Below are 54619 nucleotides of genomic sequence, written 5' to 3'. Positions count from 1 at the left end.
AGTCGTGGCGGGCGATGGCACGACCCTGCAGCTTGAGGCCTACCAGGCGCGTGGCGGGGCCGGATTCCACCGCCTGCTCCAGTGCCTGTCGGCCCACAAAATCCACGGGCATTTCCAGGTGCACGAGCCAACCCAACCCCGCCTCGAAGGGGTTGGTTTTGTCGTTCATGTCCTGACCGTAAAGGTGCATGGCGGCCTCCAGTCGCAAGGTGTCCCGCGCTCCCAGACCGCAGGGGGTGACACCGCGATCGAGCAAAAGCTGCCAGAGCTTTTGTCCGTCGTCGGCTTTTAGCAGCAGCTCGGCACCGTCTTCGCCGGTGTAGCCCGTACGAGCACTGAACACCGGTTGGCTCAGGCCCTTGAGTTTGAGCATTCGGTGACCGAAGCGGGGCAAGCCGCTTAGGTCTTCGCCGCTCAGCTCTTGCAGCACTCCCATGGCCTCAGGGCCCTGCAGAGCGAGCAGCACTCCATCCTTTTTGATGTCGGTCAGCGTTAGGCCAGCGGGCTCCATCTGTTCACGGATCCAGGCGGTGTCGCTGTCGGCGCAGGCGGCATTGATCACCAGTACCAGCGCACCCCGTTCGGCATCGATGGCACCGCAGTCGTAAACGATGAGGTCGTCGCGAATACCGCCGCGCTCGTTCAGCAGAACCGAGTAGCAGGCTTCGCCGGGACCGATGCGGTGCAGGTCGCTGGGGATCAGCCGTTGCAGCGCATCCTTGGGATTGGCACCTTCGAGGCGCAGCACTCCCATGTGGGAAATATCGAACATGCCGACCCGTTCGCGAACGGCCTTGTGTTCCTGGATCAGGCCGCTGAACTGAACCGGCATCTCCCAGCCGGCAAACGGCACCATGCGGCCGCCGACGCTGCGGCAGGACTCGAACAGGGGAGTGCGCTGCAGTGACATGGGGGCGGCCGATGAGAAGCGCATTCTTATGGAGGGCTTCACGATCCGGAAGGGAACCCGGAAATTTGCCCCTGTCCATGGTCCGTTTCGCAGACCGTCACTAGCTTGAGCACGTTTCCGGAGCGCTTCCTTGGCCACTAGCTCCTGCTGTCGCAGTTGTCAGTACTGCACCCTGCCGGCAGGTGCGAAGGGGTGGTGCCGTCTGCGCCGGTTGGAGGTGTTTGCCGAGATTGCAGATCTGATGGTCTGTCACCACTGGACCCCCCGTTCCCCCAAGCTTCCGGCTTTACAGAGCAGCGGTGTTGGAGAGCGTCAGCTGGAACTGGACCGCAGCTTGACGTGAGCCCGGATCCATCCATGACTCCGCTATTGCTGATGGCCTCCACCGGATGAACGCGGGATACTGCAGCCAACCCCCGTTGTTGCCTTGTCCGCCTCAGCTCCGCTGACTCCTCTGGAACTGATCCAGGAACATCCTGAGGTGGATCGCCTGACCCTTCCCACCGGCGCAACTGTTTTCACTGCCGGTGAGCCTGTGCAGTTCATCCATGTGATTGAACGGGGATGGATGGAACTGAGCAGTGGTCCGTTGAACCGCATTCGCTTTGGTTCCGGTGAATTGTTTTTCTATGAGGATCTGGTGGATGGCGCCGAGTGTCACAGCCGTGATGCCACAGCGGTGACGCCTGTTTCGTTGTTCTGCCTGAGCCGCTCCAATTTTCTGGCGCTCATCCATCGGCACCCAACGCTGGTGCTGCAATTGCTCAGCAAACAGCACAGCCGTTTGCGGCAGCAGCGGGCTGATGCCCGTCACTTCTACTAATCTCCACCTAGGAGGAGCAGCAGGCTGCGGGTCACTTTGGCTGCCAGCACGGAGCTGATGCCACTGGTGTCGAGTTGTGGGGCCAGTTCCACCACATCGGCCGCCACCAGGAGATGGTTTCGAAGCACCCCGATCAGGCTGGCGAAATCAGACCACTGGTAACCACCGGGTTCCGGTGTGCCGGTTCCAGGCAGAACTGCGGGGTCAAACCAGTCCAGGTCGACGGTGAGGTAGATGGGTTTCCCCTGTAAGGGAGCGAGGGCCTGTTCAAGGGCATCGACGCTGGGCATCAGTCGGCCGCTCTCGTGCAGTTCGGTGAATTCCTCACGTGTGCCACTGCGGATCGCGAGTTGAAACAGCGTCTGGCTCGGAAGAACCTCTAAACAGCGGCGCATGGCGCAGGCATGGCTGTGGCGGGCCCCCAGCCAGCTGTCCCTGAGGTCGGCATGGGCATCCAGTTGCACCAGCACCAGGTCGGGGTGGCGTTGTGCCACGGCCTCCACGGCACCGGAGCTGATCGAATGCTCCCCGCCCAGCATCAGGGGCCTGAGCCCCAGTCCGAGCACAGCTTCGGTCGCTTGCTTCACCTTGGTAAGAACGGGCTCAGGGTTGCCGAAGGGAATCTCAACGGCACCAAGATCGGCAAAGTCGAGATCCTCCAGATCCAGGTCGAGTTGCGGGCAATAGGTCTCAAGCCCAGTGCTCACTTCTCGGATGGCGGCGGGGCCGAAGCGGGTGCCAGGGCGAAAGGAGGTAGTGCCGTCATACGGCACACCAAACAGGCCAACGCGGCAGTCGGCAGGGTTGCGTCGGGATCCCATGAAAATGGTTCCGTCGCTGTCGAACAAGTGGTCGAACAGCCCACTCCGCGGGTGTGCTGTCATGACTGCAGCTCCCGTTCGATGAAGGCGGGAATGGCGTTCATGGCCCCCCGCTGCCAGCGCGGTGACCAGATTTCACAGCCTGCGGCGATGGTCTCGCTGCGCTCGGGGTCTGGAGTGCGGTAGCGGGGTGTTGCCATCGCAGCGAAGGTCCAGCTCCACCAGCCGCTGGGGTACATCGGCACCCATCCATAGAGCGGGTCGGCATGGTCAAACACCTCGCGCAACAGGCGCACCATGGCGATGTGGACATCGCGGAAGGCTTCCGGAGATTCGCTCTGCGTGCCGAACACGCCCCCGGGCTTCAGCAGCCGTCGGCAGTTTTCAAAGAAGGCGCGGTTGAACAGGCCTTCGGCGGGTCCGGCGGGGTCAGAGCCATCCACCAAGACAACGTCATAGCTCTGGTCCTCAGCCTCAGCTGCCCAGGCGATGCCATCGCCCACCGTGAGCTGGAACCGCGGATCAGACCAGGCGGATCCGCCGATGTCGGGAAGGTGTTCCCGGCTGAGTTCCACCACACGCCCGTCAATCTCCACCATGTCCAGCCGCTGGACGCCTGGGTGGCGCAGGCATTCCCGCGCGGTGCCGCCGTCCCCGCCTCCGATCACCAGAATCCGCTCGATCGAGCTGGCGCTGCACAGGGCTGGGTGCACCAAAGCCTCGTGGTAGTGGCGTTCCTGCTGTTCCGCTGTCATCCAACAGCCATCCAGGAGCAGCCCCCGCCCGTAGCGCTCACTGCGAATCACGCTGATCCGTTGGAACGGACTGGTCTCCTCGACCAGCACCTCCCCTTTCAATCCATAGCGGACGCCGCGGTGTTCTTCGTCAATCCAGCTGCTCATGGGCTGAGGTGGGCATCTCTCCAGCTAAGGACCCGGTGGGGCTGTTCCCAAACACCAGATGTGGTGCTCTTGGGCTTGACGAACGCAATATGTGGAGGTTGAATGTGATTGGTTGGGGAGTTGCTGTGGAAGAGGGCAGCTCTCAAGCCTTTTCCATCAGATCAAGGCTTTTGTTTTACCGATAGGGCTCAGGGTTGATGCAGGTGTTTCCTCTTCGAAGCATCAACCTGGTGGGAGCATCCTGTTGTTCTTGAGCCAGGAGATGGCTGGTGCAAGACCTGGTGGTGAACGAGCGGTTGACCATTCCGTCCAGGGAGCTGCGGTGGCGGTTCAGCCGCTCATCCGGTCCCGGCGGGCAGGGGGTCAACACCACCGATTCCCGTGTGGAATTGCTTCTGGATCTGGCGAACTGCTCCTCTCTGGGTCCATTTCGCAGTGCCCGATTGCTGGAGCACTTCCAGGCCCGGTTGGTGGAGGGTTGCCTACGGGTTGTAGTCGCAGAAGAACGCTCCCAATGGCAGAACCGTCAGAAGGCTCTGCATCGAATGGGGGAGCTGCTGCGGGAGGGCTTGCAGCCAGCGCCGCGTGCTCGAAAGGCCACCCGGCCGGGTCGTGGTGCCGTGAAGCGGCGCTTGGACACGAAGAAAAAGCGTGGTGACCTCAAGCGTCAAAGGCGCAGTCGGCCCTCCCTGGACGATTAATTGGATCCAGAGGTGGAGGAGTGTTCCGCTCGGATCGCCGCTTTGGCCTGTTTCCAGAGGGCTTCCAATTCGTGGATGCTGCGGCCCTGCAGATCCCCTTCCAGGGCAGCTTCAATGCGGGAGAAACGGTCGAGAAAGCGTTGATTCGTGCCGGCGAGACCCTCCTCGGGTGAGATGCTGCACCATCGGGCCACATTCACCAGGGTGAACAGCAGATCGCCCAGTTCCTCCTGGGCATGGCCGTTGTCGCCGCTGGCCACCGCCTCCTTGAGTTCGTCCAGCTCCTCATGGACCTTCTCCCAGACGCTGGCCATGTCATCCCACTCGAAGCCGGCTTTGGCCGCTTTCTTGGAGATGGTCATGGCTCCAGCCAGGGCCGGCAGGCCCCGCACCTTGGTTCTGAGACGGTCGCTGAGGGGGCTGGAGGAACCCGCCAGGGCCTCTGCCTGTTCCTCCAGCTTGATCGCCTCCCAGCTGCGTCGCACCTCGTCAATGGTGCTGGCGTCGGCATCGCCGAATACATGGGGGTGACGGCGGATCAGCTTGTCGCTGATGCCATCGGCAATCGCATCTAAATCAAAGCGCTGCTGCTCCCGAGCGATTTGGGCATGCAGCACCACCTGCAGGAGCAGATCCCCCAGCTCTTCTTTCATCTCGGCATCGCTGCCCTTGCGGATCGCATCGGCCACTTCGTGGGCCTCTTCCAGTACGTAGGGCACCAGCGAGGCATGGGTCTGCTCCAGATCCCAGGAACAGCCCGTTATTGGATCCCTGAGTTGTGCCACAACATCGATCAGTCGCTGGATGGCGTTAGAAGGAGCGTTGGCCATGCCGGTGCAACAACTGGGGCAACGCCCACCTTCTCATCGCTGTCGTTTTTTCGACCATTCTTGGGGCCAGGGGTCGCCATCGAGGATCAGGTGGATCCATGCACTGCCCTCCAAACCCACAAGCAGAGCGATGAACTCCTGTGGGTGCTGACGCATCAGTTGCTTGAGCGTCGTCAGCAGCATCGCTGGTGAGAGTGCTGGAAGCGCCATGCTCACGATCAGGCACCAGGTGAGCAGTACCGCCAGGCGCGCGGTTGTTCCCAGTACCGGACCGTGTGACCAGAGCGAGCGATGGGGAATCAGGAGTCGGTAGGGCCACCAGAGAAAGCCGAGGGCTCCCCACCGCCGCAGCGCATTGGAGCGGGTATCGAGGTCAGGGGACAGCCATAGACCGCCGGCCAGGCAGCTGGCTGCAGCGATCAAGGCTGCAGCCCATCCCAGTACCAAGCCAACAGCGATCCCGAGCGGCAGGCTCAGGATCCAGATGCTCTGGTCGTGGCGGCGACCCGTTGCCAAGTCTTCGGAGCTGTCATGCGCCCCCAGGCTGACGCGGTAGGGCAGAATCTGCCCTGTCGGGCGATTAGCTCAGCGGTAGAGCACCTCCCTTACAAGGAGATTGTCACTGGTTCGATCCCAGTATCGCCCATTCCAAAACCCAGTTTTGCACTGGGTTTCATTGGGTTTTGCTTCAGCTCGCCAACGCTCGATTGCCGGGCCCATCGCTTGCTGGCTGAGCGCCGAACTCACCGCGCAGGACACCTTCTGCCCTCCGCATCATTTTGAGGCAGGTCTCCCTGTCAGCAGCGGCATAGGCAGCGTCCATGCATTTCACGTACTGCTCCTCAGGAGTCACAAGCCATTTGAAGTTGGGCGGAGTATCGGTCCGATTCGAATGGCTCGCCGTAGCTGCAATTACTCATCCGCACGGTGCGTCGGACGGGGAGGTGTGCAAAGGTGGGATGACGCCAAAGAGCCTGCCTGAAGGCCCACTGCGCGAGAACCGATAACTCGATTCCATGAACCGAAGATTCAGCACTCCCCCGAGGGAGTGGCGAAAGGCTGGAAGCAATGCCAGCAGAATTGACCTCAGCGGCTATGCCTCATCTCAGCATCGCCGTTTCCTTAAGGCGGAAGCCGAGCAGGACCCAAGGGAGCCCAGGCATCGCTGACTAGGTTCTTTCCGGCAGCGGGATGAAGGCTCCTCAGCTGTTGCTGCCATCATCCATGCCACGTCTGATCAGGCTTTGCGTTAGCCAAAGCAGACCAATGAAACCGGCCGAGACGATCAACAGAGTCAAGGTTCAGACTTTGGTGCGGACGTTGAGACGTTGATCGGTTTGCCACCACATCATCATCGGAAGGTAGGCCTCGAAGGCATTTTGTGATGCAGTTGGTCTTGGCGCTTGTGTTTCCCGTGGTTCTGCTTGTGGGGTTCACTGCGCTGTTGGCAACTGGCAGGTTGTCGATCTCTCGCAACGCTGCGTGGTTGTTGGAACGCCAAGGCAGCATCTGGATGGCTGGCATCGTGGCCCTTGCTGCGGCGGCGGCTGTGGTTGCTCTACAGCGTTAAGCCGTCTCGCTTAAGCGTTGACCCATCCCGAGGGAGGGAGCGGGATGGGTGGCTTGGCATCTGGAGGTCTTTATCAGCGGCTGCTGGAGCGCTTGCGCACAACCCTGGGGGTCTCCCGCTCGGTCTTGGCATCGGTTTCAGTCACCGTCTGGTCTTCGCCGACTGCTTCTCCCTGCCCGGGCTCATCGTCGGGTTCCTGCGCCTCAATCACCCCAAGCACCATGGCGGCCTCCAGCTGATCGCTCATGTCACCGATGGTGAGTAGGGCTTTTAAGACCAGCTGGGCGCGAGGCGCTTTGGGCAGGCCGGGACGGAGCTTTTTGGTGGTGTTCCAAAGCTCCAGGGCCACTTCCTTCAGCAGTTCCTTGTCAGCAGCCATTCGATTCGAACGTGAATCGCACCATTCTCGTCATCGGGGGGGTCCCCTTCCGAATCAGAAGCAGAAGGGCAGGAATTGGGTGCGGCATGCGGCATAGCCATCAACCAGGGGACCCAGTCCGATCTGGTGAACGATGCCGGCACCGGTGAGCCCCTCGGTAATGATTCCGATCACGATGCCGACCATGGCGGCACGGCCGTTGAAGCGTTCAGCCTTTTTGAGCTGCTCCATGTGGATGTCGCGGGTAGCGACGCCTTGGAACCAGGAATCGCTGGCTTGCGTGGATTTCATCGAACTCAATCAGTTGTTACAAAGCTTAATCCGAAAAATCAGTTTTTCAGCAGCAGTCGTTCCCCCGGTGTTGGATCGGTCCAGGAGCTGCTGGCTGGCAGCTGGGCTCCAGTGCTGGCCACGGATCCTTTCATTTGCAGGGCCCGACTCAAGGCGCCGCCAAAGCGCACGTCGCCGCCGGAGGTGCTGGCGAGCACCGTGGTGGGTTGGAAGCGTTTCACCAGTTGCGGCACCACGGAGCAGCCCTTAACAAACGCTCCAAGCGCCGGCAGCCCCAGATCCACCATCGGCGTGATCACGGCATCCAGTGGCTGTGGCTCCAGGGCTGGATCGAGAAAACCGTGGGGTTCGATATAGAGCGATCCGGCCGGATGCTCGAGCAGATAACCGTTTTCCACCATCGGCACCGGTGCACCGGCGCTTGCGCGCACCTGCAGGCCCTGGTGGTTGGTGCTCTCGCCGGGGGAGAGGGCTTTCACGCTGGTGAAGCCCAGGCGCTCCACCACCAGTGTTGCGGCAACGGATCCAATGACGGGTAGATCCTTGGGCAGCGTTGCCAAGGTGTCCGGATGGGCGTGGTCCGCGAGCCCCTGGGTGAGCAACAGCAGGTTCAGTTTCTCGGGCACCTTGCGCTCGCACGGCAGTTCCCCTTTGAGAAGCCATTCCCCGGGGGGAAAACTCAGGCTGCCGCGCAGCCAGGGATCCACCAGAACGCGGAGATCATCGAATTCGAGCAACCAGCCATTGGCTCCGTAGTACGTAGCGGCCAGGGTCATGACGGGCTTTGCTGCCGCTCGCGGCAGTCGCTGCAGAGACCAAAGAATTCAAGCGTGTGAAACAAGAGATCGAAGCCCTTGCGACCGTCTTCGGGCACCTCCAGGTCGTGAATCGGGCATTGGTCGAGCGCCTGGGTCTTGCCGCAATCGACGCAGGTGAGGTGGTGGCGATCCCGCTCCAGCGGCGCGTAGAGCGCCTCGCCATTGGGCAAGTGGCGGCAGCGCACCAGGCCCCGTTGCTGCAGCTGACGCAGATTGCGGTACACCGTGGCCAGGCCCATGGCCTGTTCAGGCTCCAGGCTGCGGTGCAGCTGCTGACCGCTCATCTCATCACCACAGGCCTGCAGATTCGCCAGCAAGACCTTCTGGCGGGCATTGATCTTGGTGGAAGGGCGGCGAGTGGCCATGGTTTCAAAGGGCGACCAACCAGCGGCCACTCAACATCACAGCGTGGGATTCAGCCACAGATCAGCTGCTCGCTCAAGCTCCAGAGCCGCTGCCGTTCTCCGGGTTGATTCGCTGTGGGCGCCACACGGCAGAGAGCCGGTGCACCCCGTAATCCACCGAACTGTTCAGGGCCGTAGTGCTCGCCACCCTGTGCCATCGCCGCGGTGGCGGCATGCAGTTGGGGCAGGGCACCCATGCCTGCGCTTTGGAACAGGGGATCCATTAGCCGGTAGGCCAAAGCCTCGAAACGGTTGCCGACGCTGGCGATTGCGGTGGGTTGCAGTTCTGTGCGCGCGATGCCGGGATGGGCGGCCAGGGAACGGATGGGGCTGCCTTTCTCGCGCAGGCGTGCATCCAGCTCAAGGGCAAACATCACGTTGGCGAGTTTGCTTTGGCCATAGGCCCCATAGCGGTCGTAGCTCTTGCTCCAGCTGGGGTCGTCCCAGCGGATCTTGCCGAAGTACTGCGCACCGGAGGTCACCGTCACCACGCGGGGATCGGGCCGGTTCTGCAGCAGCGGCAGCAGGGCCTGGGTCAGGGCCATGTGTCCCAGGTGATTCACCCCGAACTGCAATTCATGCCCCTGGGCGGTGGTGCGGCGTGGCGGTGCCATCACGCCAGCGTTGTTGATCAGCAGATCAAGGCAGCCGTAGCGCTCCCAGAAGGTGGCCGCTGCCTGTTGCACGTTGGTCAGGTCCGCCAGATCCAGGTCCAACAGATCAACCGCTCCCCCATCCCGCTCCTGCAGCAACTCCTGCCTGGCCCTCTCCGCTTTGCGGGGGCTGCGGCACGCCAGCACCACGGTGGCCCCGCAGCGTTTCAAGGCGCGCGCGGTTTCCAGGCCCAGGCCGCTGTTGGCTCCGGTGATCAGGGCTATGCGGCCCTGCTGGTTCGGGATGTCAGCCGCGGACCAACCCATCGCGTCACGTGAGCCTGGGCTCAGTCCTCAGGGAAGAGCAGCTCGGCTAGTTCGTCGGCGTCCACGTCGTAGACGCGGGCCAGGCTGGTTTCGATGGCGTTGGTCACCTCACCCGGCAGGAATCGCATCGAGTTGAGGGCGTCCTCGGCGATGTCATCGGTGAGCAGCTTGTCGTCGCTGTCCAGCTTTTCGTCATTGATCACCGCCATCACCCAGCTCTGGTAGGCGTAGACCAGATCGGAGAACTCGAGTTCGGGATCGTTTAGGTCCAGGGCCATGGTGCGAATAGCCAGTCGCCCCAGTCTGACCTTTCGCAGGAGAGGATGAACAGCATGGATTCCGCTGATGCCACTGGCCTGCAGGCCACGCTGTTTGATTTTTCAATCGCTGAGCTGGTGCGGCAACACCGGGAGAGCTTCCAACCCCTTTGGACGGCAGAAAGTTGGGTGAAGCTCCTGATCTGGTTGTCGCTTAATTGCGGCAGCTCCGGGGATGAAGCCGGCATGGCCCGTTTCGTTGAGGCGCTTGGGCCAAGCCTCACCACCCGGATGCGGCGGGTCTTCTTTGAGCGGGAGCTGGAGGCTCTCGATCTTCAGGTGATGGCCGATCCGGCTGAGCAGCAGGTGCTGGTGCTGCCGATGGGCCCGTGTGTTCCCCTTGATCTTGAGCGCGCTGCCACGGTGATTGAACAGGTGCAGTTGCAGGACCATGTGGTGACTGACCGGGCGGGTTGGCAGCAGCTCGATGCTGTCGTGGTGATTCCTCGCGTGGAGGCCACGGCATGAACCTGATCGGGCGCTACTGCAATCCCGGTTATGCCTCGGTGGCGGATGCGGTGCGTGAATTCTTCGAGCGCCGGGTGGACTTACAGCGGCCTGGCGTGGCCTTCGGGGCCGAGGGTGAGGGGGAACCGGCGAAACAGAGCACCGACATCAGCCTGGTGACGATTGATCGCTCGGAACCTGAATCCTTTGCCCTTTCGCAACTGATCCTGCGGGGGGTGACGGCCGGCTTGGACCGCTATCTGCAGGAGCGGCCGCTGTTCCGTCAGTGCTGCCCGCAGCAGAGCCTGTTTGTGAATCCGATCTTCAACCTCCAGCACTACGCCCCGGGGGAAGGGTTCAAGGGTTGGCACTGCGATTGGACCATCAGCGATGAGGCCACCGAACCGGTGCACCGGGTGCTGGCCTGGATTCTTTATTGCAACGACGTGGATGAGGCCGGCACCGAGTTCCACTGGCAGGACCACCACGAACCTGCGGAGCGGGGCAAGTTGGTCATCTTTCCGGCTGGTCCGTCCCACATTCACCGCGGACGGGTGAACGAGAGCGCCAGCAAGTTGATCGCCACCGGTTGGATCAACGCCGGACGCCTGGAGGATTACCTAGGGCGTCTCGCCAGTTAAATCGTTGTCTGCTTCTGGCTGGAGCTGATTAGTGGGGCTGCCGATCAGGTGGGACTGCCCCTTGGATGGGGTTATTCGATCGCTTCGATAGGCCGATGCTAAGGACGTTGGCCATTGCGGGCAGGGCTTTGCGAGCATGGCCGGCTGAACCGCTGAGCTTTCCGTGCCCGAACTGGCCAAGACCTACGACCCGGCTGGCACGGAGGCCCGCTGGCAGCAGGCCTGGGAGGACCAGGGAGCGTTTCATCCCGACCCGAAGGCCCCTGGTGAACCGTTCTCTGTTGTGATCCCGCCGCCGAACGTCACCGGCAGCCTGCACATGGGCCATGCCTTCAACACGGCCCTGATCGACACGATCGTGCGCTACCAACGCCTGGCGGGGAAGAACGTTCTTTGCTTGCCCGGCACCGATCACGCTTCGATCGCGGTGCAGACGATCCTCGAGAAGCAGCTCAAGCAAGAGGGCAAGACCCGCCACGATCTCGGTCGTGATGCCTTCCTGGAGCGGGCTTGGGATTGGAAGGCCGAAAGCGGTGGCCGCATCGTGGGCCAGCTGCGGCGGTTGGGGTATTCCGTTGATTGGAAGCGCCAGCGCTTCACCCTTGATGAGGGCCTGAGTGAGGCGGTGAAGGAGGCCTTCGTGCGGCTGCACGAGCAGGGGCTGATTTACCGCGGTGAGTACCTGGTGAACTGGTGCCCCGCCTCCGGTTCGGCGGTGAGCGATCTGGAGGTGGAGATGAAGGAGGTGGACGGCCACCTCTGGCATTTCCGCTATCCGCTCAGCAGCGGCGACGGCCACCTGGAGGTGGCCACCACCCGGCCCGAAACGATGCTGGGCGACACGGCGGTCGCGGTGAACCCCACCGACGAGCGCTACGCCCACCTGGTGGGCCAGACCCTCACCCTGCCATTCGTGGAGAGGGAGATTCCGATTGTGGCCGACGACCACGTGGAGAAGGATTTCGGCACCGGCTGCGTCAAGGTGACACCGGCCCACGACCCCAACGATTTCGCCATCGGCCAGCGCCACGGTCTGCCCCAGATCACGGTGATGCGCAAGAACGGCACGATGAACAAGGAGGCCGGCCAGTTCGAGGGGTTGGATCGCTTCGAGGCCCGCAAGGCCGTGGTGGCCGGCCTGGAGGAGCTGGGGCTGCTGGTCAAGGTGGAGGACTACCGCCACAGCGTTCCCTATTCCGATCGCGGCAAGGTGCCGGTAGAGCCGCTGCTCTCCACCCAGTGGTTTGTCAAAACCGAGCCTTTGGCGGCTCGCTGTCGTGAGGCCCTCGAGAAGCATGACCCCCGCTTCATCCCCGGGCGCTGGGAGAAGGTCTACCGCGACTGGCTCACCGACATCCGCGACTGGTGCATCAGCCGACAGCTCTGGTGGGGCCATCGCATCCCCGCTTGGTTCGTGATCAGCGAAACCGGCGGTACTTACACCGATACCACCCCCTACGTGGTGGCCCGTAACGAAGCCGAAGCCCTGGCGAAGGCCAAGGCGGAGTACGGCGCGGCGGCGGAGATCGAGCAGGACGAAGACGTGCTCGACACCTGGTTCTCCAGTGGCCTCTGGCCCTTCTCCACCCTGGGTTGGCCCGATGCCGACAGCGCTGACCTGCAGCGCTGGTACCCCACCAGCACCCTGGTGACGGGCTTCGACATCATCTTTTTCTGGGTGGCCCGGATGACGATGATGGCCGGCGCCTTCACCGGTGAGATGCCCTTCCAGGACGTCTACATCCACGGACTGGTGCGGGATGAGCAGAACCGCAAGATGAGCAAGAGCGCCGGTAACGGCATCGATCCGCTGCTGCTGATTGACCGTTACGGCACTGATGCCCTGCGTTTCGCCTTGGTGCGGGAGGTGGCCGGTGCAGGTCAGGACATCCGCCTGGACTACGACCGCAAGAAGGACACCTCCGCCACGGTGGAGGCCTCGCGCAACTTCGCCAACAAGCTCTGGAACGCCACCCGCTTCGCCCTGATGAACCTGGGCAGCGAAACGCCGACCCAACTCGGTGAATCCGACCCCGCGGCCCTGCAGCTGGCCGATCGCTGGATTCTCTCCCGCCTGGCCCGGGTGAACCGGGAGACGGCCCAGCGCTACAGCAGCTATGGCCTGGGTGAAGCCGCCAAGGGGCTTTACGAGTTCGCCTGGAACGACGTCTGCGATTGGTATCTGGAGCTGAGCAAGCGCCGGCTCAACCCCGGTGAGAACCCCTCGGCCGAGGCCCTTGCAGATCAGCGGGTGGCCAAGCAGGTGCTGGCCAAGGTGATCAGCCAGATGCATCTGATGCTGCATCCGCTGATGCCCCACCTCACTGAGGAGCTCTGGCACAGCGTCACCGGCGAGCCGGAGACCACCTTCCTGGCCCTGCAGCCCTGGCCGGCCCTGGATGAAAGTGCTTTGGATGATGCGTTGGAAGCTTCTTTCGCTGAGCTGATCGGTGCCATCCGTGTGGTGCGCAACCTGCGCGCGGTCGCGGGCCTTAAGCCCTCGCAATCGGTGCCGGTGCGCTTCGTCACCGGCCGCGGCGAGCTGGCGGCTGTGCTTACCGAGGGCACGGCCGACATCACAGCCTTGACGCGGGCGGAGTCGGTGGCGGTGATGGCGCCAGCGGAGGCTGATGCGGCTCCGGTGGCCAAGGCCCTGGCGGGGGTGAGCGGTGAGCTGCAGGTGCTGCTGCCGATAGAAGGGCTTGTGGATCTCGATGCGCTCAAGGGCCGCCTGGAGAAAGACATCGCCAAGGCGGAGAAGGAGATCAAGGGCCTGGCGGGCCGGCTGGGCAACCCCAACTTCGCCGACAAGGCCCCACCGGAGGTGGTGGCGGAATGCCAGGCCAACCTCGATGAGAAGCATGCCCAGGCCGAGCTGGCGCGCAAGCGCTTGGCGGATCTGAGCTGATTCGGTGATTCAGGTTGAAGGGCTGAGCAAGATCTACCGGGTTGCCGAGAAGCAGCCCGGGTTGGCCGGCACTCTGCGCCATTTCATCCGCCGCCGCACCCGGGACGTCACCGCGGTGCAGGACGTCTCCTTCCGGATTGAGCCCGGGGAGATGGTGGGCTTTCTCGGTGCCAACGGCGCCGGCAAAACCACCACCTTGAAGATGCTCTGCGGCTTGATCCACCCCAGCGCCGGCGAGGTGCAGGTGGCGGGGCACCTGCCCCAGCGTCGTCAGGCGGAGTTTTTACGCCGGATCACCCTGGTGATGGGGCAGAAGCAGCAGCTGCTCTGGGACCTGCCGCCGATGGATTCACTGCGGGTGAATGCGGCGGTGTACGGGATTCCCGATGCTGTGGCCCGGCGGCGGATCAAGGAGCTGGCCGATCTGCTGGAGCTGGGGGAGGAACTCACCCGGCCGGTGCGCAAGCTTTCCCTAGGCCAGCGGATGAAGGCCGAACTGTTGGCGGCGCTGCTGCACGAGCCGGAGGTGTTGTTCCTTGATGAACCGACCCTGGGGCTGGATGTGAATGCCCAGGCCCGGGTGCGGCAGTTTCTGGCGGAGTACAACCGCCGCACGGGGGCAACGGTGCTGCTCACCAGCCATTACATGGCTGATATCACGGCCCTCTGCCCTCGGGTGCTGCTGATCCACCAGGGGCGCTTGTTCCACGACGGCCCCCTGGAAGCGCTGGCTGATCAATTGGCACCGGAGCGGGAGGTGCGGCTCGAGTTGGAGTCGCCCGTTTCAGCCGATGACTTGGCGGGGTTGGGGCGTCTGGAGCAGCTGGAGGGCTGTGATGTGAGGCTGCTGGTACCCCGCGACCAGCTCACCGCCGTGGTGGCGCAGCTGCTGGATCGCTTCCCTGTGCGGGATCTGGATGTGACCGATCCGCCGATCGAGGAGCTGATCGGTGGTCTGTTCCGGCAGGGGCGGGTCTGATGCGGATCTTCGGGCTGAACCGGCGGATCATCCGGGTGCTGCTGGGCTCCCAGTTCGCCCACATGCTCGAGTACCGCGCCGAGATCGCCCTCTGGGCTTTGTCCGGGGTGCTGCCGTTCATCATGCTCAGCGTCTGGAGCGGTAGCGACGCGCGCTCGGGGCTGGGGCTGGATGGTGTGGCCCTGGATCGCTATTTCCTCAGCGCATTTCTAGTGCGCCAGTTTTCTGTGGTGTGGGTGGTCTATGCCTTCGAGGAAGACGCCCTGCTGGGCCGGCTCTCTCCTTACCTGCTGCAACCGCTGCATCCGCTCTGGCGTTACGTGGCGGCCCACCTCGGCGAGCAGCTCACCCGTCTGCCCTTTGCAGCCCTGATCGCAGCTGCGTTTTTTGCGGTGCGGCCCCACGCTTTCTGGTTGCCGTCGTTGGGGGGCTTGCTGCTGGCCTGGCTGTCCACCTGGATGGCCTTTGCCATCGCTTTCCTCTTTCAGAGTTTGATTGCTGCCCTCTGCTTCTGGAGTGAGAAGGCCAGTGCCCTGGAGCGGCTCCAGTTCATTCCCTTTCTGTTTATGTCCGGTCTGCTGGCCCCGCTCACGGCCTTCCCGCCGGCGGTGCGGGCCCTGGCCCAGTGGACGCCCTTTCCTTATCTGATCGACTTTCCGGCCCGGGTTCTGGCGGGGCAACCGGTGGATCTGTTGGCGGGCTTTGGGGCGCAACTGGCCTGGATCGCTCTGTTGTTGCCGCTGGTGCTGCTGCTCTGGCGGGCCGGCGTGCGGCGCTACAGCGCCATGGGGGCCTGATGGGGCGCTACTGGCGAACCATGCGTCGCTTCTGGGGCACGGCCGTGGCCGTGCAGCTGGAGTATCAGGCCAACGTGCTGATCGAGTTGCTGGCGGTGGCGATGAGCCTCAGCGGCAGCCTGTTCTTGCTCTCGCTGTTCTATGGCTCTGATCAGACGTTGGGGGGGTGGAGCTGGGCCCAGGCTCTGATGGTGCAGGGGCTTTACACGGTGTTCGATGGCATGGCCACCACCTGGTTGCGCCCGAATCTCGGGGCGATCGTCACCCATGTGCGCGAGGGCACCCTGGATTTCGTGCTGCTCAAACCGATCGACAGCCAGTTCTGGTTGTCGCTGCGCACGCTGTCGCCAGCGGGGCTGCCGGAGATCGCTCTGGGGCTGGGGCTCTTGGGCTGGGGCAGCCATCAGGCTGGCGTGGTGCTCAGCCTGTCTTCTCTCTTCACTGTTCTGGTGATGCTGCTGGCCGGTGGCTTGATTCTTTATTCGCTCTGGTTTCTGATCGCCGCCACCAGCATCTGGTTCGTCAAAACCTGGAATGCCACCGAGGTGTTGCGGGCTCTGCTGGCTTCCGGCCGTTATCCCCTCAACGCCTACCCGCCGGCCCTGCGCCTGTTGTTCACCCTGGTGCTGCCGGTTGCGTTTCTCACCACGGTTCCAGCCCAGGTGCTGTTGGGTGATGCCGCCGCACCGATGCTGATAGCGGGCTTGGCTCTGGCGGTGCTGTTCTTTGCGGCGGCGCGGGCGTTCTGGCTCTTTGCCCTGCGCTTCTACACCTCAGCATCGAGTTAGTGCAATGCTCCACGCCATGCGTGGGTGAGTCCGCTTGATCTCCTTGGTTCAGCACTGGCTGCCTGATGTGTTGGAGCTGCTGCGCTCCCCCGCTGGGGCGCTGCTGTTCATGCCGCTCTATGCCCTCTGGGTGACGCTGCTGCTGCCGGGGGTGTGGGCGTCGATGCTGGCCGGGGTGCTCTATGGCACTTGGCTTGGCAGTGGCCTGGTGTTTTTTGGGGCCTGCCTCGGGGCGGTGGTGGTGTTTCTGCTGGGACGTTCGGTGCTGCGCGACTGGGCCCGGCGCCGGTTGGAGCAGTTCCCCAAGCTGCAGGCTGTGGAGCGGGCCGTGAGCAAGGAGGGCCTGAAGTTGGTGTTTTTGACGCGTCTCTCGCCCGCCTTCCCCTTCTCGCTGCTCAACCTGGCCTACGGCCTCAGTGAGGTGAGCCTGCGCGACTACAGCATCGGCTTGATCGGCATCCTCCCCGGCACGGTGCTGTTCTGCGGGTTGGGGGCGTTGGCCGGTGATGTGGCCCGTTTCGGTGAGGTGCTGGGGGGTCAGGCCGATGCCGGAACCTGGGCGCTGCGGGTGGTGGGGGTGCTTGCCACGTTGGTCGTGGTCTGGCTGGTGAGCCGGGCGGCCCGGCGGGCGCTTCAGGATGTCGAGACGTCGCTCTGATCGGGATTGGGCAGATGCCAGTCCCGTAGGGCAGCGATCAGGATGAACCAGGTCAGGCGCGCGTGAGCAATCGGGCCGGTCCGTTGCTGCAGCTCAGCCAACTTGGCCCGTCCGCAGTCGGTTTTGATCCAGCGATGCAGGACAGGGGTGGATGGGCTCATGGCTGCAGCAGGGCGGTGAGGTCGGCTTCGCTGAGCACCGTCACCCCGAGGCTCTCGGCTTTGGTCAGTTTGCTGCCTGCGGCTTCGCCCGCCACCAGGTAGTCGGTCTTCTTGCTGACGCTGCCGCTCACCTTGCCGTCCGCCGCTTCGATCAGCGCTTTGGCCTCGCTGCGGCTGAGGTTGGGGAGTGTGCCCGTGAGCACCAGGGTTTTGCCCTGCAGCACGCCGTCGGCGTCAGCTCCGGCTTGGCTGGCGGCCTCCTGCTCGGAGGCACTCGCCTCCAGGGAGAGCTCAACGCTGCGCAAATCCTGCAGCAGCTGTTGGTTGGCGGGGGTGCGAAGCCATTGGCCCAGGCTGGCGCTGATTTCCGGGCCGATGCCATGCAGTTCGGCGATCTGCTCCGGGGCCTCTAGCGCTGCTGCCGCCAGGCTGTCGATGCTGAAGAAAGCGGCCGCGAGCGCTTTGGCGTTGACCTCGCCGATGTGGCGGATGCCGAGGCCATAAAGCTGGCGGTGCCACGGCTGCTGTTTGGAAGCCTCCAAGGCCTCCACCAGGTTGGTGGCCGACTTGTCACCCATCCGATCCAGGCTGGCGAGCAGGGCCGCATCCAGGCGGTAGAGATCCGCCAGCGAGCCCACCAGGCCGCGCTCCACCAGCTGTTCGATCAACTTGCTGCCGAGCCCATCCACATCCAGGGCGCTCTTGCTCACCCAGTGCCGCAGGCCACCCCGCAGGATCGCCGGGCAGCTGCTGTTCACGCAGCGGGTGGCGGCTTCATCGCCCTCCCTCACCAGGTTGGAGCCACATTCGGGGCACTGCTGCGGCAGTTGCACCGGGGTGGCGTCGCTGGGCCTGAGCTCCGGCAGCACCCGCACCACTTCGGGAATGATCTCCCCGGCTTTGCGCACCACGATGGTGTCGCCCAGGTGCAGATCCAGTTCTGCGATCCGATCGGCGTTGTGGAGGGTGGCGCGGCTGACGCTGGTGCCGGCCAGGGCGACTGCTTCAAATTCGGCGACGGGGGTGATGGCACCGGTGCGGCCCACCTGAGCACCAATTCGAAGCAGACGGGTGGGGGCTTCTTCAGCCGGGTATTTGAGGGCGATGGCCCAGCGTGGGGCCTTCTGGGTGAAGCCGGCTTCGTCCTGCAGCTGCAGGTTGTCCAGCTTCACCACCACGCCGTCGGTGGCATAGGGGAGGTCATGACGTCCCTGCTCCCAGTGGTCGCAGAAGCGCTGGATGGCGGCCAGCTCTCCGCAGAGCTCTCGGTTCGGGTTCACGCGGAAACCGGCCGTGTTCAGCCACTCCAGAGCTGCCCATTGGCCGGGGGGTTGGGCGTCACCCGGCAGGTGCAGGGTGTAGGCGAAGAAGTCGAGCCGGCGGGCGGCCACTACCTTCGGATCCAGTTGGCGCAGGGTTCCGGCGCAGGCGTTGCGGGGATTGGCGAACAGCGCTTCGCCCCGTTGCTCCCGTTCGGCATTGATCGCCGCGAAGGTGGCATCAGGGATGAAGGCCTCTCCTCGCACTTCCACCCATTCCGGTGGGTTCTCGATCTGCAGCCGCAGCGGAATCGAGCTGATCGTGCGCACGTTGGCGGTGATCTCTTCGCCGCGGCTGCCGTCGCCCCGGGTGGCGGCCCGTTCAAGCACCCCGTTGCGGTAGCTCAGGGCAAGGGCGTTGCCGTCAATTTTGAGTTCCCCCACCAGGGGCAGGCGGGTGTCGTTGGGACGGTCCAGCACCTTGAGCAGCCGCTCGTGCCAGGCCCGTAGGTCGTCGCGGTTGAAGGCGTTGTCAAGGCTGAGCATGCCCACGCGGTGCTCAACGTTGGTGAATCCTTCCGCAGGATCTCCGCCCACCCGCTGGGTGGGACTGTCGGGCCGTTGCAAGCCCGGATCGTTCTGTTCCAGCTCGAGCAGCTCGCGATAAAGGCGGTCGTAGACCGCGTCCTCCATCACTGGCGCATCGAGAACGTAATAAGCGTGGCCGGCACGGTTGAGCAGGTGCCGCAGCTCCGCGGCCCGCTCGTGCGGATCAGCCATTGACCTGGTTGATTCGGGCAATGCGCCAGTTGTCGTCCACCTTGATGAAGGTGAAGTCGAGGGGTAGCTCTTCGTCGCCTTCGGACTTCAGCTTCACGGTGAGGATCAAGTTGCCTTCCTGCACGCGGGGGCGGCCGGACTTGAGATTGCGGAACTTGTTCAGCTTCAGGCCCGCCAGGAAGCGGATGAACTGCTGACGGCTCACGTGCTGGCGGTAGGCCTTGGTGGTGAGCAGGTAGGCGGCATCGATGCGGCCGGCAGCCACCTGAGTGAAGAACTGCTTGATCAGGGGATTGATGCCGCGGGCGTCGAGCACCAGCTTCACGGCGTTGTAGATCCAGTACCCCAGCAGGGTGAGACCCCCGGCCAGCAGAGCTTTGCTGCCGATCTCCCGCACCAGTCCCAGTTCCATCACCAGCTCTCAAAGCAGGGCCGAGTCTGACTGACCACGGCAGGATGGCGCTGATTCGGATCTCCTCCCCCCCGTTCTGTGCCTTTGCAGCCCCTGCTGCCGTTGTTTCACCGCCTAAACCGGGAGCATTTCGGCGGTGCTCTGGTGGATGGGTGCCAGCCGCTGACGGCGGTGCGCTGGAGCGATGGCCGGATGAGCCGTACGGCGGGGTTCTACCGCCGTGGCCCCGGGGTGGGTGAGGGCCGCGGCAGCGAGATCGTGCTGTCGCGGCCGGTGCTCGAGCCCTTGCCGCAGAGCGCCACGGAAAGCACGCTCTGCCACGAGATGATCCATGCCTGGGTGGATCTGGTGCAGCGTCGTCGCGAAAGCCATGGGCCGCTGTTCCGGGGCCGGATGGCCGCTATCAATGCGGCCCAGAGCCGGTTTCAGGTGAGCATCCGCCACAGCTATCCGGTGCCGCCCCGGCCGCCCCGTTGGCTGGCGGTCTGTGCCCGTTGCGGTCGTCGCACCCCCTGCCGAAGGCGCACACGCAATGCTGCTTGCCGGGTCTGTTGCATCGAGCATTTCCACGGCCGCTGGGATGCCAGCTGCGTGCTCAGTTATGTGGAGGCGGAGCGCTAGATGGAGGTGTTCTGGCTGACCCTGGAGTGCGGTGGTGTGGTCATTGTGTTGCTGGGATTGCGGCGGGAACAGTGGTTGCGCCGCCGGCGTCGGTAACGTCAGTGAATGGAGGAGCACTTCGATCGGTTGGACCGGTTCCGTGATCAGCGGGATCGCCGTCTCGACCAGTTCTTGGAAACCGGCCGTCAGCTCGTGGATGGGGTGTCCGGTAGGCGACCAGGACAACGGCCTGGAGGGCGGCGCTCCGGTTTGGACCTCGATTCGGTGGGCCGCTGGGTCGGCGAAAAAGTCGAGTGGCTGCTGGAAGAGGACGACGACTGGCAGGAGCCCTGGCAAGAGGCTGGCCGTGGCCGGCCAGAGCCTGCACGTTCGATGCGTTCCGCCCGTCGCCCCCTTGAGGCGATTTCACGCCGGAGTCGCCGCGGAGCAGCAGCGCAGGCTCCAGCGCCCCCATCAACGCCACCTGTGGCTCAGGAGTTCAACGCTGATCCTGGTGAGTGGCCGGAGGACGACAGCTTCCGGGTGCAGCGCTGGTCACGCTCAGCCCAGCCGGCAGCTCGTCTGGAGCCCGAAGCCGCGCCCAATCCGGCGGGTTCCCGCAGGGCTTTGCCGCGCTCCAGCCGCCGCCGGATCGACTAACGGCTGGGGTGCAATGAACGCGGGCTGACCCGGTAGCGGCAGCCCCGTGCAGCGAGCTGGTGGTTCACATCATCGAGCAGCTCGCCGGGCATCTCTTCTGCCATCTGGTCTGCGGTGGCGGTGATCGATGGGGATCCCACCTGCAGCGCTTCCAGCAGTTGGGTCCACTGTTCCACTTGGAGGCTGCGGCTCATCGGCTCATAGCCCTTCTGTTCCAGCAGCTGGCTGCAGACGGTGCGGTTCCAGAGTACGGAGCGTCCCTGGCCATGGGGGCCGGTCTGCATGGCGGCATTGGCGTCGAGGGCGCTCTGGGTGGGGCGACCCCGCCTGTCACGCCAGCCTTGATGTTCGAGGGTCTTGCCGCAGTGAATCGCCGAAATGCCGTAGATCCGACCGAGGTCGGTGAGGCTGAGCCAGGAAGTGGTGGCAGCCATGACACGGTGAACCGAATTGGCCACATCTTCCTGTCAGCACAACCAATGGCAAGTTGTCAAGAGCAAATCCCAACAAACCCGCGAATTTGTTCATGAATTTTGTTGAAACTCCTGGCGCAGCGTGGGCCCGAGCCAGGTTTCGAGTTGCGGGCTGAACACTTCGCGAATCACGGTGAGGGCCTTGCCCTGGCGGAAGAAGCGGTAATGGCGGCTCCAGTAGGGGCCGCGATGGCCAAAGGTCTGGTCGAGCCAGTCCCCCTCCACCAGCGCTAAGCCATCCACCTCACGGAACAGCTCGGAACGCCCTTCGGTGAGGCTTTTCCAGATCGGCTGGTTGCGGTCCCGCAGGTGCCAATCCGCTTCGCCCTGGTTCCACCAGCTCTCGGCCCAGGCCAGCGGGGTGCCGCCGCAGGTGAGCCACACCTGGCGGCGCAGCAGGGGTGCCATCAATTCCTTCACCTCTTCCGGTGCCCCGGGGTGGTCGGTCTGGTCGGCCTCCATGGCGATCAGATCCACGGCAACGGGCGAACCGGTGAGCAGGCGCAGGTGGCGGGTCGGGCTGCCATCGCCCAGCAGCATCAGCCGCCAGGGGCCGGGCAGTTGACGCGGCCCTTCCGCTGAGAGCACGGCGTCGGTGGGGGCTTGCCAGAGCTGGTGCGGCGATGGGTGAAGACGGGGGGCGGGGTTCAGAACAGTCCTCCCACCGAGAGGGTTTGGCGTTGGCCGTTGCGGGCAGTGATCGTCTCGCGGTCGAAGAAGTTGTCCATTACTTGCTCAGCCCGCAGGTTCCAGTAGGCACGTGAGGTGGGAACCCGGGCTGACACTGCAAAGGTTTCGGGACGCCAACGCTATCGAGCTTCTGCGGTGGGGGCGAGGGGTTGGCGTTCCCTTTGCTGCAGTTCCAGCCACATCAGCAGGGCGGTGATGTCGGCTTTGCTGACGCCAGGGATGCGGCTGGCTTGCCCCAGGGTGCTGGGTTGAATCGCCGCGAGCTTTTCGCGGGCTTCATTAGAAAGCGTGCCGATGCCGGCGTAGTTGAGATCGGCTGGCAGCTTGCGCTGGCTCTGACGTTTCACCTGATCGATCTGCTGCTGCTGGCGTTGCAGGTAGCCGCTGTATTTGATGTCGATCTCGGCGCCCTCGCGCACGGGCATCGGCAGATCGGCATCGGCCAGGCCATGGCGCACCAGATCGGCGGCGTGCATCCCGGGTCGGCGCAGCAGGTCGGCCAGGGTGATCGAGCCTTTGATCGCTGCACCGGTTTCTTTTTCCACTGCCGGGGCCACCGGATCGCTCACTTTGAGCCGCACGGTTTCTAGCCGCTGCTTTTCGCCTTCCATCGCCTGGAGCTTGTCTTCGAACAGCTGCCAGCGCCGGTCGTCGATCAGGCCCAGTTCACGGCCCAACGGTGTGAGGCGGCGGTCGGCGTTATCACCCCGCAGGATCAGCCGGTATTCGCTGCGGCTGGTGAGCACCCGGTAGGGCTCGCGCAGGTCTTTGCTCACCAGATCGTCGATCATCGTGCCGATGTAGCTGCCCTCGCGGGGGAAGTGCACCGGCTCCTGGCCGCCGATCAGCCGGGCGGCGTTGACGCCGGCCACCAGGCCCTGGGCGGCGGCTTCCTCATAGCCCGTGGTGCCATTGAGCTGGCCGGCACTGAACAGGCCGCGCACCCGCTTGGTTTCCAGGGAAGGCTTGAGCTGCGTAGCGGGCAGGTAGTCGTAATCCACCGAGTAAGCCGGCCGCAGCATCACTGCTTGCTCCAGGCCCGGCAGGCTGCGCAGCAGTTGCAGCTGGATCGGTTCTGGTAGGCCGGTGGAGAAGCCCTGCACATATATCTCTGGGGTGTCGCGCCCCTCCGGCTCGAGGAAGATCTGATGGCTGTCCTTGTCCGCGAAGCGAACGATCTTGTCTTCGATCGAGGGGCAGTAGCGCGGGCCCTTACTGTCGATCACGCCGCCGTAGATGGCGGTGAGGTGCAGGTTGTCGCGGATCAGCTGATGGGTTTCGGCGGTCGTGCGGGTGATGTGGCAGCTCATCTGCTCACCGCTCACCCAGGCGGCCGGGTCGAAGGAGAAGAAGCGATCGGCTGCATCGCTGGGCTGCTCCTCCAGCTGATCGAGGGCGATGCTGCGCCGGTCCACCCGGGCGGGGGTGCCGGTTTTGAGCCGGTCGGTCTGGAAGCCGAGCTGCTGCAGCGCTTCGGTGAGGCCTTCGGCGGCCTGCTCCCCGGCGCGGCCGGCGGCCATCGATTGATGCCCCACCCAGATGCGGCCGCCCAGGAAGGTGCCGGCGGTGAGGATCACCGCGTCAGCGCCGTAGACGCTGCCGAAATAGGTGCGGATGCCACTGATACGCTGCTGTTCGCCCTCACCGGTGGTTTCCAGGCCGGTCACCATCGCTTCGCGCAGGGCGAGGTTGGGGGTGTGCTGCAGCAGCTGCAGCATCTGGCGGGAATAGAGGCGCTTGTCAGTCTGGGCGCGCAGGGCCCAGACCGCCGGACCGCGGCTGGCATTGAGGATGCGCTTCTGGATGGCGGTGGCATCGGCCAGGCGACCGATCACCCCACCAAGGGCATCCACTTCATGGACGAGCTGGCTTTTGGCAGGGCCGCCAACGGCTGGGTTGCAGGGCTGCCAGGCGATGCGATCCAGATTGAGGCTGAATAGGGCGGTGTTCAGGCCCAGACGGGCAGCCGTGATCGCCGCTTCACAACCGGCATGGCCGCCGCCGACCACGATCACGTCGAAGGATTCGGTGGGGGCGGCGCTGAAGCTCATGCCCTCATTATCTGATCTGGCTCAGGCCGCCAGGTTGCGGAAGCGGGTGAACTGGGGCTCGAACAGCAGCTTCACCGTGCCCACCGGACCGTTGCGGTGCTTGGTCACGATCACTTCGGTGATGCCGCGGTCGGGGGTTTCCGGGTTGTAGTACTCGTCGCGGTAAATCATCAGCACCAGGTCGGCGTCCTGCTCGATCGAGCCCGATTCCCGCAGATCGCTCAGCATCGGTCGCTTGTTGGTGCGTGACTCCACACCCCGGCTCAGCTGGGATAGGGCAATCACCGGCACATTTAGTTCCCGGGCCATCTGTTTCAGACCTCGGGTGATGCGCGACAGCTCCTGCACCCGGTTGTCGGAGCCTGATCCTTCCATCAGCTGCAGGTAGTCGATCATCACCAGCCCCAGCTCCTTGCCCTGTTCGGCCATCAGCCGCCGGCAGAGCGAGCGCATCTCCAGTACGCCGGAGTTGGGTTTGTCATCGATGAAGATCGGCAGTTGCCCCAGGCTGTTGATGCCCTGGCCCAGCAGCGGCCATTCCTCCTGCTGCAGGCGGCCGGTGCGCAGGCGGCCCGCTTCGATGCCCACCTCCATCGAGAGTAGGCGGTAGGTGAGCTGCTCCTTGCTCATCTCCAGAGAGAACAGGCACACCGGTAGGTCGTGCAGCTGGGCCACGTTCTTGGCCAGGTTCAGCACGATCGAGGTTTTGCCCATGGCTGGCCGGCCCGCCACGATGATCAGGTCGCTGCGCTGCAGGCCCTGGGTCATTGCATCCAGGTCGTAGAAGTTCACCGGGATGCCGGCCACCGAGGTGCCAAGCGAGCGGCTTTCGATTTCCTCAAAGGTCTGGGTGAGGATTTCGGCCGTGGGGGTGAGCCCTTTGGAGGGTTTCTCCTGGCTGATGGCAAAGATCTTCTGCTCCGCCTGGTCCAGCACCTGCTCCATCGGCAGGCTCTGATCAAAGCCCAGCTGGATCACTTCATTGCCGGAGCGGATCAGCTGGCGGCGCAGGAACTTGTCCATCACCAGCCGAGCCACCTGCTCGATCGATGCGGTGGACGGCACCCGCTCCACCAGCTCCACAAGTCGGTTGTTACCGCCCACCTTCTCCAGGGCGCCGGTGTCGGCCAGCCAGGCGCTCATCGCGGTGAGATCCGTCGGCTTGCCCTGGCCGTGCAGCATCAGGGCGGTGCGAAAGATCTCTCGGTGGGCGTTCAGATAAAACGCTTCTGGCTGCAGCACATCGGCCACACGCCCGATTGCATCGGGATCCAGCAGGATGCCGCCCAGCACCGCTTCCTCCGCCTCCAGGTTTTGGGGCGGAAGTGAATCGGGCAGAGCCTCGAAATTGGGCTCATCGTCGCGACGGCCCTGGCCAAAACCACGGCGTCCCCCATCGTTGTTCTCTGGCAGGGGGACGCTCACCATGGCGGCAGGGCGTGAAGCGAAGGGATCACACTCTGGCTCGAATGAGCCGTTTGAGTGTTAATTGACAGCGATCAGTAGCCGACCACTTCCAGGTTGATCTCAGCGGTGACTTCGCTGTGCAGCTTCACTGTCACGGTGAACTTGCCGGTGCGGTGGATCTCAGGCACCACGATGTCGCGGCGGTCTATCTCCTTCTTGGTTGCTGTTTCGATGGCTTCTGCCACGTCACCGTTGGTGACGGTGCCGAACAGCACGTTGTCTTCACCGGTCTGCTTCTTCACGGTGAAGCGACCAATGGTGGAGAGGGCGGTCTTGAAGTCGATGGCTTCCTGCTTCAGAGCGGCCTGACGCTCAGCTTCCTTGGCCCGGCGGTGCTCCACCTGCTTCATCACCGCAGGGGTGAGGGGCACAGCTTTGCCGAAGGGCAGCAGGAAGTTACGGGCGTAACCGGGAGCCACTTCCACCAGATCTCCGTCTTTTCCGAGGCTGAGGACGTCCTCATTCAGAACGACTTGTACACGCTTAGGCATGGGACCGGTATGAAGGATGGAAACGGGTGCGATCGATCACGTTACGACGTGGCCTGTCGTAGGAGGTTGCTTCGAGACTCAGGAGGCTCCGGGGACGTAGCGGGCCGTGCGAATCCGGCTGGCCAGTCCGAGGCGCTTGAGCAAGCGCACGTGCTGCCAGGTGAGATCGAACTCGAACCAGCGCAAACCATGCCTTGCACTCGCCGGATGGGCGTGGTGATTGTTGTGCCAACCCTCACCGAAGGAGAGCAGTGCCACCCACCAGCAGTTGCGGGACAGGTCGGGGCAATCGAAATTGCGGTAGCCGAAGGCGTGAGTGGCGGAGTTAACCAGCCAAGTCACGTGGTACACGACCACGAGGCGCAGAGGAATGGCCCACAGCACCAGGCCAAGGCCACCGCCGTGGACCTGGGCGGCTTCACCGAACCAATAGAGCCCAAGGCCCAGGGGGATCTGCAGCAGCAGGAACCAGCGGTCGAGCCAGCGGTAGAAGGGGTCGCACTGAAGGTCTCCGGCATAGCGGTCGAGTTCCTTCAGCGCAGGGATGTCGTGCAGCATCCACTCGCTGTGGGCCCACCACAGACCACGGCCAGCGTCGTGATGATCCGTGGGTTGATCCGAAAAACGGTGGTGATGGCGGTGCAGACCCACCCATTCGATCGGGCCGCTCTGGCAGGCCAGAGTGCCCATCAGCACCAGGATGCGCTCAACCCACACCGGCACCACCAGGCTGCGGTGCGCCACCAGACGGTGCAGGCCCAGAGTGACGCCCAGCACCGTCATCCAATAGAGAACGCCGAAGGCCACAACGCCCTGCCAACTCCAGAAGCGCGGCAGCAGCGCCACGGTGGCGAGCACGTGCATCACCAGCATGAAGCTGGTGGTTCCCATCTTGAATTTGCGCTGACGTGCTGGCAGTCGGTCGCGCGGTGCCATCACCGCGGCCCGCTGCCGAAGCTCGCGGGTGTCAGCTGTTTGCGAGGAAACCAAGCGGATTCTCCTTGGATTGACAAAGCCGCTCAGACAGGAAAACCAGGGAGCGGATGGTGCCGTTAGTGACAGAAATCTAAAGGAGTTGCCGCATCGCAGCGTCCTTCCGGGTTGTGAATTCTGGCGTTTGCCAGGGTTTAGGAAGGCATGACATCGTTCAGGCAAGTGGTGATCAGTGCGTTTGCAGAGGACCTGATCAACGCGGTGGCGCGGGATCAGGCCGACCTGGCTGCGGCGAGGACGGCGGCGGTGGGGCACCGCCTGCAGCGCGTGTTGGAGGCCCTGGCGGCGGAGCGCGTTGGCACCCAGCACTTTGCGTCGCTCACCGGTTACGGCCACGGGGATCAGGGCCGTGAGGTGGTGGATCGGGTCTTTGCCCGGGTGCTGGGGGCTGAAGCCGCCGCGGTGCGCCTGCAATTCGTCAGCGGTACCCACGCCATCGCCGCTGCGCTGTTCGGCGTGTTGCGGCCCGGTGATCGTCTGCTCTCAATCACGGGTCGTCCCTACGACACCCTTGAAGAAGTGATTGGTCTGCGCGGCCAGAGCCAGGGTTCCTTGGCGGAGTTTGGGGTTGCCTACGACGAAATCGATCTGCAGCCGGATGGAGCGGTGGACGAGGCGGCCTTGAACCAGGCCCTGGAGCAGCCCAGCCGGATGGTGCTGATCCAGCGCAGCTGCGGCTACAGCTGGCGTCCGTCGGTCACGGTTGAGCAGATCGCCGGGCTGTGTGAGCGCATCCATGCCCGCCAGCCCGACTGCGTTGTCTTCGTCGACAACTGCTACGGCGAGTTGGTGCAGGAGCAGGAGCCGACGGCGGTTGGGGCGGATCTGATTGCTGGATCGTTGATCAAGAACCTCGGCGGCACCATCGCCCCCACCGGCGGCTACATCGCAGGACGGGCCGATCTGGTGGAGCAGGCCTGCTGCCGGCTCACCGCGCCGGGCATCGGCAGTGAGGGCGGCACGGGATTTGATCTGCAGCGCCTGGTGCTGCAGGGGCTGTTCCTGGCACCGCAGATGGTGTCGGAGGCCTTGATTGGTGCCGATCTGGTGGCAGGGGTGTTTGAGCGGCTGGGTTTCCCCGTGAATCCAGCGCCCGGGGCCGTGCGCAGCGATTTGATTCAGGCGGTGCGGCTGGGCAGTCCGGACGCCCTCAAGGTGGTGTGCCGTGCCTTCCAGGCGATGTCGCCGATCGGGGCCTACCTCGATCCAGTCCCGGCCTCGATGCCGGGTTATGCCTCGGATCTGGTGATGGCCGGTGGAACCTTCATTGACGGCTCCACCAGTGAATTTTCGGCCGATGCGCCGCTGCGGGAACCGTTCAACCTCTATGTGCAGGGCGGCACCCATCGCGCCCACATCCGCCTGGCCCTCTCCCGTGCCTTGTGTGACCTAAATGCGGCAGGACTGATCAATCTCCCGCAGACTGGGACCACCTGAAACTGCCTCGATGGCGTTCGCGTTCCCCGACTCTTTTCGCTTCGCCGACAGCCACGAGTACGCCAATGCCGATGGTGAACTGGTGCGGGTGGGCATCAGTGCCTTCGCCGTTGATCAGCTGGGCGACATCGTGTTTGTTGATCTGCCGGATGTGGGCGCCAGCCTGGCGAAGGGCACCAGCTTTGGCTCGGTGGAGTCGGTGAAGGCCGTAGAAGACATGTATGCACCGATTGCCGGTGAGGTGATGCAACGCAATGAAGCGGTGCTGGCCAGTCCGGAGGAACTGCAGAACGACCCCCACGGTGAGGGCTGGCTACTGGTGTTGCGTCCGTCGGATCCCTCCGAGCTGGACAGCCTGATGACCGCTGATGCCTACGGCGCCAAGGTCAACGCCGGCTGACATCAACGCTGGCTGTCATCAGCGCCGGGGCTTCGCTCTTACGATCATCCGGCGGCTGTGCATTCGACGTTGACTTCTCCTTTTGCGCAGCGGCACATCGGCCCTAGTGAGGCGGAACAACTCCGCATGCTCAATGCCCTGGGCTACAGCGATCTGCAGGAGTTCATCTCTGATGTCGTGCCCGCCGACATCCTTGATCCCAAGCCGCCGGTTGAGGCCTTGCCCGAGGGTTGCGGGGAGGCGGAGGCTCTCCAGCAGCTGAAGCAGTTGAGCGAAACCAACACGCTGCGTCGTTCCCTGATCGGGCTGGGTTACTACGGCACGGCAACCCCGGCCCTGATCCAGCGCCACGTTTTTGAGAATCCGGCTTGGTACACCGCCTACACCCCCTACCAGGCGGAAATCGCCCAGGGTCGTCTGGAGGCCCTGCTCAACTTTCAAACCCTGATCAGTGAGCTCACGGGCTTGCCGATCGCCAACGCGTCGCTGCTCGATGAAGCCACCGCCGCTGCAGAGGCAATGAGCCTCAGCTTCGGGGTGTGCCGACGCTCTGAAGCGACAAGGTTCCTGGTGGATGCCAATGTGCTGCCTCAGACCTGGGCGGTGCTGCAGACCCGCGCCGAACCCCTCGGCATCAGCCTTGAGCGGATCGACCCGGCCACGGCGCCAATCGATGCGTCGGTGTTTGGTGTTCTGCTGCAGTTGCCCGGTGCCGATGGATGCCTTTGGGATCCATCCGCCGTGATCGAAGCGGCCCACGCAGCCGGTGCCTTGGTCACCGTGGCGATCGATCCCCTGGCGCAGACCCTAATGGCCCCCGTGGGATCCCTCGGAGCCGACATTGCTGTGGGCAGCGCCCAACGCCTGGGGGTGCCGATGGGATTTGGTGGTCCTCACGCCGCCTTCTTCGCCACCGTAGAGGCCTACAAGCGCCAGATCCCTGGTCGTCTTGTGGGGCAGTCCAAGGATGCGGAAGGCCGTTCGGCCCTCCGCTTGGCGCTGCAAACCCGTGAGCAGCACATCCGTCGCGACAAGGCCACTAGCAACATCTGCACGGCCCAGGTGCTGCTTGCTGTGATGGCTTCGTTTTATGCGGTGCACCATGGCCCTGATGGTCTGCAGGCCATCGCCCAGCGCATTGCTGGCCTGCGCAGCCAGTTGGAGCAGGGTCTGCGGGCCCTTGGTTATCCGCTGGAGCTGGCCGACCGCTTCGACACCGTCACCGTGCACTGTGCGTCGGCACCGGCTGTGCACCGCGCTGCCGCAGCTGCTGGTTTCAATCTGCGGGTGATGCCCGATGGTGCAGCGCCGGCGGACGCCACCGGATTCGGCATCAGCCTCGATGAGCTCTCGGATCAACAGGAGCTGCAAGCCCTGCTCGTACTGCTGGCGGAGGCCTGCGGTCAGGCCACGCCGCAGCTCGAGGCTGAGCAGCCGCCGTCCCTCTCCCTGCCGCAGCGCAGCCAGCCCTGGCTGAGCCAGCCGGTTTTTCACCAGTACCGGAGCGAATCAGATCTGTTGCGCTACATCCAGCGGTTGGTGAGCCGTGATCTCTCGCTGGTGCACGGGATGATTCCGTTGGGCAGCTGCACCATGAAGCTCAACGCCGCCGCTGAACTGCAGCCGGTGAGCTGGCCTGCGTTTGCGGCCTTGCATCCCTTTGCCCCAGCCGATCAGGCCCAGGGCTATCGCCGTCTGGCCGACGATCTCGAGCAATGGCTGGCCGCCCTTACGGGCTTTGCCGCCGTGTCGTTGCAGCCCAATGCCGGTTCCCAGGGGGAATATGCCGGGCTGCTGGTGATTCGCGCCTGGCACCGCTCCCGCGGTGAAGCCCATCGCGACATCTGTCTGATCCCCACCAGCGCCCACGGCACCAATCCCGCTAGTGCCGTGATGGCCGGCCTGAAGGTGGTGGCTGTCGCCTGTGATAACGAGGGCAACATCGATCAGCAGGATCTGGCGGCGAAGGCGGCCGAGCACGCCGACCGGCTGGCGGCGCTGATGGTCACATACCCCTCCACCCACGGCGTGTTTGAAACCGGCATCCGTGAGATCTGCTCGGTGGTGCATCGGCACGGGGGCCAGGTGTACCTCGATGGGGCCAACCTCAATGCCCAGGTGGGGCTGTGCCGTCCCGGTGTCTTCGGTGCCGATGTCTGCCACCTCAACTTGCACAAGACCTTCTGCATCCCCCATGGGGGCGGTGGCCCTGGTGTGGGGCCCATTGGTGTGGCGGCGCATCTGGCCCCCTTCCTTCCGGGGCACCCCTTGCAGGCCGGCGCCGCATCGGCCATCGGTCCAGTGTCCGCATCTGCGCTCGGTAGCGCCAGCATCCTGCCGATCAGCTGGATGTACCTGCGGATGATGGGGGCGGAGGCCCTGCGGCAGGCCAGTGCCGTGGCGCTGTTGTCGGCCAACTACCTCGCCCATCGGCTTGATGCCTCGTACCCCGTGCTGTTTCGCGGCAGCACCGGCCGGGTGGCCCACGAATGCATCCTTGACCTGCGCCCGCTCAAGCGGGATGCGGGGATCGATGTGGATGACATCGCCAAGCGTTTGATGGACTACGGCTTCCATGCGCCCACCGTCAGTTGGCCGGTGGCCGGCACGGTGATGGTGGAGCCCACCGAAAGCGAAAGCCTGGCTGAGTTGGATCGTTTCGCCGATGCCCTGGTGGCGATCCGCGAGGAGATTCGCGCCATTGAAACCGGCACCAGCGACCCTCAGAACAACCCGCTCAAGCGTGCTCCCCACACCCTGGCGGCCGTCACAGCGGATGACTGGGATCGTCCCTACAGCCGTCAGCAAGCCGCCTTCCCGATGGAGGGGCAGCAGGAGAGCAAGATTTGGCCCGCCGTGGCACGGATTGATAACGCCTTTGGTGATCGCAACTTGGTGTGCACCTGTCCGTCGGTGGAAGCGGTGGCTGTGGCGGCTTGAAGCCCTGGTGCAATGGGTTCAGAGCGTGTAAATTTTCACTGAAAGTGGAAAAATTGGTTTGATTCTGTTCATCGCCCTTGCGAGTTCGGTCAAACTGTTCGACAACTGATTCGTCTGTCGGGGGACACCATGGATCGGGACAACAACAAGAAATCTGCGCTCAGCAGCGTTGAAGGGCCTGCCCTTCCTCAAATTCCTGAGGGTCTGGAATCGGCCTTCAATCGCGGCCATACCTTGTCAATTGAAGGAACCAATGTGATTCGGGTTCCCTTTGGCACGCGCCGTTCCCGTCGCAGCCGCCCCGAGCGGCCCGATCACTGGGCCACCCTGGTGATCCCTTTTCAACCGGTGGGCGATCCCACTCCACCGCCGGCAGCGGCCTGACTTCAGGCCACGCCGATCTCTGATTGTTCCTGGGCCAGACGCCAGTCCAGCAGGGCTTTGACGTCGGCCAATGAGCAGGTTGGTGTGCGGAAGGGCAGCAATCGCATCGGGCTGCGTTCCGGCCTCACCAGCCAGCTCCGGTTGGTTTGAGGCATCAAGAGAAAGCCGCGGTACCGAACCGAGGCCTCCTGGCCGTTCATGAATCCCATCGCTCTAGGGATTGTTTGGAAGTGACCTCGTCATTTCAGGGCACAAGATCTGGTGTCGCGCACTTGCACCAGATCTTTTCCGGATTGCTTCACGCCAGGGCAAACAGCAGCACGTCGGCGCGTTCACTGAGGCCGATCAGCTCGCTTTGTGCTGCTGCGTCCTGGATCAGGCCCATCCCATCGCCCCGCCGCAGCGACTGCTTGGGGGAGCCCTCACTGTTGAGCGCCAGCTCCCCGTCAATCACCTGAAGCCAGAGCCATCTCTCCTTGGTGTCGGGCAATGGCAACTGCTGTTGGCGTAGCGGTTGGGCACGCCAGAGGCGTACGGGACGTTCGATGGCCATCGCTTCGCCGGTGGCGTCGGGCTCAATCAGGGGCGTCCAGCCCTCGCCGATGGTGAAGGGTTTCTGCTCGTAGGCGGGCTGGATGCCCAGCTGTGCTGGCTCAATCCAGATCTGCAGCAGCCTGCAGGGCGTGCCGGTCTGGTTGATTTCGCTGTGAACGATGCCGCTGCCGGCACTCATCCGTTGCACCTCGCCGGCGTGCAGCACCGCGCTGTTGCCCATTGAGTCGGCATGGGTCAGGGCCCCCTCCACCATCACCGTGATGATTTCCATGTCCCGGTGGGGGTGCATGCCGAACCCATGGCCTGCAGCGATGGTGTCGTCGTTGATCACCCGCAAGGGGCCGAAGCCCATCCAGTTCGGATCCTGATGGCTGCCGAAGCTGAAGCTGTGCCAGGAATCGAGCCAGTCCAGCTGGCTGTGAAAGCGCTGGTCTGCGGGGCGCAGGATCACGGTTGACGTGGTGGCGTGTTGATGTGTTTGCGGGGCCGTCCGGCACATCGAGGTGCTCAGAGTTGGAGCGGTTGCATCTGCAGCAGCCGCTGCACCAGGTCGTTGATGCTGTCGTCCTGGGCTGGTTTGGCGTGGTTGCTCAGCAGCTGACGCCCCACCACCTGAGCCCCGAGGTGGGTGAGCTGGATGCGCAGCGACACGAGCAGTTCCATGCCGCCACCGCCGGAGAAGGTGGCCATGGCGATCGGCCGCCCGTTGAACAGGGATCGGAAGTCGTCGTCGGTCACTGAGAGCCAGGCAATGGCATTGGTGAGCGACGGCGGAATCGAGCCGTTGTATTCCGGGGCGCAGATCACCCAGCGTGGGGTTGCGTGCAGCTGGCCGTGCAGGGTCGCCAGGTCAGGGCCCGCCCCTGCGGCCTGGACCCGTGGCGTGAACAGGGGTAGGTCGAGCTGGGTGAGATCGATCAGTTCGGCGCTGGCGTTCTGAGCTGCGGCGGCCTGCACGAAGCGTTTCGCCAACTTGCGGTTCTCGCCATTGCTCGCCGTCAGAACGATGAGATCAGAGGGCATGGAGACGAAGGCTCTTGATGGAATCGTGCAAGGGCGTCAGGCCGTTTTCAATTCAGCTTCGCGGTAGGGAGCAAAGCTGGCTTTGCGGGCGCCGCAGATCGGGCAGTGCCAATCGTCGGGAATCGCCTCGAACGGGGTGCCTGGGGCGATGCCGGAATCGGGATCCCCCTCGGCGGGGTCGTAGATCATCGAGCACACCTTGCAGATCCACTTGCCCGGGATCGGTTGGTCAGCCTGGCCTGCGCTGCCCTTGCCTTGCAAGGCCTCGAGGGCAACGCCATAGGTTTCGGCGTGATGCTGCTCGATCGGGGTCAGCAGGCCGAAGTTCTTGGCGGCGGTGCGGAACAGGCCCGCATGCTCCTTGGATTCGCTGCTCTGCTCGGCGAATTCCGCTGCGGCTCCCCTGTCCCGGTCCTGCCGGGCCTGGGCGGCGAACTCCGGATACATCGTTGTGTACTCGTAGGTTTCGCCTTCAATCGCCAGGTCCAGCAGCGGCTCAGAATCTCATGCTTCTCCTCGTTGCTGAGCTGTTCGGGATCGTTCACCACCAACTCAGGATGCAGCAGGCGGAAGTGGGCGAAGGCGTGTTCCGTTTCCTGTGCTGCGGTGTCCCGAAACAGCTTGGCCAGGTCCTTGTGGCCCAACTGTTTGGCCACCTCTGAAAAGAACAGGTATTTGCGGTTGGCCATGCTCTCGCCACCGAAAGCGGCCTCGAGGTTGGCGTGGGTGGAAGGCTTGGAAAGGTCCATCGATGGCGCCAGGGATCGTTCCATCAGCCTAGCCCTAACTCATAGTGAGTATGAGTTAGGGGAGGGTTCGGTTGGCCGGCTCAGGCCGTCAGCTCAGTAGTTGGCGCCGCTGCGGCGCTGGTGCACCGCGGTGCTGCCCTCTGCATCCAGCACCCCGCCGCGATCCACTTCGGCATAGATCAGCCAGTGGTCGCCGCATTCCATCCGCTGGCTCACCTTGCCGTCCAGCCAGGCCAGAGCATCCGGCAGCAAGGGCTGTTCGGCGGGGCTGGTGTCCAGCTCGAGGCCTGCAAAGCGATCGGCACCGGGTTCGAAAGGTTGCAGGAACTGCTTCATCAGGGCGGTTTCGCGGCCTTCGGCCAGCACGTTCAAGGCGAAGCGATCGCCTTTGTGCAGTAGCGCTTCCACGGCACGGTCCTTGGCCACTGCCACGGTGATGCCGGGGGGATTGAAGCTGGCTTGGCTCACCCAGCTGGCCACCATGGCGCCGCTCAGATCCGCTTTGCGGGTGGTGAGCACGCAGAGGGAGCCGATCACACGGCCCAGGGCCAGCACCGCTGGATCGCTGCGGCTTTCGCTCAAGCCCCCCGCACTGCGCCGTTGCGCCCGTTTCTGGCTCTGCAGCAGCTGGCGGGCGAACCGGGTGCCGGTTTCTTCCAGCTCCTTCACCCGGGCGGCATCCGGACTGAACTTCACCCGGATCGGCTCGAAACCAAAGCTGAAGCCGCCATCCCGCAGCTTCGTTTCCAGAAGGTCCACCGCCTCGCCGCTCCAGCCGAAGCTGCCGAACACCCCCACGGGCTTGCTGCGATCCCCCTCCGCCAACAGGGTTCCCAGGGCCGAGACGATCGGTGTGGGGGCATGGCCCCCCAGGGTGGGTGAGCCGATCAACACGGCGTCGGCCTGCTGGATCGTGCTCACCAGTTCATCGGCGGGGGTGAATTCGCAGTTCAAGCTGTTCACCCGGATGCCGGTGCGGCTGACCCCGCGGGCCAGGGCATCGGCAATGGCTGCGGTGTTGCCGTAGGCGCTGGCAAACAGCAAAGCCACCGTCAGGCTGGCGTTCTGCTGGCCTTCTCCCCAGCGGCGGTAGTCATTCAGCAGGCTGCGCCAACTGGCTTCGATGGCCGGGCCATGGCCCGGCGCAATGGTGCGGATGTCGAGTTCTTCGAGCCGTTCCACCAGGGCATCCACCTGACGGGCCATGGGGGCCATCAGGCAGTCATAGAAGTGACGGCGTTCTTCTTCGGTGCTGCTGCGGTTGCTTTCGGCCCAGCTGTCCGTGCAGAGGTGGGCACTGAAGAATTTGTCGCTCATCAGCAGGCCCAGGCTTTCCTCGAAGGCCAGCAATCCGCCGGGCCAGCGGGGGGTTGGGGCCGGCAGCAGCATCAAGCTGCGCTGATGGCTGAGCGGAAGTGTTTGCTCCTGGCGGATCACTCGTAGTGGCGGCAGATCGGGCAGTGGTGGTTGCTCGCTCGTCTCACCGGGAGGGGTCGGCTTGCGTTGGCTCCACAGTTCTTCGATCAGCTTGGCGCCGGGGTTGGAGACGATCAGTTGCAGGCGGGCGTAGGCCTCTGCCAGATCCCGCAGAAGGGCAACGCGGTTGGGGTTGACGTGGCCCACCACCACCAGCAGCGGTGCGTCGCTGCTGGGCAGGGCTTCGGCAAGCACCGGCAGAAAGGCCGCGCTGTAGGCCACCCCCGGGGGGTGGACCAGCACGGCAGGGGCGCCATCACCAGCCTGAAACAACACACTGTTGGCGGTGCTACCCCGCTCCAGGGCGTATTCCAGTTCGAAGCGGTGCCGTTGAGGGCTCAGACCGCGCAGACCAACGACCCCATCGTCGATCGGCAGCTGGATCGTGCGACGCGAGGTTGCGGTGCTGGTCACGCTCATCAGTAGTGGTTCCCCACTTTGCGGTGGTGCACCGCCGTGCTGGCCTCGGCATCGGCCACGTTGCCCTGCTCCACCACGGCATAGATGATCCAGTGATCGGGGCCTTCCATCCGTTGCTCCACCCGGCAGCCAAGAAACGCCAGAGAATCGGCGAGAACCGGGCCGCCATCGGCGGTTCCCTCCAGCACGTTCACCCCCGCGAAACGATCGGCACCAGGGGGGAAGCGCTTGAGGAAATGGCGCATCAGCTGTTGGTGGTTGTCCTGCCGTAGAACATTCAGCACGAACCGGTCGCCAACCTGCATCAGGGCTTCGATCGCACGGTCTTTGGCGACGGCGATGGTGAGGCCCGGGGGGGTGAAGCTGGCCTGGCTCACCCAGCTGGCCACCATGGCGCTACGGCGTTGCGATTCGCCCTCTCCCTGGCTGGCGGTCACCACATAAAGGCCACCGCTAATGCGACCCAGGGCCTTGTCGAGGTCGCCATCGAGACTTTTCATCGCCGCGATCGTCTTCTCTTTGGTCAACAGCTGGCCGAGGTCGGTGCCCGACTCCTCACAGCGTTGGTAGTCGCTGCCCTGGGGCAGCTGTTTGATTCGCAATGGGCTGAAGGCTTGCTTCTGGCCCTGGCTGCGCAATTGATCTGCGACGGCGTCGATCGGTTCGTCGTTGCCCCCGAAGGCGTCGTAAACCCCCACCAGTTGTTTGGGATGCAGGGCCGCCAGCAGGGTTCCGATTGAGGCCTGGAGATCCGGTTCCGGTTCCGCGGGCCAGGTCGGCACCACAACAGCTTTGGCATCGCCCACCAGGGCGGTGAGTTCCTGGGGGTCGGTGGCCCGCAGATCCACCAGCTGCACCTGGGAATCAGCTTTGCCGATGCCGTGGGCAATGGCCTGGCTGATCCGATCGGAGAAGCCATACTGGCTCAGGTAACAGACGGCGGCATAGCTCTCGCCTTTACTGCGCTGGCCGCTCCACTCGCGGTAGTCGCTGATCCAGTGGCTGAGGTGATGCCGCAACAGCGGCCCGTGTCCAACGGCGATGGTGTTGATCTCTGGTAGGCCATCCATGCGCTTGAGGGCCTGCAGCACGCTGCGGGCATTCGGGCCCATCAGGCAGTCGTAATAGAAGCGGAAATCAGGGGCGATGGCGCCGGGGTCGGCGTCGAAGACGTCCTCGGAGCAGTAGTGGAGGCCGAAGGCATCGCAGGTGTAGAGGATGCCTGTGCCGTGATCGAAGGAAAAGATCGTGTCCGGCCAGTGCAGGTTTGGAGCACTGAGGAATTCGAAGCGGTGCTGGATGCCGCTGTCGGGGTTGGTGCCGAGATCCAATTCCTCGCCTGACTTCACCGCACGAGATTTGAACGGCCTGTGCACCTGGTCCTTGAGGAACTGCAGCGCCACCTTCGATCCCACGATTTCGATCTCGGGATTGAGATCGATCAGGTCACCGATCAATCCGGAGTGGTCGGGTTCGGTGTGGCTCACGATCAACACATCGATCGTGGTTGGATCGATCTGCTCCTTGAGCAGCGGGATCCAGGTGTCGCGGAACTTGGCGTGGCTGGTGTCGATCAGGGCGGTGCGTTCTCCCCGCACCAGGAAGGCGTTGTAGGTGGTGCCGTTGCGCAGGCCGAATTCAATGTCGAAGCGGCTGCGATCCCAGTCGAGGGAGCGAATCGTGGAGGTGTCGGCGGCGATGGCCTCGCACTGCAGCGACAGCTTCGTAGCAGCGGGAGCAACGACCATGAAACCGACCGTGACGGAAGTCGACTCTACGGAGATTTAGCGGGGCAAGGCGGCGGAGACTGGTTTCAACCGCAACCTTGTGATGGCGTCATCGACGCTGCGACGCAGCATTGGACCCGGGATCCTCTTGGCCGGTGCCTGCATCGGTGGATCCCACTTGATGTCGTCCACCACGGCGGGCGCCCGATTCGGCTTTGCGCTGGTGGGCCTGATCCTGCTCACCAATCTGATCAAGTACCCGTTCCTGCGCGTGGGCACCCGCTTCACAGCGGCCACCGGGTTGTCGCTGCTGGAGGGTTTCCAGAAACGCAATCCCCTCTACCTGCCGCTGTACCTGGTGGTGAGTCTGGTCACCGGCACCTTCACCATCGCGGCGGTGAGTTTTGTGGCGGGGCTGCTGCTCACCAATATTCCTCTGCTGGCGGGGCTGGACCCCTACGGACTATCCATCGCCGTGCTGGCGGTGAGTGGCCTGGTGCTGCTGCTGGGGCATTACCGGGCGCTCGACCGTCTCTCCAAGCTCTTGGTGGTGCTGCTCACCCTGCTCACGGGGGTTGCGGCTGCATCACTGCTGATCCGCGGCCCCGTCGGCGATGTGGCGGCCAGTTGGGTCAGCACTGATCCCAGCCCCTGGACCCTGGCCAACCTGGCCTTCTTGATTCCCCTGATGGGCTGGATGCCCGGACCAGTGGAGATGTGCGTCTGGCCATCGTTGTGGATGTTCTCCCGTGCGCGCGACACCGAGCACACCGCAACGCCGAAGGAGGCCGAGTTCGATTTCAACCTCGGCTATGGCGTCACCGTCGTAACGGCCATGTTCAGCACCACCCTCACCTGCCTGGATGCCTATCCCCGCAGCATTGCGGCGATCCAGGGCTTGCTGCGTCATCACGACAGTGGGGATTCAGCACCTGGGCCCATGCAGCGTCGCTTCGACATCTGGGTGATCGTGCATTTCCTGGCCGCTGTGCTCGCGCTGGTGGTGGCCAAGAGCGGCGGGATCGGCGTGAAGGATTTCGTCTTTGGGGCGATGACCGGCAGTTTCCTCACCGCTCCTCTGTTCGCCTGGATGGCGATGGACACGATCAACAGCCCCTTGGTTCCTGTGGATCACCGTTATGGTCGGTTCACCCAGGCCTTCTGCTGGTTTGGCCTAGTGTTTTTCAGTGGCTTCAGCCTGCTGTTCATCGGTCGCTTCTTCCTTGGCCTCGGCGGCTGATTCCGCCCTGGCTTCAACAAAAAACCCCTGCCATGGGCAAGGGTTGGGCTTCCGTTCTTCTCGTCTTCGTGTGTTGGGCTTGTCCAGCCCAAGCCTCTTGAGTGCTCGGGTCCTGATCAGCTCTCCACCTTCACCGAAACGCTGGTGTGTTCCACCGCTTTGCCGGCGTTGATTTCAAGAATGCCGTCCCGATAGCTGGCCTTCAGCTGGTCGCGATCGAGGCTCTGGGGGAAACGGAAGCTGCGGCTCCAGGTGCCGCTGCGGAATTCGCTCAGCAGCGGTGCGTTGCTGTCGTCGCTGCCTGTGGCTGGGCGTTCGGCGCTGATCACCAGGTTGCGATCGGTGGCCTTGACGTCGATCGAATCCCGGTCCACCCCGGGCAGTTCCAGCTGCACGGTGTAACTGGTTTCGGTTTCGCGGATTTCGGCGTTGGGAACGCGCTCAGCGGTGGCCAGTTGCTGCTCGAGACGCTCGAACAGATCGAAGGGGGATTGGCGAAGGGTCAGCATGATGGTGGCTCCGAAGAATGAACATCTGCGGACTGGGTTGATCGCCCGCCATCACAATCTGGGCCGCTTGGATGAGAACCAGAAGCGTGAGAACCGTCCGTTTTGATTCGGTCTCTACCACCAGGTTCGGCTGGCACCACAGGGATGGCGTTGAAACCGAATCTCCTTAAAGCCACCACCAGTCGCTGAAGCAGGCCGCCTGGCCGCAGACCCGCTCTTCTGCATTCCGAAGGGTCCAGATCCGGGCCTTGTTGATCATGAATCGCCGCCCTTTGCGGCTGATGCGAATGCCGCGATAGTTCTGAACGGCTTCGAGGCGTTTGGCCTGCCCCAAGGCTTTGCTGCGTTGCCCCCGTTCGCTGTTTGGTGCAGTCAGCCGTGAGTGCATGCCGATCAGTTCATTCCAGCGTGTTTCCCACAGCTGCAGGGCCGCAGCGTTGGCGTAACTGAGCTTGGGATCCTGCTCCGTGCCGTGGGCCAGCACTGGAAAGCCGCAGGCGAACAGGTTCTGGCAAAGCAGCTGCTTTGGCTGGCCCGGTTGGGCGGAAGCGATCAGCGGCCTGCTGAAGGCCTGTTTATGCGATTGAAGCAGCACCGCGGCGAGACCTTGTTTTTCGGCGGTGAGCCAGGCGGCTTCATGGGCCATGGCTCCGCTCGGCGTCAGCTGCCGGCTGCCATGGCCTGCAGCATCGCCTTCTGGGCACTGGCCTGACCATGGGCCTTGAGGTTGTTCAGGAAGGTGCTGCGCGCATCGGCGAAGCGTGGGTCTTCCGCCAGCGGAAGCTCACCGGCGGCATCGAGGCCCGTGTCGCCCTCCATCGCTGGAGTGATCACCACCAGGTCGCCATCGAGGCTGCGGTTGTAGCGCCACCACAGGGCCGGGTCCTGCACCGCCGCATGGGGCGGCAGCGGTGTTGCCTCTTCAGCTGTGCTGGCTTTGCTCTCCTCCTTGGCTGCCGCCGCCCGCTCCGCCAGGGCCTTGCGGCGGTGTTCCGCCAGATCTTCCAGCAGCCGAGCCCGGTTGCGGCCCCGCAGTTGGAACAGCACGAAGGGGTCTTCGCTGAAGCGATCCCCCATCAGGAAATACACCGCGCTGATGTGTTTGCAGGGGTTGGCTTTGTCCGGGCAGCTGCACTCGCTGCGCACCTCCTGCAATTTGAACGGGAACAGGCGTTTGCCGCTGGCGGCGAAGGCCCGTTCGATGTCGGAGGGCATGATCCCCGCCAGCAGCTGGGCCGACCAGCGGGCTTTCTGGGTCAGCGCTTCCAGCACATAGTCCCAGTCCTCATCGTTGAGCACGTCCAGCCAGAGCTTCACCTTGTAGGGCGCTTCGTCGGTGCCCTGGACGCGGGCATGCACGCGGCGGCCTTCGAAGCGGATCGAGGTCACATGGCCTTCTCGGGCGTAGCCCCAGGCCCGTTCCAATCGTTTCTTGAAGCGGTAGCCGTTGATCAGCTCCATCCACTGCTCCACCCACCAGGGCTGTTGGCCCAGGCCGTCGTCACCGATGGCGGTGATGCCGTTGCTGTTGCCGTTGCTGAGGGTCATGGTCAGGTGTCCTCCAAGGCGACGAGATCGCGCAATTGATCGCCACCGAGGCTTCCCAGCCAATCCTCGCCGGAGCCGATCACATCCTCAGCCAGGCGTGATTTCTCGCGGATCATGCGATCGATTTTTTCCTCCACCGAGCCGCTGGTGATGAATTTGTGCACCATCACCCGGTTGGTCTGGCCGATCCGATAGGCCCGGTCGGTGGCCTGGTTCTCCACAGCCGGGTTCCACCAGCGGTCGATGTGGAACACGTGGCTGGCCCGGGTGAGGTTGAGGCCCACACCACCAGCTTTCAACGAGAGCAGGAACAACTGCGGACCTCGGGGATCCTCCTGGAAGCGATCCACCATCGCCTGGCGCTCGCTCTTGCGGGTGCCGCCGTGCAGGAAGGGCACCTCTGATTTCCAGCGCTGCTGCATCCAGGCCTGCAGCAGATGCCCCCATTCGGCGAACTGGGTGAACAGCAGGGCCCGATCCCCCGCTTCGATCACCTCATCGAGGATTTCCTCAAGCCGCTGCAGCTTGGCCGAACGGCCTAGGAAGCCATCGTCCACGGCCCCTTCGCTCATGGCCAGGGCGGGATGGTTGCAGATCTGTTTCAGCCGGGTGAGCAGGGCCAGCACCTGCCCGTGGCGCTGCCCGCGCGGTGCCCGCGCAATGGCATCGAGGGTGTCTTCCACGGTCTTGCTGTACAGGGATTTCTGCTCTTTGCTCAACCCCACCCATTCGCTCAGCTCTACCTTCTCCGGCAGGTCGGAAATGATCGTTTTGTCGGTTTTCAGCCGGCGCAGGATGAACGGACCCACGCGGCCTTTGAGGTCCCGCAGGGACGACATGTCGCCATACCGTTCGATTGGCATCCGGTAGCGCTGGCGGAAGAAGTCCTCTTCCCCCAGCACCTTGGGGTTGAGGAAGTCCATCAAGGCCCACAGTTCGCTCACCCGGTTCTCCACGGGGGTGCCGGTGAGGGCGATGCGGAAGCGGTTGCTCTTGCTGCGGCCGGCGCGGGCCAAATCCCTGGCGGCCTGGCTCTGTTTGGCGCCGGGATTCTTGATCGCCTGGGCTTCGTCAATCACCACCCCCTGCCAGTCCTGGGTTTCCAGCAGTTCGCTGTCCCGCTGCAGCAGTCCGTAGCTGGTGAGAACCAGATCCACCTCCTTCAACGTTTTTTTGAGTTCGGCGGGTGTGGAGGGGCGGCGGGGGCCGTAATGCTCGGTGACCTTCAACTCCGGGGTGAACGATTCCGCCTCCCGTCGCCAGTTGGTGAGCACCGAGGTGGGAGCCACCAGCAGCACAGGGCGCTTCAGTTCCTGCTCCGCTTTGAGGTGCTGCAGAAACGCCAGCAGCTGGATAGTTTTGCCCAGGCCCATGTCGTCAGCCAGGCAGGCCCCCTGGTCGAAGCGGTGCAGGAAGGCGAGCCAGCCGAGGCCACGCTCCTGATAGGGCCGCAGCTGACCGCTAAATCCCTCGGGAGCCGGCAGGGGGTCGGGGGCCTTCTGCTGGTGGTATTGCTCCAGCACCGATTGCAGCCGCGGGCCGGCCTCGAAGCGGTGCACCGGCATCCGCATCAGCAGTTCCCCTTCCGTTCCCGTCAGCCGCAGCGCGTCGTCGAGGCTCAGTTCCGGTTTCGCTCCACAGAAGCGTTCGGCGTTCTTGAGGTCGTTCGGCCGCAGTTCGATCCAGGCCCCCTTGTGTCTCACCAGGGGGCTGCGCTTGCCGCTCAGGCGCTCCAGTTCCCGCAGGGTGAGCGTCACCCCGCCGATCATCAGATCCCACTCCCAGTCAAGACATTCGCCCAGGGTGAAGCCGCGAGAGCGTTCTGGAAGTTCGGCCTTGATAGCCAGGCCCAGCCGGCTGGCCAGGCCGCCGGAGAGGCTGGGCGGCAGCTCCACCCCAACGCCGGCATCCCGCAGCTGACGGGCAGCCGTGCGCACCAGCACGAAGGCTTCGGCCGGGGTCAGCTGCATCGTGTCCGGCGTCGCGCTCTCCAGCCCCCGTTCGATCGGTGGGAACACCGTCAGGGCCCGTCCCAGGCCCTCCAGCAGCACTTCGCCCGGTTGATCCACTTGGATCTCCCCCAGTTGCAGCATCTCGGCGCCGGAGGCCCAGGCTGCGGCGGCCGGGAGTTTCAGGCTGGGGTCGGCTTCCGCCTGCAAGCCGAAGCGCAGCTCCCAGAGATCCTCCCCATCCGTTGGGGTGTGCAGTTCAAGGCAGGTGCGGGCCGCGGCAAATCCGCCGGCGATGCCCTCCCTCCAGTGATGGCTGGCGGTGGCCAGGCGTTCGGCTTCTTCATCGCCGATCTCGATCACTCCGGTCTCCGACCCCAGGGCCTCCTGCCAGAGGGTCAGCAGGGGATCGAGTCCATCCGTGGATGGTTCAAAGTCCTTGCGCAGCTGCGCGTCCACCAGGTCTTCCAGCAGCGTCGCCACCCGCAGGCGTCCGCTGCGGGGCCGGCAGCTGGCCACCGGGTTGGCGGCCCGCATGGCCTCCGGTCGCAACCGGGTGGTGCGGTTGCTGCGGCGCCCCAGGGGTTCCCGCCAGGGCAAGGCACAGGTGGCCACCAGCGGCAGGCTGGCTGCCAGATCCTCCAGTCGTCGCCGGTCTTCTTCCCGGTTGAGCAGCGGCACCCAACGGGCTCGATGGGGATAGCCCTCCCCTTTGCTGAGCTCCATCTGGGGAATCCAGCGGCCCCGGGCCACCAGGCTCAGGGCCCAGCGCTGCAGATGGCTCCACCAGCGCAGTTCGTCAGCCAGGTCTGGATTGGTGCCCGAGAGGGGCAATCTGGACAGCCACTCCGTGGCAGCCGATGGTTCCACCGCGAGCCCCTGCACCTGCCAGGGCCACCATTCGGTTTGCTTGGGGATCGGTTCGCCGGCCTGCATCGGTAGCCCGGTCCAGCCCGATGGTTCCGGCGTTGGCTCCTCTTTTTTGCTCCGGCTTTTGCGCGGCTTCACCGTGCGGCTCGGCAGAGTGAGACAGGCTGTGGCATCAATGCTGCCGCCCGGCAAAAGGTCGCGTTCGCTCAGCCAGGCCCTGAGGTCGTCATGGCTGAGGGTGAATGGGTGCAGCGCGGGGGTGAGGCCGGGGCCTTCCGGTGTGGCCACCCGCCAGGTGTCAGCCCAAACGAGCAGTGCCGGTTGACCGGAACTGCTGGAGGTGCGGATGGCGGGAAGCCAGGTGGCGTGCAGCAGGCTCATGGCCGCGACGCGGGCAGGAAGCGGAGGGTGCCGTGGAGCAGGAGAGCACTACCGATCAACGGCAGCCAGGCCTGAAGTAGCTCCAGTAGTAATGATGTCAGGCCATCGACCTGCCAGTTGTCAAGGGGTAGGGGCATACCGAGGCTGCGCAACCCGCAGACCGCCCCCACCAGACCCGCCTGCAAATGCCCGTCATCAGGGTCCACCCGTTGCAGGTGGAAGGCCAGCAGGCCGTAAAAGAGGCCACAACCGCCGGAACGCACCGCAGCTTCCAGACCACAGGGCAAGCTCAGCAGCCCTGCGCTTATCCCGGCAGCCAGCGCCCAACCGATCGACTGCAGCCGCAGTCGCTGGCGAATCTCGGGATCACTGGGTGGAACGGCCACGGGCGCCGGCGGTTCAAAGGCGATCATGACGGCAGGATCCCCCTTTCCTGTCATGGTTGCCGCCGCATCGTCGTCTTCTGCAGCGTCTGCACCGCGCAGTGGGGAGGAGATCCGTGAGGCCTTTCTCAACTTCTATGCCGAGCGCGGCCACAAGCGGATGGCCAGCGCCTCATTGATTCCCGAAGACCCAACGGTGCTGCTCACCATTGCGGGAATGCTGCCGTTCAAGCCGGTTTTTTTGGGCCAGCAGGAGCGACCCGCGCCCCGGGCCACCAGTTCGCAGAAGTGCATCCGCACCAACGACATCGAGAACGTGGGGCGCACGGCCCGGCATCACACCTTTTTCGAGATGCTCGGCAACTTCTCCTTTGGGGATTACTTCAAGCAGCAGGCGATTGAGTGGGCCTGGGAGCTCAGCACCGGCGTTTATGGCATCGACCCCAAGAACCTGGTAGTGAGCGTCTTCCGTGAAGACGATGAAGCCGAGCAGATCTGGCGCGATGTGGTGGGGGTGAACCCCAAGCGGATCATCCGCATGGATGAGGCCGACAACTTCTGGGCCTCCGGCCCCACAGGCCCCTGTGGCCCTTGCTCGGAGATCTATTACGACTTCAAACCCGAGCTCGGGAATGAGGGCATTGATCTCGAGGACGACGACCGTTTCATCGAGTTCTACAACTTGGTGTTCATGCAGTACAACCGCGACGCGGAGGGCATCCTCACGCCGCTGGCCAACCGCAACATCGACACCGGCATGGGCCTTGAACGGATGGCCCAGATCCTGCAGAAGGTTCCCAACAACTACGAAACCGATCTGATCTTTCCGCTGATTCAAGCGGCCGCGGATCTGGCGGGGGTCGATTACCACCACCTCAACGACAAGGGCAAGACGTCGTTGAAGGTGATCGGCGACCACAGCCGCGCGGTGACGCAGCTGATCTGCGATGGCGTCACCGCCAGCAACCTGGGCCGCGGTTACATCCTGCGGCGCCTGCTGCGCCGGGTGGTTCGCCATGGCCGCCTGTTGGGCATCGACAAACCCTTCCTCGTCACCATGGGCGAGGCGGCGATTGCCCTGCTGAAGGGGGCCCACCCCAGCGTGATTGAGCGGCAGGAGGTGATCCTGGCCGAGCTCCAGCGGGAGGAAGCCCGCTTCCTCGAGACCCTTGAGCGCGGTGAAAAGTTGCTGGCGGAGGTGCTGGCCTCCAAGCCCACCCAGATCAGCGGTGCCCAGGCCTTTGAGCTGTACGACACCTATGGCTTCCCGCTTGAGCTCACCCAGGAAATCGCGGAGGAGCAGGGCCTGGCCGTTGACCTCGATGGGTTCGAGGCGGCGATGGAGGAACAGCGCCAGCGGGCCAAGGCGGCCGCGGTGAGCATCGATCTCACCCTGCAGGATGCGATCGACCAGGTGGTGGCGGATCAGGCGGCCACCTGTTTCGACGGATATGAAGCTCTTGATCACGACTCCTGCGTGCAGGCGTTGGTGGTGAACGGTGAACCAGCCAGCACCGCCAAGGCGGGCGATGCGGTTCAGGTGGTGCTCGACACCACGCCTTTTTATGGAGAAGGCGGCGGTCAGGTGGGCGATCGCGGCGTGCTTTCGGGCAGCGATCTGATTGTTCGGATTGAGTCGGTGAGCCGCAGCCGTGATGTCTTCGTCCATGCCGGGCGGGTGGAACGCGGTGAGCTCGCCTTGGGCGACACCGTGAAGGCTCAGGTGGACCGTGCCTGCCGGCGTCGGGCCCAGGCAAATCACACGGCCACCCACCTTCTGCAGGCAGCGCTCAAGCAGGTGGTGGATCCAGGCATCGGCCAGGCCGGATCACTGGTGGATTTCGATCGCCTGCGCTTCGACTTCCACTGCCCCACGGCGGTGACGGCGGATCAGTTGCAGCAGGTTGAAACCCTGATCAACGGTTGGATCAACGAGGCTCATGCGCTGCAGGTGCAGGAGATGGCGATCGATCAGGCCAAGGCGGCCGGTGCCGTGGCGATGTTCGGCGAGAAATACGCCGATCTGGTGCGGGTGGTCGACGTGCCCGGTGTGTCGATGGAGCTCTGCGGTGGCACCCACGTGGCCAACACCGCTGAGATCGGCCTGTTCAAGATCGTGGCGGAAAGTGGTGTCGCCGCCGGTATCCGCCGGATTGAAGCCGTCGCTGGTCCCGCTGTGCTCGCGTATCTGAACGAGCGCGATTCAGTGGTGAAGCAGCTGGGGGATCGCTTCAAGGCCCAGCCGGCCGAGATCGTGGATCGTGTGGCGGCCCTTCAGGAAGAGCTCAAGGCCACCGGCAGGGCGCTGGCCGCAGCTCAGGCGGAACTTGCGGTGGCGAAAGCAGGCGCTCTGGCCGCTAAGGCCGAGGCTTTGGGCGACTTCCAATTGCTGGTGGAACGCCTCGACGGCGTGGATGGCGCCGGTTTGCAGGGCGCAGCCCAGAGCCTGGCGGATCAGCTGGGGGATGGTGCGGCCGTGGTGATCGGCGGTCTGCCGGATCCTGGCGAAATGGGCAAGGTGATCCTGGTGGCGGCCTTCGGCAAGCAGGTGATCGCCGCCAAGCTTCAGGCCGGCAAGTTCATCGGCGGCATTGCCAAACAGTGCGGCGGTGGCGGCGGTGGGCGCCCCAACCTGGCCCAGGCAGGGGGACGCGATGGTGCTGCCCTCCCTGCTGCTCTTGAGTTCGCTCGCTCCGAGCTGGCGGCAGCGTTGGCTCAGTCCTGAAGGTACGTGGTCTGTCGCAGGCTGCTTTCGATGTGATCCAGCAGCCGGCGTGACTCGTCGATGCGGAGCTGGCCGTTGTTGATGGCCACTTCCGCCGCCACCCGCAACCGCTCTAGCAAGGCAAGGGGGTCGTGCTCCATGGCCTCCAGCACATCGGCATTGGTGTCACCACGTACGACGTGGTCAATGCGATAGCTACCGCCGGGGCTGAGGCGAATGTGCACGGCGTTGGTTGTGCCGAACAGGTTATGCAGATTGCCCATCACCTCTTGGTAGGCCCCGCTGAGGAACAGGCCGATCAGATAGGGGTTGTCGTCGTCGAGTTCGTGCAGCTCCAGCAGCTGTTTCGGTTGTCCTTCTCCGATGAAGCGATCCAGACGACCATCGGAATCACAGGTGAGATCGGCGAGGTTGGCCAGTCGGGTCGGCCGTTGATCCAGCTGCTGGATGGGCACCACTGGAAACAGCTGGTCGATGGCCCAGGTGTCGGGTGCTGAGCGGAAGATCGACAGGTTGGCGTAATACGTTCCCGCTAGAGCCTTGTTGAGGGCTGCAAGCTCTTCCGGGATGGCTTGGTCCTTGGGCAGTCGCTGCGCAATCGCATCGGCACAGGCCCACGTCAGTTGTTCAGCGGTGGCGCGGTCAGGCAGCCCCATATACCCGAGCCGGAATGCGGCGAGCGCATCCTGTTTGAACTTCAAGGCATCGTTCCAGGCTTCCTGCAGACGCACCAACTGCGCATCCGCCGTTGCTGATAACTCTTGAATGGTGTTGAGGGTGTCCCTGAGGTTGCGAACGGTGAGTGGTTCATCTCCGCTGGCGTCGGGGATCGATGCGGGCAGTGCGCTACTTCCCAGCACGTCGAACACCAGAAGGGAGAAATGGCTGGCAATGGCGCGGCCGCTTTCGCTCACCAGCGTGGGCACAGCAACATCATTGGGTTCGCAGCATTCGCGCACCGTGGCCACAACGTCGTTGGCGTAGTTCTGCAGCGAGTAGTTCGTGGAGGCCGCCGAGGCGGTGCGGCTGCCGTCGTAGTCGATGCCAAGTCCACCACCTACATCCAGGAACCCCATCGGAGCCCCAAGTCGGGTGAGCTCCACATAGATCTGCCCCGCCTCCTGGAGTGCGTCTTTGAGAACGGCGATGTCGTTGATCTGGCTGCCGATGTGGAAGTGCAGCAGGCGCAGATCGGGGAGCAGGTTGTTCTCCCGCAGTCGTTCCACCGTTGCCAGCAACTCGGGAATGGAGAGGCCGAATTTGGCTTTGTCGCCAACGGAACTGCCCCAACGTCCCGTGCTGCGGCTGGAGAGCTTGGCTCTTATGCCGATGTAGGGCGCCGCTCCCAGGCTCTTGCTCGCATCAATGATTCGGTCAACTTCGTCCGGCTGTTCAATCACCACAACTGGTTGGCGTCCTAGGCGTCGCGCCAGGATTGCCGTCTCGATGTAGAGCCGGTCCTTGTAACCGTTGCAGATCAACAACGCCTCGGGGTCGTCTAGCAGCGAGAGAGCGATTAGCAGTTCCGCCTTGCTGCCTGCTTCCAGTCCAAAGTTCCAGCGTTTGCCGCAGCTCACCAACTCCTCCACCACGTGGCGTTGTTGGTTGCACTTCACCGGAAAAACACCTTGATACCGGCCGGGGTAGCTGTACTGCGCGATGGCGCGCTCAAAGGCGGCGTGGAGCTGTTCCAAGCGGTCTTCGAGGATGTCGTCGAAGCGAATCAGCAACGGCAGTGCCAGGTTGCGGCTTTTCAGTTCCGACACCAGCTCCACCAGATCCAGGCTGCCGCCACGATCTCCCTGGGGTTGAACGCTGATGTGCCCGCGTCCATTGATGGAAAAGTACGGGTCGCCCCAGCGCTCAAGGCCGTATAGCGCAGCACTGTCTTGAATCGACCAGTGTTCGCTGTCTGGCACCTGCGTCTGCATGAAGTGAATGGCTGGAATCTAGGGACATTCCTTGCGCTGCCCAAGGCCTTTGCTTGCCAAGCGGGGTGGCCAGCACTGACGATGGCTGCGCTTTTTATTCACACCAATCCATGGCCGAACGCACGTTCATCGCCATCAAGCCCGACGGCGTCCAGCGCGGCCTGGTGGGCGAGATCCTCGGCCGCTTTGAGCGCAAGGGCTTCAAGCTGGTGGGTCTGAAGCAGATCACCCCCAGCCGCGCCCTGGCCGAGCAGCACTACGGCGTCCACAAGGAGCGTCCCTTCTTTGCTGGTCTGGTCGACTTCATCACTTCCGGCCCTGTGGTGGCCATGGTCTGGGAAGGCGATGGCGTGATCGCCAGTGCCCGCAAGCTGATCGGTGCCACCAAGCCCCTAGAGGCCGAGCCCGGCACCATTCGTGGCGATCTGGCCGTCAACATCGGCCGCAACGTCATCCATGGTTCCGATGCTGCGGAAACCGCTGCCTTCGAGATCGGCCTCTGGTTTGAAGCCTCTGAGCTGAACGACTGGTCTCCTTCTGATCAGGAGTGGCGCGTCGAAGGCTGATCGCTCAGTTTCCGAACCGGTTCCAGCGGAATGCCCCCAACAACGCCCCTTCGGCGGCGTTGGGGGCTTTTTTCATGACGCCGCTCGCCGTGAGCTCAGCCGTGATGGCGGCAAGTAGAACGCCATTGCGGTGATGTCCACAGGCCAGCCACAGGCCAGGTAGCGGACCAGGTCCGAGCAAGGGGCCTTCATCGGGTGTGCAGGGCCGGAACCCCCACCAACGCTCCATCGGGGGCCATGTGGCCGCTGTCGGCAGCAGGCTGGCGATGCCTGCTTGCAGTTGTTTCTGGCCATCGGGCGTGAGCCCTTCGGCAAATCCGGCGTCCCGTTCGCTGGTGGCGCCCACCACGATCAATCCGTCTTCGCGTGGAACCAGATAGATGCCAGGGCCGAAGATCACCCGCTTGAGTGCCTCCCGCGGACCCTGCAGAGACAGCATTTGTCCTTTCACCGGGAACACGGGCAGTTGCTGCACCAGTTGTTGGCTCCAGGCGCCACTGCAGAGCACCGCTTGCTGGCAGCGCAGTTGCTGCTGTTCCCCTTCGGCGCTGCGCAGATGGATTCCGCAGAGCTGTCCGGCGGTATCCCGCTCCAGATCAAGCACTTCGGCCCCTTCCATGAACTGCACGCCCAGGGACACGCAGGCCCGCTCCAGAGCCCGCATCAACTGCCTGCGGTTGTCGATCTGGCCGTCCTGCTCGAACAGCAGCCCGGTGCTCCACTCCGGCCCCAAGCCTGGGATTTCCCGCTCAAGGCCGGTGCGGTCCAAGGTTTGCCCAAGGTTGGCGGTGGGGTAAGCGTCACGCTCGGTCGCTGTTCGGAACGGCACCACGATGCCGCTTGTGCGCAAACCGCAGCTCAGGCCGCTGTCAGCTTCGATCTGCGCCACCCAGCGGGGGATCAGCGCGAGGCTCGCTTGACCCAGTTCCAACAGGTTGCCGCTCAAGCCTTCGGCATGGGGCGCCAGCATCCCTGCAGCCACAAAGCCTGCCGCTTCGCTGCGGCGGCGGCTGATCACGGTCACGCTCTGCTCGCGACGGGCAAGCTGATGAGCAACGGCTAAGCCCATCAGTCCCCCGCCCAAAACACAGACGGCTGAGGCAGAGGCGGCAGTCATGCGCAAGAAAGGCCCTTGCTAGTCATGCTGTCAGGAGAGGGCTTCATCCTGATTCCATAGGATCCCGGAATCTGCTTCACATCACGGGCGCATGGCCGACGCAGCAACCCAACCGGCCTGGGAGGCCGTGATTGGTCTCGAGACCCACGTGCAGCTGGGAACGGACAGCAAAATTTTCACAGCAGCGTCCACCACCTTTGGTGATGACCCCAACACCCATATCGACCCGGTGGTTTGCGGTCTGCCCGGCACCCTGCCGGTGCTGAACCAGAAGGTGCTCGAGTACGCCGTGAAGGCCGCGATGGCGCTGAACCTCAACATTGCTGAACACAGCAAGTTCGACCGCAAGCAGTACTTCTATCCCGATCTCCCGAAGAACTATCAGATCTCCCAGTACGACCAGCCGATCGCTGAAGAGGGCTGGATCGAGGTGGAGGTCGCGGAAAAAGGCAAGGACACTTATCTAAAGACCATTGGCATCGAGCGTCTGCACATGGAAGAGGACGCCGGCAAGTTGGTGCATGCCGGTAGCGACCGCCTGGCGGGTTCCACCCATTCGCTCGTGGACTACAACCGGGCTGGTGTGGCCTTGGCGGAAATCGTCAGCAAGCCGGACCTGCGCACCGGCCGTGAAGCGGCCGAATACGCCTCGGAGATCCGCCGGATCATGCGGTATCTGGGGGTGAGTGACGGCAACATGCAGGAGGGATCCCTGCGTTGCGACGTCAACATCTCCGTGCGCCGTGGGCCGGATGCGCCCTTCGGCACCAAGGTGGAGATCAAGAACATGAACTCGTTTTCGGCCATTCAGAAGGCCTGTGAGTACGAGATCAAACGCCAGATCAAGGCGTATGAGACCGGTGAGCCGATCGTGCAGGAAACCCGGTTGTGGGATGAGGGCAAGCAGCTCACCAAGAGCATGCGCAGCAAGGAAGGTGCCAGTGATTACCGCTACTTCCCGGATCCCGACCTCGGCCCGATCGAGGTGAGCGCGGATCAGCGGGAGTCCTGGCGCGCTGAATTGCCTGAGCTGCCGGCGGTCAAGCGGCATCGGTACGCCGATGAGCTGGGTCTCTCCCAGTACGACGCACGGGTTCTCACCGATGAGCGGCCGATGGCCGACTATTTCGAGGCCGTAGTGGGTGCTGGCGCTGACGCCAAGCTTGCGGCGAACTGGATCACCGGCGATATCGCCGCCCATGTGAACAGCAATCGGCTCAGCTATGCCGAACTGCCCTTCCGGCCTGAGCAGTTGGCCGAAATGGTGCAACTAATTGGTGGCGGCAAGATCAGTGGCAAGATCGCTAAGGAGATCCTTCCGGAGCTGCTCGAGGAAGGCGGTTCACCCAAGGCAATCGTCGACGAGCGTGGCCTCGGCATGATCAGCGATCCGGCGGCGATCGAAGCCATCGTTGATGAGTTGTTGGGGGGCCACCCCGATGAGGTGGAGGCCTTCCGCGGCGGCAAGACCAAGCTGCAGGGCTTCTTCGTTGGACAGTTGATGAAGAAGACCGGTGGTAAGGCGGATCCCAAGCTCGCCAACCAGATTCTCAGCAAGAAGCTCAAGGGTTGATGAGCGGAGCGGCAGCCATTCCCGATGCCTGGAAGGAATGGCTGCTGCAGAACCGGGATCGCGGCTGTAATCCTGAAGGGTTGATGCAGCGGGCCCTCGACCAGGGGTTTGCGCGAGAGGCGATTACGGCAGTTCTCGATTCATCGTCCCTTGGGCTCACAGCCATGGATTCACCATCGCCCGATTGGCTCGCCTGGTTCGAGGCCCCCCTCACCCGGCAAGAGCACCGTCCTCGCGCCTGGAGGTTGGATACTTCATTGGCCCAGGTCTATGAGCTGCCAGGGCTGCTCAGCCACGAGGAATGCGAGCAGGTGATCGACGCCATCAACGGGTCATTGCAGCCGTCAACAGTGACCCGCGGCAGCAGCGATTACCGCACCAGCCGCACCTGCCATTTGCGTCAGAACCATCCCAAGCTGGCGGCAAGCCTCGATCAGCGCTTTGCGGTCTTGTTCGGCGTGGATCCGCGTCTCTCGGAACCGATTCAGGGGCAGCGCTACGACCCCGGCGAATACTTCAAGGAACACACGGACTGGTTTTCGCCGGGGACGGAGGAATACGCCACCCACACCGACAGCGGCGGGCAACGCACCTGGACGGTGATGGTTTACCTCAACGCTGTTGAGCGGGGTGGAGAGACGTTGTTCCGCCGCCTTGGGCGCTCGTTTACGCCGGTGCCAGGCATGGCGTTGGCCTGGAACAACCTTCAGGCCGATGGCACCCCCAATCCCTTCACGCTGCATGAGGCCTTGCCGGTTGAGGCGGGCCACAAATGGGTGATCACCAAGTGGTTCCGTGCCGACTTTGGACGGAACGGCTAACCGGGCATTACTTCTCCTGTTGCGTTGAGTAAACCCATGGCCTGTGCTTGCCAAGCGCCGGGTTGACCTCGATTGGCAAGGACGTGATCTGCTAAGACACGTTTCCGGCTTAGAGGCCATTGGGCGGCAATGCGGGCTTGAGCAGCGTCAGGGCTCAGCCCGTCCCGCGCGATCAAGCGCTCTAGCTGCTGGGATGCATCGCAGTCGACCAGCCAGATTTCGCTGCAGAGCGACTCCAGCCCCGCTTCGAACAACAGCGGAATCATCAGCACAACGGCTGGTGTCTTGGCATGGAGGCTGAGTGCTTGGTCGAAGCGCTCCCGCACGATCGGGTGAATCAGTTGCTCGAGCCACCGCCGCTCCGCGGGGTCCTGGAACACGATCCGACCCAGGGCAGCTCGGTCGACGGCTGCGCCCCCTTCAGCCTGGACTCCAGCGCCATACCGCTGCATCACGCTGGTCGTGGCCGGGCGACCGGGTGCGAGGGCCTCTCGGGCGAATTGATCCGCATCCAACACCGGCAGACCTTGCTGCGCCAACCAATGGCCCAGGCTGCTCTTGCCGCTGGCAATCCCGCCCGTGAGCCCTATGCGTCGTTGCGAGAACGGCTCGCCAGGCGCCATGGTGTCGGAGCAGGATGCACCCAGTGTGTCGCGGCGGATCAGCGGTGGTGATGGCTTCCTCTTGGCAACCGATTCCGGGTGGTGTGACGGCACCGAATGGGTTCCAGGCGGCAGGCATCGTGGCCGGCCTGAAGCCCTCGGGCAAACCTGATCTGGCGCTGGTTTTGGCCCCAGAGACGGCGGTTTGTGCGGGCACCTTCACCACCTCCTTGGTGCGGGCGGCCTGTGTTGATCTCTGCCGTGATCGCCTCTTCAGCCAAGGCGGCCAGGCCCGTGCCGTGTTGATCAACTCCGGTCAGGCCAATGCCTGCACCGGGGATCGCGGCTTGGT

At 63.8% G+C, this 54619-nt stretch carries 56 protein-coding genes, 1 tRNA gene and 1 pseudogene (2 of these 58 only partly in view); 23 read left to right on the top strand and 35 right to left on the bottom strand.

Features of this window, described 5'->3' with window-relative positions; genetic code table 11:
* Positions 1–910, bottom strand: the 5' portion of a protein-coding gene (gene gcvT, locus Syncc8109_RS10850) for a glycine cleavage system aminomethyltransferase GcvT (protein ID WP_006851374.1). It extends 194 nt beyond the left edge of the window; the window shows 910 of its 1104 coding nt (coding positions 1–910); it begins with the start codon at positions 908–910; the stop codon falls past the left edge of the window.
* 130 nt (positions 911–1040) lie between these two features.
* On the opposite strand from gcvT, the gene Syncc8109_RS10845 reads away from it, so the two are divergent.
* Positions 1041–1253 carry a hypothetical protein gene (locus Syncc8109_RS10845; RefSeq protein ID WP_025362572.1) on the top strand — a complete coding sequence of 71 codons (213 nt, stop codon included), beginning with the start codon at positions 1041–1043 and terminating at the stop codon, positions 1251–1253.
* 84 nt (positions 1254–1337) lie between these two features.
* Positions 1338–1733 carry a cyclic nucleotide-binding domain-containing protein gene (locus Syncc8109_RS10840; protein WP_006850594.1) on the top strand — a complete coding sequence of 132 codons (396 nt, stop codon included), beginning with the start codon at positions 1338–1340 and terminating at the stop codon, positions 1731–1733.
* On the opposite strand, the gene speB is transcribed toward Syncc8109_RS10840, so the two are convergent.
* Both speB and speE read right to left on the bottom strand, forming a co-directional pair.
* Positions 1730–2617, bottom strand: a complete 888-nt coding sequence (speB, locus tag Syncc8109_RS10835; RefSeq protein WP_006850755.1) for an agmatinase — start codon at positions 2615–2617, stop codon at positions 1730–1732. The two genes, Syncc8109_RS10840 and speB, sit on opposite strands and share 4 nt — an antisense overlap.
* Complete coding sequence (gene speE, locus Syncc8109_RS10830) at positions 2614–3456, bottom strand: polyamine aminopropyltransferase (protein WP_006850496.1); 843 nt, start codon at positions 3454–3456, stop codon at positions 2614–2616. Before speE ends, speB begins: the two co-directional genes overlap by 4 nt.
* Positions 3457–3725: 269 nt before the next feature.
* On the opposite strand from speE, the gene arfB reads away from it, so the two are divergent.
* Positions 3726–4157 carry an alternative ribosome rescue aminoacyl-tRNA hydrolase ArfB gene (gene arfB / locus Syncc8109_RS10825; protein ID WP_006849710.1) on the top strand — a complete coding sequence of 144 codons (432 nt, stop codon included), beginning with the start codon at positions 3726–3728 and terminating at the stop codon, positions 4155–4157.
* Here arfB and mazG read toward each other — a convergent pair.
* Both mazG and Syncc8109_RS10815 read right to left on the bottom strand, forming a co-directional pair.
* Positions 4154–4987 (bottom strand): nucleoside triphosphate pyrophosphohydrolase, encoded by an 834-nt coding sequence (gene mazG, locus Syncc8109_RS10820; RefSeq protein ID WP_006850296.1) that lies wholly within the window; start codon positions 4985–4987, stop codon positions 4154–4156. The two genes, arfB and mazG, sit on opposite strands and share 4 nt — an antisense overlap.
* A gap of 33 nt (positions 4988–5020) precedes the next feature.
* The gene (locus tag Syncc8109_RS10815) at positions 5021–5503 is read right to left on the bottom strand and encodes a metal-binding protein (RefSeq protein ID WP_006852032.1); all 483 of its coding nucleotides are present in this window, start codon (positions 5501–5503) and stop codon (positions 5021–5023) included.
* Positions 5504–5561: 58 nt separating this feature from the next.
* Here Syncc8109_RS10815 and Syncc8109_RS10810 point away from each other — a divergent pair.
* Positions 5562–5633: transfer RNA gene (locus tag Syncc8109_RS10810), tRNA-Val, on the top strand.
* Positions 5634–6630: 997 nt separating this feature from the next.
* On the opposite strand, the gene Syncc8109_RS10800 is transcribed toward Syncc8109_RS10810, so the two are convergent.
* From Syncc8109_RS10800 to Syncc8109_RS10775, 6 genes are read right to left on the bottom strand one after another with little or no spacing between them, the layout of a single operon-like run.
* A complete protein-coding gene (locus tag Syncc8109_RS10800) occupies positions 6631–6936 on the bottom strand; it encodes a TIGR03894 family protein (protein WP_006851527.1) in 306 nt (101 codons plus the stop codon).
* A gap of 54 nt (positions 6937–6990) precedes the next feature.
* Positions 6991–7227, bottom strand: a complete 237-nt coding sequence (locus Syncc8109_RS10795; RefSeq protein WP_006850938.1) for a high light inducible protein — start codon at positions 7225–7227, stop codon at positions 6991–6993.
* A 38-nt stretch (positions 7228–7265) separates the two neighbouring features.
* Positions 7266–8003, bottom strand: a complete 738-nt coding sequence (locus tag Syncc8109_RS10790; RefSeq protein ID WP_006850382.1) for an MBL fold metallo-hydrolase — start codon at positions 8001–8003, stop codon at positions 7266–7268.
* Positions 8000–8410, bottom strand: coding sequence for a transcriptional repressor (locus Syncc8109_RS10785; protein ID WP_025362569.1), 411 nt, complete (start codon positions 8408–8410; stop codon positions 8000–8002). The genes Syncc8109_RS10790 and Syncc8109_RS10785 overlap by 4 nt, the downstream gene beginning before the upstream one ends.
* A gap of 50 nt (positions 8411–8460) precedes the next feature.
* Positions 8461–9369 carry an oxidoreductase gene (locus Syncc8109_RS10780; RefSeq protein ID WP_006850002.1) on the bottom strand — a complete coding sequence of 303 codons (909 nt, stop codon included), beginning with the start codon at positions 9367–9369 and terminating at the stop codon, positions 8461–8463.
* A 20-nt stretch (positions 9370–9389) separates the two neighbouring features.
* Positions 9390–9647 carry a hypothetical protein gene (locus Syncc8109_RS10775; protein WP_006852028.1) on the bottom strand — a complete coding sequence of 86 codons (258 nt, stop codon included), beginning with the start codon at positions 9645–9647 and terminating at the stop codon, positions 9390–9392.
* Between the two features lie 54 nt (positions 9648–9701).
* Here Syncc8109_RS10775 and Syncc8109_RS10770 point away from each other — a divergent pair, with 54 nt between their 5' ends.
* From Syncc8109_RS10770 to Syncc8109_RS10740, 7 genes are all read left to right on the top strand, one after another.
* Complete coding sequence (locus Syncc8109_RS10770; protein WP_025362568.1) at positions 9702–10154, top strand: hypothetical protein; 453 nt, start codon at positions 9702–9704, stop codon at positions 10152–10154.
* Entirely contained in the window at positions 10151–10774 is a 624-nt protein-coding gene (locus Syncc8109_RS10765) for a 2OG-Fe(II) oxygenase (protein ID WP_006851020.1), read from the top strand. The genes Syncc8109_RS10770 and Syncc8109_RS10765 overlap by 4 nt, the downstream gene beginning before the upstream one ends.
* 163 nt (positions 10775–10937) lie before the next feature.
* The gene (locus Syncc8109_RS10760) at positions 10938–13682 is read left to right on the top strand and encodes a valine--tRNA ligase (protein ID WP_006850781.1); all 2745 of its coding nucleotides are present in this window, start codon (positions 10938–10940) and stop codon (positions 13680–13682) included.
* Between the two features lie 4 nt (positions 13683–13686).
* Positions 13687–14661, top strand: a complete 975-nt coding sequence (locus Syncc8109_RS10755) for an ATP-binding cassette domain-containing protein (RefSeq protein ID WP_006851368.1) — start codon at positions 13687–13689, stop codon at positions 14659–14661.
* Complete coding sequence (locus Syncc8109_RS10750) at positions 14661–15458, top strand: ABC-2 family transporter protein (RefSeq protein WP_006850206.1); 798 nt, start codon at positions 14661–14663, stop codon at positions 15456–15458. Before Syncc8109_RS10755 ends, Syncc8109_RS10750 begins: the two co-directional genes overlap by 1 nt.
* Positions 15458–16246 carry an ABC transporter permease gene (locus Syncc8109_RS10745; RefSeq protein WP_006850628.1) on the top strand — a complete coding sequence of 263 codons (789 nt, stop codon included), beginning with the start codon at positions 15458–15460 and terminating at the stop codon, positions 16244–16246. Before Syncc8109_RS10750 ends, Syncc8109_RS10745 begins: the two co-directional genes overlap by 1 nt.
* 34 nt (positions 16247–16280) lie before the next feature.
* The gene (locus tag Syncc8109_RS10740; RefSeq protein WP_006851764.1) at positions 16281–16904 is read left to right on the top strand and encodes a TVP38/TMEM64 family protein; all 624 of its coding nucleotides are present in this window, start codon (positions 16281–16283) and stop codon (positions 16902–16904) included.
* On the opposite strand, the gene Syncc8109_RS10735 is transcribed toward Syncc8109_RS10740, so the two are convergent.
* The 3 genes from Syncc8109_RS10735 to Syncc8109_RS10725 are packed head-to-tail and all read right to left on the bottom strand — an operon-like array spanning position 16880 to position 19516.
* A complete protein-coding gene (locus Syncc8109_RS10735) occupies positions 16880–17065 on the bottom strand; it encodes a hypothetical protein (RefSeq protein ID WP_006851222.1) in 186 nt (61 codons plus the stop codon). The two genes, Syncc8109_RS10740 and Syncc8109_RS10735, sit on opposite strands and share 25 nt — an antisense overlap.
* Positions 17062–19104, bottom strand: coding sequence for an NAD-dependent DNA ligase LigA (ligA, locus tag Syncc8109_RS10730; protein WP_006851559.1), 2043 nt, complete (start codon positions 19102–19104; stop codon positions 17062–17064). The genes Syncc8109_RS10735 and ligA overlap by 4 nt, the downstream gene beginning before the upstream one ends.
* Entirely contained in the window at positions 19097–19516 is a 420-nt protein-coding gene (locus tag Syncc8109_RS10725; RefSeq protein WP_006849717.1) for a hypothetical protein, read from the bottom strand. The genes ligA and Syncc8109_RS10725 overlap by 8 nt, the downstream gene beginning before the upstream one ends.
* Before the next feature lie 78 nt (positions 19517–19594).
* On the opposite strand from Syncc8109_RS10725, the gene Syncc8109_RS10720 reads away from it, so the two are divergent.
* Together Syncc8109_RS10720 and Syncc8109_RS10715 are read left to right on the top strand one after the other, a co-directional pair.
* Positions 19595–20137, top strand: coding sequence for a SprT family zinc-dependent metalloprotease (locus tag Syncc8109_RS10720; RefSeq protein ID WP_006850058.1), 543 nt, complete (start codon positions 19595–19597; stop codon positions 20135–20137).
* Positions 20138–20242: 105 nt separating this feature from the next.
* The gene (locus Syncc8109_RS10715) at positions 20243–20776 is read left to right on the top strand and encodes a hypothetical protein (RefSeq protein ID WP_006852015.1); all 534 of its coding nucleotides are present in this window, start codon (positions 20243–20245) and stop codon (positions 20774–20776) included.
* Here Syncc8109_RS10715 and Syncc8109_RS10710 read toward each other — a convergent pair.
* The 7 genes from Syncc8109_RS10710 to Syncc8109_RS10685 all read right to left on the bottom strand — a co-directional run bounded on the left by Syncc8109_RS10710 (position 20773) and on the right by Syncc8109_RS10685 (position 26884).
* Complete coding sequence (locus Syncc8109_RS10710) at positions 20773–21210, bottom strand: hypothetical protein (RefSeq protein ID WP_006850850.1); 438 nt, start codon at positions 21208–21210, stop codon at positions 20773–20775. The genes Syncc8109_RS10715 and Syncc8109_RS10710 overlap by 4 nt on opposite strands.
* A 90-nt stretch (positions 21211–21300) precedes the next feature.
* Positions 21301–21837, bottom strand: a complete 537-nt coding sequence (locus tag Syncc8109_RS10705) for a chorismate lyase (RefSeq protein WP_006849990.1) — start codon at positions 21835–21837, stop codon at positions 21301–21303.
* 59 nt (positions 21838–21896) lie between these two features.
* Positions 21897–22034, bottom strand: a complete 138-nt coding sequence (locus Syncc8109_RS12445; RefSeq protein WP_006851585.1) for a hypothetical protein — start codon at positions 22032–22034, stop codon at positions 21897–21899.
* 24 nt (positions 22035–22058) lie between these two features.
* A complete protein-coding gene (gene mnmG, locus Syncc8109_RS10700; RefSeq protein WP_006849881.1) occupies positions 22059–23990 on the bottom strand; it encodes a tRNA uridine-5-carboxymethylaminomethyl(34) synthesis enzyme MnmG in 1932 nt (643 codons plus the stop codon).
* Between the two features lie 21 nt (positions 23991–24011).
* Positions 24012–25418, bottom strand: a complete 1407-nt coding sequence (gene dnaB, locus Syncc8109_RS10695) for a replicative DNA helicase (protein WP_006850477.1) — start codon at positions 25416–25418, stop codon at positions 24012–24014.
* Positions 25419–25489: 71 nt separating this feature from the next.
* The gene (gene rplI / locus Syncc8109_RS10690) at positions 25490–25948 is read right to left on the bottom strand and encodes a 50S ribosomal protein L9 (protein ID WP_006850881.1); all 459 of its coding nucleotides are present in this window, start codon (positions 25946–25948) and stop codon (positions 25490–25492) included.
* Positions 25949–26026: 78 nt separating this feature from the next.
* On the bottom strand, positions 26027–26884 hold the full coding sequence (locus Syncc8109_RS10685; protein ID WP_369792014.1) for an acyl-CoA desaturase: 858 nt from the start codon (positions 26882–26884) through the stop codon (positions 26027–26029).
* Between the two features lie 201 nt (positions 26885–27085).
* Between Syncc8109_RS10685 and Syncc8109_RS10680 the strand changes: the two genes are divergently transcribed.
* The 4 genes from Syncc8109_RS10680 (at position 27086) to Syncc8109_RS10665 (ending at position 32102) form a co-directional block, all read left to right on the top strand.
* Positions 27086–28378, top strand: coding sequence for a methionine gamma-lyase family protein (locus tag Syncc8109_RS10680; RefSeq protein ID WP_025362566.1), 1293 nt, complete (start codon positions 27086–27088; stop codon positions 28376–28378).
* Positions 28379–28388: 10 nt separating this feature from the next.
* The gene (gene gcvH, locus Syncc8109_RS10675) at positions 28389–28778 is read left to right on the top strand and encodes a glycine cleavage system protein GcvH (RefSeq protein ID WP_006851198.1); all 390 of its coding nucleotides are present in this window, start codon (positions 28389–28391) and stop codon (positions 28776–28778) included.
* 69 nt (positions 28779–28847) lie between these two features.
* Positions 28848–31718 carry an aminomethyl-transferring glycine dehydrogenase gene (gene gcvP, locus Syncc8109_RS10670; RefSeq protein ID WP_025362565.1) on the top strand — a complete coding sequence of 957 codons (2871 nt, stop codon included), beginning with the start codon at positions 28848–28850 and terminating at the stop codon, positions 31716–31718.
* 129 nt (positions 31719–31847) lie between these two features.
* Positions 31848–32102 carry a hypothetical protein gene (locus Syncc8109_RS10665; protein ID WP_006850803.1) on the top strand — a complete coding sequence of 85 codons (255 nt, stop codon included), beginning with the start codon at positions 31848–31850 and terminating at the stop codon, positions 32100–32102.
* Between the two features lie 2 nt (positions 32103–32104).
* Here the strand turns inward: Syncc8109_RS10665 and Syncc8109_RS10660 are convergent, their stop codons facing one another.
* The 6 genes and pseudogenes from Syncc8109_RS10660 to Syncc8109_RS10635 all read right to left on the bottom strand — a co-directional run bounded on the left by Syncc8109_RS10660 (position 32105) and on the right by Syncc8109_RS10635 (position 38073).
* Entirely contained in the window at positions 32105–32311 is a 207-nt protein-coding gene (locus Syncc8109_RS10660) for a hypothetical protein (RefSeq protein ID WP_006851526.1), read from the bottom strand.
* 89 nt (positions 32312–32400) lie between these two features.
* On the bottom strand, positions 32401–33156 hold the full coding sequence (locus tag Syncc8109_RS10655; protein ID WP_006849798.1) for a pirin-like bicupin family protein: 756 nt from the start codon (positions 33154–33156) through the stop codon (positions 32401–32403).
* 8 nt (positions 33157–33164) lie between these two features.
* Positions 33165–33680: an NADPH-dependent FMN reductase gene (locus Syncc8109_RS10650; RefSeq protein ID WP_006851687.1), complete on the bottom strand. Its 516-nt coding sequence runs from the start codon at positions 33678–33680 to the stop codon at positions 33165–33167.
* Between the two features lie 36 nt (positions 33681–33716).
* Positions 33717–34429: pseudogene (locus Syncc8109_RS13135) on the bottom strand (rubrerythrin family protein).
* 93 nt (positions 34430–34522) lie between these two features.
* Positions 34523–36325: a diflavin flavoprotein gene (locus Syncc8109_RS10640; protein WP_006850550.1), complete on the bottom strand. Its 1803-nt coding sequence runs from the start codon at positions 36323–36325 to the stop codon at positions 34523–34525.
* Positions 36325–38073 (bottom strand): diflavin flavoprotein, encoded by a 1749-nt coding sequence (locus tag Syncc8109_RS10635; protein WP_006852076.1) that lies wholly within the window; start codon positions 38071–38073, stop codon positions 36325–36327. The genes Syncc8109_RS10640 and Syncc8109_RS10635 overlap by 1 nt, the downstream gene beginning before the upstream one ends.
* Before the next feature lie 82 nt (positions 38074–38155).
* Here Syncc8109_RS10635 and Syncc8109_RS10630 point away from each other — a divergent pair, with 82 nt between their 5' ends.
* Positions 38156–39292: a divalent metal cation transporter gene (locus Syncc8109_RS10630; RefSeq protein WP_045172824.1), complete on the top strand. Its 1137-nt coding sequence runs from the start codon at positions 38156–38158 to the stop codon at positions 39290–39292.
* Positions 39293–39408: 116 nt separating this feature from the next.
* Here the strand turns inward: Syncc8109_RS10630 and Syncc8109_RS10625 are convergent, their stop codons facing one another.
* The 5 genes from Syncc8109_RS10625 to Syncc8109_RS10605 all read right to left on the bottom strand — a co-directional run bounded on the left by Syncc8109_RS10625 (position 39409) and on the right by Syncc8109_RS10605 (position 44962).
* A complete protein-coding gene (locus Syncc8109_RS10625; RefSeq protein WP_006849794.1) occupies positions 39409–39801 on the bottom strand; it encodes an Hsp20/alpha crystallin family protein in 393 nt (130 codons plus the stop codon).
* Between the two features lie 166 nt (positions 39802–39967).
* Positions 39968–40447 (bottom strand): MEKHLA domain-containing protein, encoded by a 480-nt coding sequence (locus Syncc8109_RS10620; RefSeq protein ID WP_006851093.1) that lies wholly within the window; start codon positions 40445–40447, stop codon positions 39968–39970.
* Positions 40448–40461: 14 nt separating this feature from the next.
* On the bottom strand, positions 40462–41349 hold the full coding sequence (locus tag Syncc8109_RS10615; protein ID WP_006850391.1) for an SWIM zinc finger family protein: 888 nt from the start codon (positions 41347–41349) through the stop codon (positions 40462–40464).
* Positions 41350–41351: 2 nt separating this feature from the next.
* Positions 41352–44549 (bottom strand): DEAD/DEAH box helicase, encoded by a 3198-nt coding sequence (locus tag Syncc8109_RS10610; RefSeq protein ID WP_006849680.1) that lies wholly within the window; start codon positions 44547–44549, stop codon positions 41352–41354.
* Complete coding sequence (locus tag Syncc8109_RS10605) at positions 44546–44962, bottom strand: hypothetical protein (RefSeq protein ID WP_025362564.1); 417 nt, start codon at positions 44960–44962, stop codon at positions 44546–44548. The genes Syncc8109_RS10610 and Syncc8109_RS10605 overlap by 4 nt, the downstream gene beginning before the upstream one ends.
* A 25-nt stretch (positions 44963–44987) precedes the next feature.
* On the opposite strand from Syncc8109_RS10605, the gene alaS reads away from it, so the two are divergent.
* Entirely contained in the window at positions 44988–47657 is a 2670-nt protein-coding gene (gene alaS, locus Syncc8109_RS10600) for an alanine--tRNA ligase (RefSeq protein ID WP_006850093.1), read from the top strand.
* Here the strand turns inward: alaS and speA are convergent.
* The gene (gene speA / locus Syncc8109_RS10595; protein ID WP_006850820.1) at positions 47648–49588 is read right to left on the bottom strand and encodes a biosynthetic arginine decarboxylase; all 1941 of its coding nucleotides are present in this window, start codon (positions 49586–49588) and stop codon (positions 47648–47650) included. The two genes, alaS and speA, sit on opposite strands and share 10 nt — an antisense overlap.
* A gap of 110 nt (positions 49589–49698) precedes the next feature.
* On the opposite strand from speA, the gene ndk reads away from it, so the two are divergent.
* Positions 49699–50154, top strand: a complete 456-nt coding sequence (gene ndk / locus Syncc8109_RS10590) for a nucleoside-diphosphate kinase (protein ID WP_025362563.1) — start codon at positions 49699–49701, stop codon at positions 50152–50154.
* 4 nt (positions 50155–50158) lie between these two features.
* On the opposite strand, the gene thiO is transcribed toward ndk, so the two are convergent.
* A complete protein-coding gene (gene thiO, locus Syncc8109_RS10585; protein WP_006850149.1) occupies positions 50159–51271 on the bottom strand; it encodes a glycine oxidase ThiO in 1113 nt (370 codons plus the stop codon).
* A 91-nt stretch (positions 51272–51362) separates the two neighbouring features.
* Between thiO and gatB the strand changes: the two genes are divergently transcribed.
* The gene (gene gatB, locus Syncc8109_RS10580; protein WP_006851852.1) at positions 51363–52844 is read left to right on the top strand and encodes an Asp-tRNA(Asn)/Glu-tRNA(Gln) amidotransferase subunit GatB; all 1482 of its coding nucleotides are present in this window, start codon (positions 51363–51365) and stop codon (positions 52842–52844) included.
* On the top strand, positions 52844–53665 hold the full coding sequence (locus Syncc8109_RS10575) for a 2OG-Fe(II) oxygenase (protein WP_006851505.1): 822 nt from the start codon (positions 52844–52846) through the stop codon (positions 53663–53665). The genes gatB and Syncc8109_RS10575 overlap by 1 nt, the downstream gene beginning before the upstream one ends.
* Here Syncc8109_RS10575 and coaE read toward each other — a convergent pair.
* The gene (coaE, locus tag Syncc8109_RS10570) at positions 53662–54288 is read right to left on the bottom strand and encodes a dephospho-CoA kinase (RefSeq protein WP_006851305.1); all 627 of its coding nucleotides are present in this window, start codon (positions 54286–54288) and stop codon (positions 53662–53664) included. The genes Syncc8109_RS10575 and coaE overlap by 4 nt on opposite strands.
* 50 nt (positions 54289–54338) lie before the next feature.
* On the opposite strand from coaE, the gene argJ reads away from it, so the two are divergent.
* On the top strand, positions 54339–54619 hold the beginning of the coding sequence (argJ, locus tag Syncc8109_RS10565; RefSeq protein WP_006849649.1) for a bifunctional glutamate N-acetyltransferase/amino-acid acetyltransferase ArgJ. It continues 922 nt past the right edge of the window; the window shows 281 of its 1203 coding nt (coding positions 1–281); it begins with the start codon at positions 54339–54341; its stop codon lies off the right edge, out of view.

The organism is Synechococcus sp. WH 8109 (genome assembly GCF_000161795.2).
GTDB lineage: Bacteria > Cyanobacteriota > Cyanobacteriia > PCC-6307 > Cyanobiaceae > Parasynechococcus.
Note: the sequence above shows the minus strand (reverse complement) of the source record. Positions and strands in the feature narration are given on the sequence as shown.

Bases quoted from the DNA above. Each gene is read 5' to 3' on its own strand.
- Syncc8109_RS10665 (WP_006850803.1), top strand. From the start codon at position 31,848: ATGGATCGGGACAACAACAAGAAATCTGCGCTCAGCAGCGTTGAAGGG.
- gatB (WP_006851852.1), top strand. From the start codon at position 51,363: ATGGCCGACGCAGCAACCCAACCGGCCTGGGAGGCCGTGATTGGTCTC.
- Syncc8109_RS10750 (WP_006850206.1), top strand. From the start codon at position 14,661: ATGCGGATCTTCGGGCTGAACCGGCGGATCATCCGGGTGCTGCTGGGC.
- Syncc8109_RS10795 (WP_006850938.1), bottom strand. From the start codon at position 7,227: ATGAAATCCACGCAAGCCAGCGATTCCTGGTTCCAAGGCGTCGCTACC.
- Syncc8109_RS10625 (WP_006849794.1), bottom strand. From the start codon at position 39,801: ATGCTGACCCTTCGCCAATCCCCCTTCGATCTGTTCGAGCGTCTCGAG.
- Syncc8109_RS10635 (WP_006852076.1), bottom strand. From the start codon at position 38,073: ATGGTCGTTGCTCCCGCTGCTACGAAGCTGTCGCTGCAGTGCGAGGCC.
- coaE (WP_006851305.1), bottom strand. From the start codon at position 54,288: ATGGCGCCTGGCGAGCCGTTCTCGCAACGACGCATAGGGCTCACGGGC.
- Syncc8109_RS10765 (WP_006851020.1), top strand. From the start codon at position 10,151: ATGAACCTGATCGGGCGCTACTGCAATCCCGGTTATGCCTCGGTGGCG.
- Syncc8109_RS10620 (WP_006851093.1), bottom strand. From the start codon at position 40,447: ATGGCCCATGAAGCCGCCTGGCTCACCGCCGAAAAACAAGGTCTCGCC.
- Syncc8109_RS10660 (WP_006851526.1), bottom strand. From the start codon at position 32,311: ATGGGATTCATGAACGGCCAGGAGGCCTCGGTTCGGTACCGCGGCTTT.
- Syncc8109_RS10775 (WP_006852028.1), bottom strand. From the start codon at position 9,647: ATGGCCCTGGACCTAAACGATCCCGAACTCGAGTTCTCCGATCTGGTC.
- Syncc8109_RS10605 (WP_025362564.1), bottom strand. From the start codon at position 44,962: ATGATCGCCTTTGAACCGCCGGCGCCCGTGGCCGTTCCACCCAGTGAT.
- speB (WP_006850755.1), bottom strand. From the start codon at position 2,617: ATGACAGCACACCCGCGGAGTGGGCTGTTCGACCACTTGTTCGACAGC.
- dnaB (WP_006850477.1), bottom strand. From the start codon at position 25,418: ATGGTGAGCGTCCCCCTGCCAGAGAACAACGATGGGGGACGCCGTGGT.
- ndk (WP_025362563.1), top strand. From the start codon at position 49,699: ATGGCCGAACGCACGTTCATCGCCATCAAGCCCGACGGCGTCCAGCGC.
- speA (WP_006850820.1), bottom strand. From the start codon at position 49,588: ATGCAGACGCAGGTGCCAGACAGCGAACACTGGTCGATTCAAGACAGT.
- Syncc8109_RS10630 (WP_045172824.1), top strand. From the start codon at position 38,156: ATGGCGTCATCGACGCTGCGACGCAGCATTGGACCCGGGATCCTCTTG.
- Syncc8109_RS10745 (WP_006850628.1), top strand. From the start codon at position 15,458: ATGGGGCGCTACTGGCGAACCATGCGTCGCTTCTGGGGCACGGCCGTG.
- ligA (WP_006851559.1), bottom strand. From the start codon at position 19,104: ATGGCTGATCCGCACGAGCGGGCCGCGGAGCTGCGGCACCTGCTCAAC.
- Syncc8109_RS10715 (WP_006852015.1), top strand. From the start codon at position 20,243: ATGGAGGAGCACTTCGATCGGTTGGACCGGTTCCGTGATCAGCGGGAT.
- speE (WP_006850496.1), bottom strand. From the start codon at position 3,456: ATGAGCAGCTGGATTGACGAAGAACACCGCGGCGTCCGCTATGGATTG.
- Syncc8109_RS10735 (WP_006851222.1), bottom strand. From the start codon at position 17,065: ATGAGCCCATCCACCCCTGTCCTGCATCGCTGGATCAAAACCGACTGC.
- Syncc8109_RS10655 (WP_006849798.1), bottom strand. From the start codon at position 33,156: ATGTGCCGGACGGCCCCGCAAACACATCAACACGCCACCACGTCAACC.
- Syncc8109_RS10800 (WP_006851527.1), bottom strand. From the start codon at position 6,936: ATGGCTGCTGACAAGGAACTGCTGAAGGAAGTGGCCCTGGAGCTTTGG.
- rplI (WP_006850881.1), bottom strand. From the start codon at position 25,948: ATGCCTAAGCGTGTACAAGTCGTTCTGAATGAGGACGTCCTCAGCCTC.
- Syncc8109_RS10650 (WP_006851687.1), bottom strand. From the start codon at position 33,680: ATGCCCTCTGATCTCATCGTTCTGACGGCGAGCAATGGCGAGAACCGC.
- alaS (WP_006850093.1), top strand. From the start codon at position 44,988: ATGGTTGCCGCCGCATCGTCGTCTTCTGCAGCGTCTGCACCGCGCAGT.
- Syncc8109_RS10615 (WP_006850391.1), bottom strand. From the start codon at position 41,349: ATGACCCTCAGCAACGGCAACAGCAACGGCATCACCGCCATCGGTGAC.
- Syncc8109_RS10725 (WP_006849717.1), bottom strand. From the start codon at position 19,516: ATGGAACTGGGACTGGTGCGGGAGATCGGCAGCAAAGCTCTGCTGGCC.
- Syncc8109_RS10790 (WP_006850382.1), bottom strand. From the start codon at position 8,003: ATGACCCTGGCCGCTACGTACTACGGAGCCAATGGCTGGTTGCTCGAA.
- thiO (WP_006850149.1), bottom strand. From the start codon at position 51,271: ATGACTGCCGCCTCTGCCTCAGCCGTCTGTGTTTTGGGCGGGGGACTG.
- Syncc8109_RS10780 (WP_006850002.1), bottom strand. From the start codon at position 9,369: ATGGGTTGGTCCGCGGCTGACATCCCGAACCAGCAGGGCCGCATAGCC.
- Syncc8109_RS10685 (WP_369792014.1), bottom strand. From the start codon at position 26,884: ATGGCACCGCGCGACCGACTGCCAGCACGTCAGCGCAAATTCAAGATG.
- Syncc8109_RS10770 (WP_025362568.1), top strand. From the start codon at position 9,702: ATGGATTCCGCTGATGCCACTGGCCTGCAGGCCACGCTGTTTGATTTT.
- mazG (WP_006850296.1), bottom strand. From the start codon at position 4,987: ATGGCCAACGCTCCTTCTAACGCCATCCAGCGACTGATCGATGTTGTG.
- mnmG (WP_006849881.1), bottom strand. From the start codon at position 23,990: ATGAGCTTCAGCGCCGCCCCCACCGAATCCTTCGACGTGATCGTGGTC.
- Syncc8109_RS10785 (WP_025362569.1), bottom strand. From the start codon at position 8,410: ATGGCCACTCGCCGCCCTTCCACCAAGATCAATGCCCGCCAGAAGGTC.
- gcvH (WP_006851198.1), top strand. From the start codon at position 28,389: ATGGCGTTCGCGTTCCCCGACTCTTTTCGCTTCGCCGACAGCCACGAG.
- Syncc8109_RS10680 (WP_025362566.1), top strand. From the start codon at position 27,086: ATGACATCGTTCAGGCAAGTGGTGATCAGTGCGTTTGCAGAGGACCTG.
- Syncc8109_RS10610 (WP_006849680.1), bottom strand. From the start codon at position 44,549: ATGAGCCTGCTGCACGCCACCTGGCTTCCCGCCATCCGCACCTCCAGC.
- Syncc8109_RS10710 (WP_006850850.1), bottom strand. From the start codon at position 21,210: ATGGCTGCCACCACTTCCTGGCTCAGCCTCACCGACCTCGGTCGGATC.
- Syncc8109_RS10640 (WP_006850550.1), bottom strand. From the start codon at position 36,325: ATGAGCGTGACCAGCACCGCAACCTCGCGTCGCACGATCCAGCTGCCG.
- Syncc8109_RS10575 (WP_006851505.1), top strand. From the start codon at position 52,844: ATGAGCGGAGCGGCAGCCATTCCCGATGCCTGGAAGGAATGGCTGCTG.